Annotated in this window: 48 protein-coding genes and 1 pseudogene (2 of these 49 only partly in view); 26 read left to right on the forward strand and 23 right to left on the reverse strand. The window is 70.7% G+C overall.

Features of this window, described 5'->3' with window-relative positions; genetic code table 11:
• On the reverse strand, positions 1-918 hold the start of the coding sequence (locus ACFYP5_RS14865; protein ID WP_389035156.1) for a penicillin acylase family protein. It extends 1911 nt beyond the left edge of the window; the window shows 918 of its 2829 coding nt (coding positions 1-918); its start codon is at positions 916-918; the stop codon falls past the left edge of the window.
• Between the two features lie 260 nt (positions 919-1178).
• Here ACFYP5_RS14865 and ACFYP5_RS14870 point away from each other — a divergent pair, with 260 nt between their 5' ends.
• Positions 1179-1790, forward strand: coding sequence for a hypothetical protein (locus tag ACFYP5_RS14870; protein ID WP_389035159.1), 612 nt, complete (start codon positions 1179-1181; stop codon positions 1788-1790).
• Positions 1791-1823: 33 nt separating this feature from the next.
• Here ACFYP5_RS14870 and soxR read toward each other — a convergent pair whose 3' ends face one another.
• Positions 1824-2297 carry a redox-sensitive transcriptional activator SoxR gene (gene soxR, locus ACFYP5_RS14875; RefSeq protein ID WP_389035162.1) on the reverse strand — a complete coding sequence of 158 codons (474 nt, stop codon included), beginning with the start codon at positions 2295-2297 and terminating at the stop codon, positions 1824-1826.
• Between the two features lie 149 nt (positions 2298-2446).
• Here soxR and ACFYP5_RS14880 point away from each other — a divergent pair, with 149 nt between their 5' ends.
• On the forward strand, positions 2447-2908 hold the full coding sequence (locus ACFYP5_RS14880; RefSeq protein ID WP_389035165.1) for a MaoC family dehydratase: 462 nt from the start codon (positions 2447-2449) through the stop codon (positions 2906-2908).
• A 25-nt stretch (positions 2909-2933) separates the two neighbouring features.
• On the opposite strand, the gene ACFYP5_RS14885 is transcribed toward ACFYP5_RS14880, so the two are convergent.
• The 3 genes from ACFYP5_RS14885 to ACFYP5_RS14895 form a co-directional block, all read right to left on the reverse strand.
• The gene (locus tag ACFYP5_RS14885) at positions 2934-3557 is read right to left on the reverse strand and encodes a TetR/AcrR family transcriptional regulator (RefSeq protein WP_389035168.1); all 624 of its coding nucleotides are present in this window, start codon (positions 3555-3557) and stop codon (positions 2934-2936) included.
• Positions 3558-3640: 83 nt separating this feature from the next.
• Positions 3641-3931, reverse strand: coding sequence for a YiaA/YiaB family inner membrane protein (locus ACFYP5_RS14890; RefSeq protein ID WP_389035171.1), 291 nt, complete (start codon positions 3929-3931; stop codon positions 3641-3643).
• Between the two features lie 86 nt (positions 3932-4017).
• Positions 4018-5169 (reverse strand): acyl-CoA dehydrogenase family protein, encoded by a 1152-nt coding sequence (locus ACFYP5_RS14895; protein ID WP_389035172.1) that lies wholly within the window; start codon positions 5167-5169, stop codon positions 4018-4020.
• A 66-nt stretch (positions 5170-5235) separates the two neighbouring features.
• Here ACFYP5_RS14895 and ACFYP5_RS14900 point away from each other — a divergent pair, with 66 nt between their 5' ends.
• The 4 genes from ACFYP5_RS14900 to ppk2 all read left to right on the forward strand — a co-directional run bounded on the left by ACFYP5_RS14900 (position 5236) and on the right by ppk2 (position 8667).
• The gene (locus tag ACFYP5_RS14900; protein WP_389035175.1) at positions 5236-5910 is read left to right on the forward strand and encodes a TetR/AcrR family transcriptional regulator; all 675 of its coding nucleotides are present in this window, start codon (positions 5236-5238) and stop codon (positions 5908-5910) included.
• Positions 5911-5924: 14 nt separating this feature from the next.
• Positions 5925-6644: an ArsR/SmtB family transcription factor gene (locus ACFYP5_RS14905; RefSeq protein WP_389035177.1), complete on the forward strand. Its 720-nt coding sequence runs from the start codon at positions 5925-5927 to the stop codon at positions 6642-6644.
• 33 nt (positions 6645-6677) lie between these two features.
• Complete coding sequence (locus tag ACFYP5_RS14910; RefSeq protein WP_389035180.1) at positions 6678-7709, forward strand: DMT family transporter; 1032 nt, start codon at positions 6678-6680, stop codon at positions 7707-7709.
• Positions 7710-7773: 64 nt separating this feature from the next.
• Positions 7774-8667, forward strand: a complete 894-nt coding sequence (gene ppk2, locus ACFYP5_RS14915; RefSeq protein WP_389035354.1) for a polyphosphate kinase 2 — start codon at positions 7774-7776, stop codon at positions 8665-8667.
• Positions 8668-8852: 185 nt separating this feature from the next.
• On the opposite strand, the gene ACFYP5_RS14920 is transcribed toward ppk2, so the two are convergent.
• The 3 genes from ACFYP5_RS14920 to ACFYP5_RS14930 form a co-directional block, all read right to left on the reverse strand.
• Positions 8853-10190: an MFS transporter gene (locus ACFYP5_RS14920; protein WP_389035182.1), complete on the reverse strand. Its 1338-nt coding sequence runs from the start codon at positions 10188-10190 to the stop codon at positions 8853-8855.
• Positions 10191-10407: 217 nt separating this feature from the next.
• The gene (locus tag ACFYP5_RS14925; RefSeq protein WP_389035185.1) at positions 10408-11487 is read right to left on the reverse strand and encodes a Zn-dependent alcohol dehydrogenase; all 1080 of its coding nucleotides are present in this window, start codon (positions 11485-11487) and stop codon (positions 10408-10410) included.
• A 40-nt stretch (positions 11488-11527) separates the two neighbouring features.
• Positions 11528-12922: an aldehyde dehydrogenase family protein gene (locus ACFYP5_RS14930; protein ID WP_389035188.1), complete on the reverse strand. Its 1395-nt coding sequence runs from the start codon at positions 12920-12922 to the stop codon at positions 11528-11530.
• A 250-nt stretch (positions 12923-13172) separates the two neighbouring features.
• On the opposite strand from ACFYP5_RS14930, the gene ACFYP5_RS14935 reads away from it, so the two are divergent.
• The 3 genes from ACFYP5_RS14935 to ACFYP5_RS14945 all read left to right on the forward strand — a co-directional run bounded on the left by ACFYP5_RS14935 (position 13173) and on the right by ACFYP5_RS14945 (position 22114).
• Positions 13173-15722 carry a S8 family serine peptidase gene (locus tag ACFYP5_RS14935; RefSeq protein WP_389035190.1) on the forward strand — a complete coding sequence of 850 codons (2550 nt, stop codon included), beginning with the start codon at positions 13173-13175 and terminating at the stop codon, positions 15720-15722.
• Complete coding sequence (locus tag ACFYP5_RS14940) at positions 15722-18667, forward strand: FG-GAP repeat domain-containing protein (RefSeq protein WP_389035193.1); 2946 nt, start codon at positions 15722-15724, stop codon at positions 18665-18667. The genes ACFYP5_RS14935 and ACFYP5_RS14940 overlap by 1 nt, the downstream gene beginning before the upstream one ends.
• Before the next feature lie 84 nt (positions 18668-18751).
• Positions 18752-22114: an ATP-binding protein gene (locus ACFYP5_RS14945; RefSeq protein ID WP_389035196.1), complete on the forward strand. Its 3363-nt coding sequence runs from the start codon at positions 18752-18754 to the stop codon at positions 22112-22114.
• Between the two features lie 25 nt (positions 22115-22139).
• Here the strand turns inward: ACFYP5_RS14945 and ACFYP5_RS14950 are convergent, their stop codons facing one another.
• From ACFYP5_RS14950 to ACFYP5_RS14980, 7 genes are all read right to left on the reverse strand, one after another.
• A complete protein-coding gene (locus ACFYP5_RS14950) occupies positions 22140-24026 on the reverse strand; it encodes an ABC transporter ATP-binding protein (protein ID WP_389035199.1) in 1887 nt (628 codons plus the stop codon).
• Positions 24027-24178: 152 nt separating this feature from the next.
• A complete protein-coding gene (locus tag ACFYP5_RS14955) occupies positions 24179-25564 on the reverse strand; it encodes an ABC transporter ATP-binding protein (RefSeq protein WP_389035201.1) in 1386 nt (461 codons plus the stop codon).
• Positions 25565-25700: 136 nt separating this feature from the next.
• The gene (locus ACFYP5_RS14960) at positions 25701-26966 is read right to left on the reverse strand and encodes an MFS transporter (RefSeq protein ID WP_389035204.1); all 1266 of its coding nucleotides are present in this window, start codon (positions 26964-26966) and stop codon (positions 25701-25703) included.
• Between the two features lie 3 nt (positions 26967-26969).
• Positions 26970-28382: a CitMHS family transporter gene (locus ACFYP5_RS14965; RefSeq protein ID WP_389035207.1), complete on the reverse strand. Its 1413-nt coding sequence runs from the start codon at positions 28380-28382 to the stop codon at positions 26970-26972.
• Positions 28383-28503: 121 nt separating this feature from the next.
• Positions 28504-30783 (reverse strand): molybdopterin oxidoreductase family protein, encoded by a 2280-nt coding sequence (locus ACFYP5_RS14970; protein ID WP_389035209.1) that lies wholly within the window; start codon positions 30781-30783, stop codon positions 28504-28506.
• Positions 30784-30968: 185 nt separating this feature from the next.
• Positions 30969-31589 (reverse strand): TetR family transcriptional regulator, encoded by a 621-nt coding sequence (locus ACFYP5_RS14975; protein ID WP_389035212.1) that lies wholly within the window; start codon positions 31587-31589, stop codon positions 30969-30971.
• 46 nt (positions 31590-31635) lie between these two features.
• The gene (locus ACFYP5_RS14980; RefSeq protein ID WP_389035214.1) at positions 31636-31926 is read right to left on the reverse strand and encodes a hypothetical protein; all 291 of its coding nucleotides are present in this window, start codon (positions 31924-31926) and stop codon (positions 31636-31638) included.
• Between the two features lie 389 nt (positions 31927-32315).
• Here ACFYP5_RS14980 and hmgA point away from each other — a divergent pair, with 389 nt between their 5' ends.
• The 3 genes from hmgA (at position 32316) to ACFYP5_RS14995 (ending at position 35954) form a co-directional block, all read left to right on the forward strand.
• Positions 32316-33653, forward strand: a complete 1338-nt coding sequence (hmgA, locus tag ACFYP5_RS14985) for a homogentisate 1,2-dioxygenase (RefSeq protein WP_389035217.1) — start codon at positions 32316-32318, stop codon at positions 33651-33653.
• A gap of 225 nt (positions 33654-33878) precedes the next feature.
• Positions 33879-34664, forward strand: a complete 786-nt coding sequence (locus ACFYP5_RS14990) for a GntR family transcriptional regulator (RefSeq protein WP_389035219.1) — start codon at positions 33879-33881, stop codon at positions 34662-34664.
• A gap of 72 nt (positions 34665-34736) precedes the next feature.
• Positions 34737-35954: a type ISP restriction/modification enzyme gene (locus tag ACFYP5_RS14995; protein ID WP_389035222.1), complete on the forward strand. Its 1218-nt coding sequence runs from the start codon at positions 34737-34739 to the stop codon at positions 35952-35954.
• Positions 35955-35975: 21 nt separating this feature from the next.
• Here ACFYP5_RS14995 and ACFYP5_RS15000 read toward each other — a convergent pair whose 3' ends face one another.
• Positions 35976-36683 (reverse strand): TetR/AcrR family transcriptional regulator, encoded by a 708-nt coding sequence (locus ACFYP5_RS15000; protein WP_389035225.1) that lies wholly within the window; start codon positions 36681-36683, stop codon positions 35976-35978.
• 64 nt (positions 36684-36747) lie between these two features.
• Between ACFYP5_RS15000 and ACFYP5_RS15005 the strand changes: the two genes are divergently transcribed.
• Together ACFYP5_RS15005 and ACFYP5_RS15010 are read left to right on the forward strand one after the other, a co-directional pair.
• Positions 36748-37725, forward strand: a complete 978-nt coding sequence (locus ACFYP5_RS15005; protein ID WP_389035227.1) for an ATP-binding cassette domain-containing protein — start codon at positions 36748-36750, stop codon at positions 37723-37725.
• Entirely contained in the window at positions 37722-38549 is an 828-nt protein-coding gene (locus ACFYP5_RS15010) for an ABC transporter permease (RefSeq protein WP_389035229.1), read from the forward strand. Before ACFYP5_RS15005 ends, ACFYP5_RS15010 begins: the two co-directional genes overlap by 4 nt.
• 107 nt (positions 38550-38656) lie before the next feature.
• Here ACFYP5_RS15010 and ACFYP5_RS15015 read toward each other — a convergent pair whose 3' ends face one another.
• The gene (locus ACFYP5_RS15015) at positions 38657-40402 is read right to left on the reverse strand and encodes an amidohydrolase (protein WP_389035231.1); all 1746 of its coding nucleotides are present in this window, start codon (positions 40400-40402) and stop codon (positions 38657-38659) included.
• A 209-nt stretch (positions 40403-40611) separates the two neighbouring features.
• Between ACFYP5_RS15015 and ACFYP5_RS15020 the strand changes: the two genes are divergently transcribed.
• The gene (locus ACFYP5_RS15020; protein WP_389035362.1) at positions 40612-40788 is read left to right on the forward strand and encodes a hypothetical protein; all 177 of its coding nucleotides are present in this window, start codon (positions 40612-40614) and stop codon (positions 40786-40788) included.
• A gap of 73 nt (positions 40789-40861) precedes the next feature.
• On the opposite strand, the gene ACFYP5_RS15025 is transcribed toward ACFYP5_RS15020, so the two are convergent.
• Complete coding sequence (locus ACFYP5_RS15025; RefSeq protein WP_389035234.1) at positions 40862-41125, reverse strand: hypothetical protein; 264 nt, start codon at positions 41123-41125, stop codon at positions 40862-40864.
• 278 nt (positions 41126-41403) lie between these two features.
• Between ACFYP5_RS15025 and ACFYP5_RS15030 the strand changes: the two genes are divergently transcribed.
• A complete protein-coding gene (locus tag ACFYP5_RS15030; protein WP_389035237.1) occupies positions 41404-43044 on the forward strand; it encodes a serine/threonine-protein kinase in 1641 nt (546 codons plus the stop codon).
• Positions 43045-43062: 18 nt separating this feature from the next.
• Here ACFYP5_RS15030 and ACFYP5_RS15035 read toward each other — a convergent pair whose 3' ends face one another.
• Complete coding sequence (locus ACFYP5_RS15035) at positions 43063-43872, reverse strand: SGNH/GDSL hydrolase family protein (RefSeq protein ID WP_389035241.1); 810 nt, start codon at positions 43870-43872, stop codon at positions 43063-43065.
• A gap of 264 nt (positions 43873-44136) precedes the next feature.
• On the opposite strand from ACFYP5_RS15035, the gene ACFYP5_RS15040 reads away from it, so the two are divergent.
• Positions 44137-45231 carry a DUF5925 domain-containing protein gene (locus ACFYP5_RS15040; RefSeq protein ID WP_389035244.1) on the forward strand — a complete coding sequence of 365 codons (1095 nt, stop codon included), beginning with the start codon at positions 44137-44139 and terminating at the stop codon, positions 45229-45231.
• A gap of 152 nt (positions 45232-45383) precedes the next feature.
• Here the strand turns inward: ACFYP5_RS15040 and ACFYP5_RS15045 are convergent, their stop codons facing one another.
• Entirely contained in the window at positions 45384-45758 is a 375-nt protein-coding gene (locus ACFYP5_RS15045; protein ID WP_389035247.1) for a GntR family transcriptional regulator, read from the reverse strand.
• A 69-nt stretch (positions 45759-45827) separates the two neighbouring features.
• Between ACFYP5_RS15045 and ACFYP5_RS15050 the strand changes: the two genes are divergently transcribed.
• Both ACFYP5_RS15050 and ACFYP5_RS15055 read left to right on the forward strand, forming a co-directional pair.
• Positions 45828-46748, forward strand: coding sequence for a GNAT family N-acetyltransferase (locus ACFYP5_RS15050; protein WP_389035249.1), 921 nt, complete (start codon positions 45828-45830; stop codon positions 46746-46748).
• Positions 46729-47238, forward strand: coding sequence for a DUF402 domain-containing protein (locus ACFYP5_RS15055; RefSeq protein ID WP_389035252.1), 510 nt, complete (start codon positions 46729-46731; stop codon positions 47236-47238). Before ACFYP5_RS15050 ends, ACFYP5_RS15055 begins: the two co-directional genes overlap by 20 nt.
• Here ACFYP5_RS15055 and ACFYP5_RS15060 read toward each other — a convergent pair.
• Positions 47235-48713: a methyltransferase domain-containing protein gene (locus ACFYP5_RS15060; RefSeq protein ID WP_389035255.1), complete on the reverse strand. Its 1479-nt coding sequence runs from the start codon at positions 48711-48713 to the stop codon at positions 47235-47237. The two genes, ACFYP5_RS15055 and ACFYP5_RS15060, sit on opposite strands and share 4 nt — an antisense overlap.
• 209 nt (positions 48714-48922) lie before the next feature.
• Between ACFYP5_RS15060 and ACFYP5_RS15065 the strand changes: the two genes are divergently transcribed.
• From ACFYP5_RS15065 to ACFYP5_RS15095, 7 genes and pseudogenes are all read left to right on the forward strand, one after another.
• On the forward strand, positions 48923-49138 hold the full coding sequence (locus ACFYP5_RS15065) for a hypothetical protein (protein ID WP_389035257.1): 216 nt from the start codon (positions 48923-48925) through the stop codon (positions 49136-49138).
• Between the two features lie 144 nt (positions 49139-49282).
• On the forward strand, positions 49283-49684 hold the full coding sequence (locus ACFYP5_RS15070; protein WP_389035260.1) for a hypothetical protein: 402 nt from the start codon (positions 49283-49285) through the stop codon (positions 49682-49684).
• A gap of 332 nt (positions 49685-50016) precedes the next feature.
• Positions 50017-50796: a polysaccharide deacetylase family protein gene (locus ACFYP5_RS15075; protein ID WP_389035262.1), complete on the forward strand. Its 780-nt coding sequence runs from the start codon at positions 50017-50019 to the stop codon at positions 50794-50796.
• A gap of 60 nt (positions 50797-50856) precedes the next feature.
• Positions 50857-51125 (forward strand): annotated as a pseudogene (locus ACFYP5_RS15080) (IS256 family transposase); the annotation flags it as partial.
• 42 nt (positions 51126-51167) lie between these two features.
• Positions 51168-51707 carry a 2'-5' RNA ligase family protein gene (locus ACFYP5_RS15085; protein WP_389035264.1) on the forward strand — a complete coding sequence of 180 codons (540 nt, stop codon included), beginning with the start codon at positions 51168-51170 and terminating at the stop codon, positions 51705-51707.
• Positions 51708-51932: 225 nt separating this feature from the next.
• Positions 51933-52811, forward strand: coding sequence for an ATP-grasp domain-containing protein (locus tag ACFYP5_RS15090; protein ID WP_389035267.1), 879 nt, complete (start codon positions 51933-51935; stop codon positions 52809-52811).
• Between the two features lie 355 nt (positions 52812-53166).
• A complete protein-coding gene (locus tag ACFYP5_RS15095; RefSeq protein ID WP_389035269.1) occupies positions 53167-54201 on the forward strand; it encodes a lytic polysaccharide monooxygenase in 1035 nt (344 codons plus the stop codon).
• A gap of 19 nt (positions 54202-54220) precedes the next feature.
• Here ACFYP5_RS15095 and ACFYP5_RS15100 read toward each other — a convergent pair whose 3' ends face one another.
• Positions 54221-55114, reverse strand: a complete 894-nt coding sequence (locus tag ACFYP5_RS15100) for an esterase/lipase family protein (RefSeq protein ID WP_389035271.1) — start codon at positions 55112-55114, stop codon at positions 54221-54223.
• Positions 55115-55305: 191 nt separating this feature from the next.
• Positions 55306-56217, reverse strand: the 3' portion of a protein-coding gene (locus ACFYP5_RS15105; RefSeq protein WP_389035274.1) for a hypothetical protein. The gene runs 96 nt beyond the window's last position; 912 of the gene's 1008 nt are visible here — the last part of the coding sequence; its start codon lies beyond the right edge, outside the window; the stop codon is at positions 55306-55308.

Here is a 56217-nt window from a genome sequence, read left to right on the forward strand (position 1 = left end):
GACGACCCCGTATTTCTGCTGGGCGGACAGCAGCGAGAGCGCCGCCTGCACTTCGCCACCACCGCCGCCACCGAACTGACCGCCGACGACGGAGGCGATCGAGATCAGGTCGGTCAGCTTGAACGGCTGGATCTCACCGATGTTGGTGATCGCGTCGATCTTGCCGGTGAGGACGTACTCGCCGGGGAAGTAGCGGCCCTTTTTGGACTTGTCGCGGTACGCGTTGATGCCGTCGACATACGCCTGCGCGTCGGCCATGGCCTGCTCACCGCGGGCGCCCTCATGGGTCCTGATGTACGCGACCTGGGCTTCGAGATCGGCCTCGGTGTACGGGGCCTGCGGCCAGAACTGCTGCTCGAGCCCCTGGTTGGCCAGCGCGCCACCGGCGAACGAGGTCAGTTCACCGCGCCCGATGTGCCGGAAGAGGTCCATCAGCCAGAGCCGGTCCTGCCCGGCCGCATACCCGGCGCCGAACTCGGTGCCGTAACGGGTGGTGCCCTTGATGTGCGGGACGCCTGACGCCCTGTCGCGGGTGATCGTGACGTCGTCGCGCGGCGAGGTGACCGACTCGACCTGGTCCTTCGCTACGCCGAACGAGGCGTCGTTGAAGAAGTCGGTCAGCTTCTGGTCGGTGAGTCCGGTGTACCCGGCCACCAGGCCGTTGTAGCGGTCGAGTTGGTCGTCGCTGTGCGCGGGGTGCGTACCGAAGGCCTGGTTGCCGAGAATCTCGACGAGCGTCGCGTTGCCGTTCTCGCCGGGCGGCAGGATGTCGTCGCACTGCCCCTGGCAGTGGTCGGCGACGGGGACGGGTTCCGCCGCCACGGCGCCGGACTGCGGCGAGGCTGCGAGGAGGGTGGTACCGAGGGTGAGAACCGCCGCTGTGGTGGCGGCTCTGAACTTGACGGTGCGTGGGGGCATGCGTGCTCCTCCGGGAGGCCGATGCGCCGGAGGTTACTGGCGGTATGACCCGTCGGTAAGGTGAGCATCGGTCACCTTTTCCGAATCGCCACATGACGCCGCGTCCGGGCCGGACTCGAGCCGGGTCCGGCCCGTTCGAGCCGCGTCCGACGGGCGCCGTCTCGGCCAATGGACGCGAATCACCTTTCGATGGAGCCGAATCGGGCAGTCGTACGTCCATCCCTTGACGCCGAAGTACGAGCGACGGAGGTGGCAGTGCGATGGCCGGTTTCCGCAGTCTTGCGAGACAGGTCCGCGATCCACGGAGTGACCTGGCGCTGCGGCGGTACTCGCTGCGCAAGTGCCTGGAGCGGTTCGCCCCCTACGGTCACCGGGCGACCTGGCACCACCTGTGTGCCCGGCACCGGATCGAGCCCGAGGACCGGGCGCCCGACCCGGTGCGGCTGGTGCGCGCACTGGAGGAGCTGGAGGAGGCCCGGGCCGTCTGGCTGGGGTACGAGGCGGGGTTCGCCGAGCGCCGCAGGCGGGAGAAGCACGAAGGGCTGCGCCGTCCGGGCGCGTTCGACGACTGGCACCGGCGCACCTGGGGCGGGAACGGGGTGGCGCGCTGCGACGATCCGGCGGTCCATCCGTCCGCACCGCTGGGCGAGGTGCTGGGGCGTCTGATCGCCGCTCTGGAGTCGGAGCCGCGTACGACCTGCCCGGTGTGCGCGAGGACCGGGATCGTCTGGCGCCAGGACCTCGACCACGAGCCGTGTTCGGGGCCGGTCTGCACCGACTGCGGGATCGTGGTGCCGCAGCCGGTGCTCACACCGGGGGCGCTGGCGAGGGCGCGGCGCATACGTACCGGGGACCTGACGTCCGCGGCATGAGGAGCGCCCGCTCCGCCCCTGCCCGCGACTTGCCTACGGGCAGTCCGCCGACCGGCGCTCCGGCATCAGCCGGGAGCCGCTGATCGTGTCCCCGGAGATGTCGTTCGGGTTGGAGAGCACGCATGTCTCCAGCGACAGGCAGCCGCAGCCGATGCAGTCGGTGAGATGGTCGCGCAGCCGGCCCAGCTGCTTGATCCGCTCGTCGAGTTCGGAGCGCCACGTCTCGGACAGCCGCGCCCAGTCGTCACGGTTGGGGGTGCGCTCGTCCGGGAGCTCGGCCAGCGCGTCGCGGATCGTGGCCAGCGGTATGCCGACCCGCTGCGCCGCACGGACGAAGGCGACCCGGCGCAGCGCATCCCTGCTGTAGCGGCGCTGGTTGCCGCTGGTACGGCGGCTGCTGATCAGGCCCTTGGCCTCGTAGAAGTGCAGGGCCGAAACGGCGGCGCCGCTGCGCGCGGAGAGCTGGCCGACCGTGAGTTCATGGAGTGTCTTTGGGATCTGGGGCACCCCTCGAACCCTACGTGCACTCCTCCGGGCCGGTCCGTCGTTGACAGGAACGCCACACCCAACCATGCTGAGCAAGCGCTTAGACAGTAGCGATGAACGACGCATGCACGACGATGCACGGTCGAGAGCGGGAAGGCAGGACCAGGGACATGGCAGAGCCGAGGATCTTCACGTCCGCGCAGGAGCTGCGCGACGGCGTGGGCGAGCAGCTGGGGCACAGCGACTGGCTGGAGATCGACCAGAAGCGGGTCGACCTCTTCGCCGATGCCACCGGGGACCACCAGTGGATCCACGTGGACCCGGAGCGCGCCGCGGCCGGCCCGTTCGGCACGACGATCGCGCACGGCTATCTGACGCTCTCGCTGCTTCCGGCGCTGGTTCCGCAGATCATGCGGGTCGAAGGCATGAAGATGGGCATCAACTACGGCACCAACAAGGTCCGTTTCCCGGCCACCGTTCCGGTGGGCTCGCGGCTGCGGGCGACGGCCGCCCTCCGGAGCGTCGAGGAGGCGGGCGGCGGCGTGCAGGTCACCGCCGTGGTCACGGTCGAGCGCGAGGGCGGCGACAAGCCGGTCTGTGTCGCCGAGTCGGTGTCGCGCTACTACTTCTGAGCCCGCGGAACGGGGCCCGGTCGCACTACCGCTGCGCCGCGACCATCCGTAGTACGAGGTCGGCGTAGAGCGCGCCGACCTCGTCGGGCGTCCGGCTCCCCTGCGCGCTGAACCAGCGCGCCACATCGATGCAGAGCGAGAGCACGGCCAGCGTGGTGCCCGGGATGTCGGGGACGTCGAACTCCCCGGCCTCCACACCTTCGCTGATGATCCGGCGGATCACCGCGTCGCTCCTGCGCCGCAGCGCGACGATCTCGGTGCGGTGCTCCGGGCCGAGGGCGTCGAGTTCGTACTGGACCACGCGGGCGGTGGTGTGCCCTTCCGCGTGCCAGCGGACGAAGGACCGCACGGCGTGGGCGAGCCGCTCGGACGCCGTGCCTTCGGCGTCCGCGGCCGTCTCCAGGAGCAGCAGGGCCCGGTCGTGACCGATCCTGCTGATCCGGTGGAGCAGCTCTTCCTTCGTCTTGTAGTGGATGTAGAGCGCGGCAGGACTCATCCCGGCACGGCCCGCGATGTCCCGGGTGGTGGTCGCGTGGTACCCGCGCTCGGCGAAGGCGTCGACGGCCGCGACGAGGAGCCGTCTGGCCGCCTCGGGCGTCACCTCGCCCCACGGCGTACTGTCGCCGCCGGTATCCTCCGCCGTGCCCATCGTCACCGACCCCTTCCGTTCACCAGGACGCACACCATACCCCGAACCTGAGCAAGCGCTTAGGGGTCCGGCGGCGAAGGTCGTCAGGGCTTCCGGAAGGGGTCGTGCTCGGCGAGGATCTTTTCCAGCCGGGCCTGGTCGACCCGGCTGATGAGCTGCCCTGCCTCCTGGCGGTCCCGGATGACCTTGGCGAGGGTGAAGCAGGACGTGACGAGGTAGAGGACGCCGATGGCGAGGAAGCCCCGCACCCAGGCGTTCGCGTCGAGGAAGTAGATGCCGAGGGCCACCGCACCCATCGCCACCCCGAAGGATGCGACGGCCTGTCCGTGGAAGGCCGCGGTGCTCTGCTGCTTGACCGATGTCGTCTCACTCATGGTGGACAGCATCGACCGCCGCGGCGCCCGGCACATCCGCCCCCGTACTCAGCCCTGTACTCAGACGCCCGTTCGGGTGGGACGGCTCAGAAGGCGGAGACCCCCGTCAGCGCACGGCCGATGATCAGCTTCTGGATCTGACTGGTGCCTTCGTAGAGCGTCATCACACGGGCGTCGCGCAGCAGCTTGCCGACCGGGTACTCGTCGATGTAGCCGTAGCCGCCGAAGACCTGGAGGGCGTTGTTGGCTGCGCGGACGGCGGCCTCGGAGGCGAAGAGCTTCGCCTTGGACGCCGCCGTGGCGAAGTCCTCGCCGCGGTCGATCAGGTCGGCGACCCGCCAGGTCAGCAGCCGCGCGGCGTCCACATCGACCGCGATGTCGCTGATCAGTTCCTGGACGAGTTGGTAGCTCGCGATGGATTTGCCGAACTGCTCGCGTTCGCCCGCGTAGCCAACGGCGGCGTCGAGGGCGGCCTGGGCGATGCCGACGCAGCCGGCCGCGACCGACATCCGGCCCTTGGCGAGGGCGGACATGGCGATGGAGAAGCCCTTGCCCTCGGGGCCCAGGAGCGTGGTGGCGGGGACGCGGACGTCCTCCAGGACCACTTCGGCGGTGGCCTGGCCGCGCAGACCGAGCTTGCCGTGGATGGTGCGGCGGGTGAGGCCGGGAATGTCGGTGGGCACCAGGAACGCGGATATGCCCTTGTGGCCTGGAGTGTCGCCGGTGCGGGCGAAGAGCAGCACGACGTCGGCCCAGGTGCCGTTGGTGATGAACATCTTGGCGCCGTTGATGACGTACGAGTCGCCGTCGCGGACAGCCTTCGTCGTCAGGTTCCCGGCGTCCGAGCCGGTGCCGGGTTCGGTGAGGCCGAAGCAGCCGATCGCCTCGCCCGCGGTGAGCGGGGGCAGCCACTGCCGCTTCTGCTCCTCGTCGCCCCAGGTGGCGATGGTCTTGGCGACCAGACCCAGGGAGACCGAGACGATGCCACGGACCGAGGAGTCGCCGCGGCCGAGTTCCTCGGTGACCAGGCAGTACGCCAGGTGGTCGCCGCCCGAGCCGCCGTACTCCTCGGGGACGGTCAGTCCGAGGAAGCCGAGGGAACCCAGCTTCTTGACGATCGACCTGTCGACATTCTCGGCGCGGTCCCACTCGACGACATGCGGGGTGATCTCGCGGGCGACGAAGTCCTTGGCGAGCTGCCGGACGGCTTCCTGCTCCTCGCTGAGCTCCAGGTTCATCCTTCGGTTCTCCCACTTTTAATTAGCACTGCTAGTTTTTCGTTCGCAGGCCCTACTATGTGCCGCATGGCCCGACCGCGCAAGCCCCTCCTCAGCAGAGACCGCATCGTCGAGACGGCGAGCGCGCTCGTGGACGCCGAGGGGCTCGACGCCGTCTCCACCCGCCGGCTCGCGGCCGAACTCGGGGTCAGCGGACCCTCGCTCTACAACCACTTCCGCAACAAGGACGAGATCCTGGACGCGGTCGCGGACGCCGTGTCCGCGCAGGTCGATCTGTCGATGTTCGACGAGTCCGACGGCCGCGACTGGCAAGAGGCCCTGCACGACTGGGCGGTCTCCTACCGGGCGGCGCTCGCCGAGCACCCGCACATCGTCCCGGTACTGGCCCAGGGCCCCGGCCGCCGTCCGGCCGGGCTGCGGGTCGCCGACGCGGCGTTCGGCGCGATGGTCCGCGCGGGCTGGCCGCCCGCCCAGGCCACGTACATCGGCGCACTGATGCGGTACTTCATCACCGGCTCGGCGCTGGGCTCGTTCGCCCGCGGCTTCGTCGACGACGAAACGGCGTACGACCCCGCCGACTATCCGCACCTCGGCCAGGCCCATCTGCTGGCCGACCGTCGTCAGCAGGTCGACGAGGGCGCGTTCGAGACCGGGCTGCGGGCGTTGCTCGACGGCCTCGCCCTGCAGTACGCACAGGGGCCTGCCGCGCACACGGTTCGGCCGGCGCCGAAGCGTTCCTGACGCATCCTGGGTACATGGCACGCATGGCACCCCTCGACCCGGTCGCACCCCGCCTCGCCGCCCTGGCCGCGCTGCTCTCCGACGAGACCCGCGCCTCCTTCTGTCTGGCCCTGCTCGACGGCCGCGCCTGGACGGCGGGTGAGCTGGCGCGGTACGCGTCGGTGGCGCCGTCCACCGCCAGCGAACATCTGGGGAAGCTGATCGCCGGAGGACTGCTGACCGAGGAGCGGCAGGGCCGCCACCGCTATGTGCGGCTCGCCGACGAGCAGGCCGCCCACCTCGTCGAGGATCTCGCCGCCCGGGCCGCACCCGGTGACGGGGAACGGCCACATACTCTGCGGGCGGCGAGCACGAGCAGCGCACTGGCCCGCGGACGCACCTGTTACGACCACCTCGCGGGCCGGATCGGCATCGCGATCGCGGACGCGATGACCGTACGGGGGCTGCTGCGGCAGGACACCGGCTTCGCGCTCACCGACACGGGCCTCGGCTGGTTCGCGGAGCTGGGCATCGGGCTGGACACCAGGACCCGGCGTCCCCTTGTACGCGGCTGTCTGGACTGGACGGAGCGCAGACCGCATCTGGCAGGGGCCGCGGGTGCCGCACTGTGCAGGCACGCCCTGGATGCCGGCTGGTGCGTGAGGATCGGGTCCGGGCGAGCGGTGAAGGCGACCGGGGACGGGGAGCGGGCGCTGCACGAACTGCTCGGGATCGAGCCGGAAACAATTCGGTGAGGGCCGAACCGTTCCCCGTTTAGAGTCGGGCTCATGACGACACCCATACCCGCCTCCGCCGCGCCCGCCACCGGACCCGCGGTCGGCGACCGGCGGGCGATCGCCGCGGCCGGCACCACTGTGGTGCTGTGGGCCTCCGCCTTCGTCTCCATCCGCAGCGCCGGTGAGTCCTACTCGCCCGGTGCGCTCGCGCTCGGCCGGCTGCTCGCGGGTTCGCTGACGCTCGGCGCGATCCTCCTCGTACGCCGCGAGGGGCTGCCGTCCAGGGCGGCGTGGCCGGGCATCGTCACCTCCGGGCTCCTCTGGTTCGGGCTCTACATGGTGGTGCTCAACTGGGGCGAACAGCAGGTCGACGCGGGCACGGCCGCCATGGTCGTGAACATCGGCCCGATCCTGATCGCACTGCTCGGCGCCCGGCTGCTGGGCGAGGGGCTGCCGCGCAGACTGCTGACGGGGATGGCCGTGTCGTTCGCGGGCGCCGCGGTGGTCGGTCTCTCCATGTCGGGACACGGGAGTTCGTCGGTGCTCGGGGTGGTGCTCTGCCTGCTGGCGGCGATGGCGTACGCGGGCGGGGTGGTCGCCCAGAAGCCGGCGCTGCGGCACGGCTCGGCGCTGCAGATCACCGCCTTCGGCTGTGTGGTCGGTACGGTCGCCTGTCTGCCGTTCTCCGGTGTGCTGGTCTCCGAGGCGGCCGACGCCCCGGTGTCCGCGACGCTGAACATGGTCTATCTGGGGGTCTTCCCGACCGCCCTGGCCTTCACCACCTGGGCCTATGCTCTTGCCCGCACCACTGCGGGGCGGATGGGCGCCACCACATATGCGGTCCCCGCGCTGGTGGTGCTGATGTCGTGGCTGCTGCTCGGCGAGGAGCCCGCGCTGCTCACGGTCGGCGGTGGTCTGCTCTGTCTGGCCGGGGTGGCGGTCTCCCGGAAGCGTCCGCAGACTGGACGCACCCGAAAGAGTCGGGCACAGCCGGTGGAGGGACGCCGTCATGACCCGGAGCGCCAAGGTTCCGAGCAGCCGCAGGAGACGGAAGAAGACGAACAAGCCTGCCGGCGACGCTGACCACAGGGAGGCCGCCCTCGCTTGGGCGGCCCGGCACGGTGGCGCCGAGCTCGAAGCCTTCGGTGTGACCGACAGCGGGGACGACGATCCGGTCCTGGTGATGCCCGACGGGCGGGCGCGCGACGCCTGGCGCGAGGACTATCCGTACAACTACAAGCTCGGCCGGAAGGCGTACGAGAAGGACAAGCGCGCGCTGCAGATCGAGCTGCTCAAGTTCCAGCACTGGGTGAAGGAGCGCAACGAGCGGCTCGTCATTCTCTTCGAGGGGCGCGACGCGGCCGGCAAGGGCGGCACGATCAACCGCTTCACCGAGCACCTCAACCCCCGTGGCGCACGGGTCGTGGCGCTGGAGAAGCCCACCGAACGCGAACGCACCCAGTGGTACTTCCAGCGGTACACGGCACATCTGCCGAGCGCCGGGGAGATCGTGCTCTTCGACCGTTCCTGGTACAACCGGGCAGGCGTGGAGCGGGTGATGGGGTTCTGCACGACCCGCGAGTACCTCGAATTCATGCACCAGGCACCGGGCTTCGAGCGGATGCTCGCCCGGGACGGCATCCACCTGGTGAAGTTCTGGTTCTCCGTCTCCCGCAACGAGCAGCGCAACCGGTTCATGATCCGCCAGATAGACCCGGTACGGCAGTGGAAACTGAGTCCGGTCGACCTCGCCTCGCTGGACAAGTGGGACGCGTACACGGAGGCCAAGGAGCTGATGCTGTTCCACACGGACACGGCGGACGCGCCCTGGACCGTGGTGAAGAGCAACGACAAGAAGCGGGCCAGACTGGAGGCGATCCGGCATGTGCTGCACCGCTTCGACTACCCGGACAAGGACACGACGGTGGTCCGCGAGCCGGACCCGCTGATCGTGGGTCCGGCCTCCCGGCTCTTCGAGCAGGGCGAGATGGATGCCCGGCTGCTCACCACGCACCGGTCGGGAGCCGAGCCGACGGTGTGAGCCCGGGCCGGAACACCACGGGGGCGTGGCAGCCCCTCCCGCGACAGTTGCGCCGGTCTGCGTCCCGTCGCCGCGAAGTGCTGCGCGGATCCGCAGCGATCACCTCCCGTCCGGTTGCACGGCGGCTCCGGGACCGGTGAGGGGAGGCACCGGTACCGGGGCCGGACCGGGTCCGGGAGCCGTGATCAGCGTGAACTCGCACGCCCCGCAAGGACCTTGATGGAGACCAGGGCGATGACCGCCAGGCCGATGATGTAGGCCGCCACCGCCATCGACGTGCCCGTCGCCTCCAGCAGCAGCACCATCACGAACGGGGCGAGACCGCCGCCGAACACCGCCGCGATCTGGTAGCCGAGCGAGGCGCCGGTGTAGCGCATCTCCGGCGTGAACAGCTCGGCGAACAACGCCGCCTGCGGCCCGTACATGATGCTGAGGAAACAACTCGTCACGAAGGTGCCGACGGCCATCCAGAGCAGTGACTTGGTGTCGATGAGCAGGAACATCGGCACCGCCCACACGGCGAGCCCGGCCGCCCCGAGCGCGTAGATCCGAAGCCGCCCGATGCGGTCGGACAGCGCCGCCGACGCCGGTATCAGGACGAGCTGGGTGAGGCTGATGCAGAGCGAGACCATGAGGACGGCCTCGCGCTTCATGCCCAGCTCACGGGTCGTGTAGTCGAGGACGCCGGTGATGATGATGTAGAAGGTCGCGGTGTTCACGGCGAACGAACCGCCCGCGAGGAAGACCGTGCCGAGGTGCTCCCTCACGATGGTGCGCAGCGGGGAACGCGCGGAGCGGCTCGCCTCCTGCTCGGCCAGTTCCTTCTCGGCCTCGCGGAACTCGGGGGTCTCCTCGACGCGCGTGTGGATGTACCAGGCGAGGACCAGGACCAGCAGGCCGACCAGGAACGGCACCCGCCAGCCCCAGGCGGCGAACTCGCTGTCGCTGGTGAGAGCTCCGGCGGCGAGGAACACGGTGTTGGCGGTCACCACACCGATGGGGACGCCGAGTTGGACGAGGCTTCCGTAGACACCGCGCTTGCCCTCGGGGGCGTATTCGGTGGCCATCAGCATGGCGCCGCCCCACTGGGCGCCGACCGCGATGCCCTGGACGATACGCAGGGTGACGAGCAGCACCGGAGCGGCGATGCCGATCGTCTCGTACGTGGGAAGCAGGCCGATGCCTGTGGTGGCCAGGCCCATCAGGGTGAGCGCGAGGACCAGCATGGGTTTGCGGCCGCGCTTGTCGCCCAGCTGGCCCGCGATGATGCCGCCGATCGGACGGGCCAGAAAGCCCACGGCGAAGGTCGCGAACGCGGCGAGGACACCGGCGGAGCCGCTGCCCGCGGGGAAGTAGAGGTCCCCGAGGACCAGGGCGGCGGCGATGCCGAAGACGAAGTAGTCGTACCACTCCACTGCGGATGCGAGAGCCGCGGCGGTGGCCACCTTGCGGCGGGCCCGCGTATCGGTGGGGGTCGGGACGGTCTCGGTGGTGCCCGGGCCGGCGGATGGTGACGTGTCCATGCGTGCACACTCCGGTGGGTGCGGGGGACGGGGTGCCCGACGGAACTGATCCGCCGGTGCCGGGACCGTACTGACCGGACGGTATGCCGGTCAACGGGTCGTGCAGCAGCAGTTTTTACCTTCACATGACACTCAGACGAACGCGACGAGGAAGGGCCGGGCACGGCGAGATCCCCGGCCGCCGCCGAGGGCGGCCGGGGTCTCTTCCGGGCATCGGCTAGAAGACCACCAGGGCCCGTCCGCCCTTGCCCGCGATCATGTTGTCGAAGGCCGCCGGGATGCCGTCCAGCGCGATCCGTTCGGTGACCATCATGGAGAGGTCGAACCTGCCGGCCCGGATGTGCTCGGCGATCACGGGCAGATCGCGGGCGGGGTCGCTGTTCCCGTAGACGCACCCGGTCAGCGAGCGGCCCCAGTGGAAGATCTCCAGGGCGTTGAAGGTCACCTGCTGGTCCTTGCCGCCGATGCCGACGACGGTGGTACGGCCGCCGCGCCGGGTGGAGTCCCAGGCGCCGCGGATGGTCGCGGGCCGGCCGACGCACTCAACGGCGACGTCCGCGCCCTGTCCGCCGGTGAGCTTGCGGATCGCGCGCGGCGTGGTGTCGGAGGCGATGACGTAGTCGGTGGCGCCGGCCCGGCGGGCGAGCTCCTCCTTCTCCGGGGAGACATCGACAGCGATGATCTTCGAGGCCCCGGCGATGCGCGCGGACTGGAGCACGGCCAGGCCGACGCCGCCGATGCCGAAGACGACGACCGTCTCGCCGGCCCGGACCCGGGCGCTGTGGTGGACGGCGCCGTATCCGGTGAGAACCGCGCAGCCGAGCAGGGCGGCGTCGGTCAGCGGGATGCCGGCCGGGGCGGGCAGTGCACAGTTCGCGGCGACGACCGTCTCCTGGGCGAACGCCGCGACGTTCAGACCGGGGTGGAGCTCGGTGCCGTCGGCGGTTCGGGCGTGGATGTTGCCCGCACCCGTCAGCGCGTCGGCACACAGCCAGACCTCACCGATCCCGCAATGGTGGCAGCTGCCGCAGGAAGGCGCCCAGTTGAGTACGACGCCGTCACCCGGCGCCACGTGGGTGACGCCCTCGCCCACGGAGAGGACGGTGCCCGCTCCCTCATGGCCGAGGACGGCGGGGACGGGCACCCGCATGGTGCCGTCGGACAGGGACAGGTCGGAGTGGCAGACCCCGGCGGCGGCGAGACGGATCCTCACCTGGCCGGGTCCGGGTTCCGGGAGTTCGATGTCGGTGACCTCCAGGGGAGCTCCGACGGCGGGCAGTACGGCGGCGCGGACCACGGACCGGCTCCTTGCTGATCGGGGGTGCATCGGGGACGGTTCAGAACTGGAGGGACTTGGTCTGGAGATACTCACCGAGGCCGTGCGGACCGAGCTCGCGGCCGACGCCGGACTGCTTGTAGCCGCCGAACGGGGCGATCGGGTTGAACCGGCCGCCGTTGATGTCGACCTGTCCGGTCTCCATCCGCCGGGCGAAGGCGACGGCTTCCGCGTCGTCGGCGGCCCAGACGGCGCCCGCGAGCCCGTATACGGTGCCGTTGGCAATCCGGAGCGCGTCGTCCTCGTCCTCGTACTTCAGGATCGAGATGACCGGGCCGAAGATCTCCTCCTGGGCGATCGTCATCTCCGGGGTGACGTCGGCGAAGACGGTGGGGCTGACGTAGTAGCCGGTCGGATGCGGGGCTTCGGCGCCACCGGCGACGAGCCGGGCGCCCTCCTCGATGCCCTTCTCGATGTAACCGCGCACCCGGGCCTGCTGCTTGGCATTGACGACGGGGCCGACCCGCTCCCCCGGCACGTACTTGGCGACGGCCGCGGCGGCGAGCGCGACGGCTTCCTCGTACCGCTCGCCGTCGACGAGCATCCGGGTCCACGCGCTGCACGTCTGGCCGGAGTTGGACATCACGTTGGCGACGCCGACGTTGACGGCCTTGGCCAGGTCCGCCGAGGGCAGGATGACGTTGGCGGACTTGCCGCCGAGCTCCAGCGCGACGCGCTTGACCGCGCCGCCCGCGGTGGCACCGATCTGCTTCCCGACGGCGGTGGAGCCGGTGAACGAGACCAGGTCGACGTCCTCGTGCGCGGCGAGTGCCTGCCCGGCGACCGGGCCGAGGCCGGTGACCAGGTTGAAGACACCGGCGGGCAGGCCGGCCTCCTCGGTCGCCTCGGCGAAGAGCTGCGCGGTCAGCGGGGTGTCCTCGGCGGGCTTGAGGACGATCGTGCAGCCTGCCGCGAGCGCCGGAGCCACCTTGGCGACGATCTGGTGCAGCGGGTAGTTCCACGGGGTGATCGCCCCGACGACACCGACGGGCTCGAGCAGGACGGTGGAGTTGCCGTGCTTCTCCTCGAACGGGTACGACGCGGCAAGTTCCGCGTACGAACCGGCGACCAGGACCGGCACACCCGCGTGCACCGCCTGCGACAACGGGAGCGGTGCGCCGAGTTCGGCGGTGACGGTGGCGGCGATCTCGTCCTGGCGGGCCACCAGGACATCGCGCAGGGCGGCGATCCGGGCGGCCCGCTCGGCGGGCGGGGTGGCGGACCAGCCGGGGAACGCGGCCCGGGCGGCCCGTACCGCGGCGTCGACGTCCTCGGCCGTTCCGGCCGGGACATGGGCGATGACCTGCTCGTCCGCCGGGTTCACGACCGCGATCGTGTCCGCGCCCGATGAGGGGCGCCACTCCCCGCCGATGTACATACCGTCGTGGGCCTTCATGGCATTTCCTCCCGGACATGGATACGGCCGATGTCGTCAGCACCCCAAACTAGCGGCGTTAGTTTTTGGGCGCCAGAGACGCCGGTCACGTGCGGCCGGCCCGTTCACCCGGGCTTCGCCACGCAGTTCAGTAATTCACCAGTAACAGCCTCCTCCTAGCGTCCCGGATCAGCCCGCCTCCTCCCGTACCCACCCCCTGGTCCCGGGACCGCGGCGGGCTCCCCCGTACCAGCCATGGAGGAGCACTCCGATGCACCTGCCCCGATCCCCGCGGCGCAGAACCGCCGTGTGGGCTGCGGCCGCGATCACGGCCACAGCCGCACTGTCCGGCCCCGCACCCGCGTTCGCACGGTCTGCGGCGGACCCGAGCCCCGTCACCGCGAAGGTCGACCCCGCCGTTCTCGACACCGTCGCGAAGGGCAAGGAGTCGACCTTCTTCGTCGTCCTCAGGAGCCAGGCGGACCTGTCCGCGGCCAAGGGCAAGAAGTCCCACGCGGCCAAGGCGAAGTCGGCGTTCGCCGCACTGCGCAGCGGGGCGAGGAACAGCCAGAAGCCGCTGCGGTCCTTCCTCGACAAGGAGAAGGTCGGCTATCGGTCGTACTGGATCGCCAATACGCTCGAGGTGACCGGCGGTGAGAACCTCGTCGACGCCCTGGCGAAGCGCCCTGACGTGGCGAGCATCGTCAAGGAGCACACCTACAAACTCGACCGGGCCGAGTCGAGGTCGACCGACGCCGCCACCGACGCGGAACCCACCGCCGTCGAGTGGGGCGTCCAGGACATCAAGGCCGACCAGGTCTGGGACGAGTACGACGACCGTGGCGAGGGCATCGTCATCGCCAACGTCGACTCGGGCGTCCAGTACGACCACCCGGCGCTCGTCGGCAACTACCGTGGCAACAACGGCGACGGCTCCTTCACACACGACTACAACTGGTACGACCCGACGGGCCAGTGCCCGACGTCGGCGCCCTGCGACAACAACGGCCACGGCACGCACACCATGGGCACCATGGCCGGCGCCGGCGGCGTCGGTGTCGCGCCCGGCGCCGAGTGGATCGCCGCCAAGGGGTGCGAGTCCAGTTCCTGTTCGGACTCCTCGCTGCTCGCCGCAGGCCAGTGGATCCTCGCGCCGACCGACCACACCGGTCAGAACCCGCGTCCCGACCTCGCCCCCGACATCGTCAACAACTCCTGGGGCGGCGGTGACACGACCTTCTACCAGGACATCGTCGAGGCGTGGAACGCGGCCGGGATCTTCGAGGCGTTCGCCTCAGGAAACGACGGCGACGGCGTGACCTGCTCGACCGGCCACGCGCCGGGCTCGCAGGCGCCCGCGTACGGCGTGGGCGCCTACGACTCGGCCGGGAAGATTGCGAGCTTCTCCGGCTTCGGCCCGTCCAGGCTCGACGGCTCGACGAAGCCCGACATCTCGGCGCCCGGTGTCGACGTCCGCTCCGCCTGGCCGGGCAACACGTACAGGTCGATATCCGGCACGTCGATGGCGACGCCGCACGTCGCGGGCGCTGTCGCTCTGCTGTGGTCGTCCGCCCCCTCCCTCATCGGCGACATCGACGCGACCCGCGCCCTTCTCGACGAGGGTGCGCGCGATGTCGACGACACGCACTGCGGCGGCACCGCCGGCCTGAACAACGTCTGGGGCGAGGGCAAGCTCGACATCTACGCCTCCGTCGACGCAGCCCCGCACACGGCGGCCGTCGTCACCGGCAAGATCACGGACAAGGCGAACGGCTCCGCACTCTCCGGTGTCACCGTGAAAGCCTCCGGATCCGCCTCGACCCGCTCCGTGACGACCTCGGCGGACGGCTCCTACCGGCTGACCCTGCCGGCGGGCTCGTACGCCTTCGCCCTCAGCGGGTACGGCTACGCGAACGGCACCGAGTCCGGTGTCACGGTCGTCACCGGCGAGCAGGTCACCAAGAACTTCACGATGGACGCCGTCGCCTCGCACGCCGTGTCCGGCACCGTCCTCGACGTCACCGGAAAGCCCCTTGCCAAGGCCACCGTCCAGGTCGTCGGCACTCCGGTCGCCTCCGTCACCACGGACGCCGCCGGACACTTCGACCTGCCGAAGGTGGCCGAGGGTTCGTACACCCTGACCGCCACGCCCGCAGCGCCCGTGCTGTGCAACGGCACCTACAGCGGCGAACTGACCGTGGACGGTGCCGAGTCGCTGACCGCCCGGGCACCCGCCCGCAGCGACACCGCAGGCAACAGCTGCACCCCGGCGACGTACTCCTGGATCAGCGGCAGCGGCAAGGTCGCGCTGAGCGGCGACGAGGACGCGAGGACCATCGCGCTGCCCTTCCCGGTGAAGCTGTACGGCGTCTCCTACTCCAGCGCAAGCGTCACCACCAACGGCCTGATCAACTTCCTGGAGCCACGGCTCGGTGACTACGACAACGTCGCACTGCCGTCGGCCGACAAGCCCAACGGGACCGTGGCCGCCTTCTGGGACGACCTGACCCTGGACAAGAAGTCCAGCGTGCAGACGGCGACCACGGGCAGCGCGGGCAGCCGCAGGTTCGCGGTCGTCTGGAACGATGCCGCCTTCGTCGGCAACACCTCGGCCCGGGTCTCCTTCGAGGCCGTCTTCGACGAGGCCACCGGCGCCGTCACCCTCCAGTACCAGGGCCTGTCCACCGCCTCGCCCGAGAACGGCGCGGGCGCGACCGTCGGCATCGAGAACCAGGCCGGCACCGACGCCCTCCAGTACTCCTTCGACCAGCCGGTCCTCAAGGACCGGTCCGCCATCCGCATCGCGCAGGGGACCAAGTGATGAGAACCGACTCCCGACGAGCGCTGCGACTCGCCTCCGCACTGGTCGCGGCCGGTCTGGCGCTGAGCGCCGCGCCGCCCGCACTGGCCGACGACGGCAGCAGCCTGCTCACCCTCACCGACAGCCAGGCCGAGCAGCTGGCGGATCACGCCCGGCTCGACGCCTACGCGGAGGCCGATCGCGAGAGCGTCGACCCGCAGGCCGCGGCCGAAGGTTCCGGCGCCTCCGGGGCGGGCCAGGACTCGGACCACGGCTCGGGCTCCCACCTCGACGAAGGCACCGGGACGGACGCCGGTGCCGACGATGCCGTGACCGTCTCCCCCAAGTCGACGGTGGAAGGAGTGCGCGGACTCGCCGCCACCGTCCCTGCCGGCGGCAAGGGCGGCGACTACTTCACCCTCCACAGTCTCGGCAGTGTCCAGCGCAGCAAGGCCGACGGCACGGCCCTGTGGCGGCGCGACAACGCCTCGCTGTACGCGGACTGGGGCGTCAAGAACTCCCGGCCGTGGCAGACCGAGCCCTACCCCGCGCGCATCGTCATGGGCTACAACGCGGTGAGCCCGTTCACGCCCGCGTCCGGCCAGGGGTACGTGACCGGCGACCTGACCGGCGACGGCGTGGACGACGTGGTGTTCTCGGCGAGCGTGGGTGTGTCCCCGTACCGCCCGTTCACCTCTCCCGGCTCCTCGCTGGCCAACGGCACCTTCGTCACGGTCCTCGACGGCAGGACCGGCAGGACGCTGTGGTCGAAGTTGTACGCGTACGCCTACAACGTGAAGCTCGTCGGCAGGACGCTGGTCGTCGCGGACGCGCCGTACTACAACCTCAACTCCCCGGCCGCCGCCACCGCCACCGTCTCGGGCATCCGCTTCTCGTACGCCGACGGGGCCCTGGCCCCGTCCGCCACCTGGACGTACGACACAGGCGTACGCGCCGGCACGGCGTGGGGGGCTCTGGAGGACCTCGGCGGAGGACTGGTCGCCGCGTCGTACAACCAGCGCAAGACCGCGACCGCGGCGGGGCGGGGCCGCACCCTGGTGTTCGACACCGAGGACGGCACGGTCAAGTGGCAGACGGACAGCGCCCTCTACTCGCGTCAGCTGCACCTGGACACCGCGCGCGGACGGCTCGTGGCCCTGGAGCAGTCCGACCCCACCGACGGCGTGAAGTACGAGCTGGACTCCTACTCCCTCGCCGACGGCAGGCGCACCACGCTGGACACCCGGATCAACGCACTGCCCATCGACATGACGATGGGGGATCTGCGGGGCGACAGGAAGCCCGAGTACGCGGTCAGCGAGTCCACGCTCAGTCCGGCACTGTGGCTCAATGCCAACACCGTGCGGGTCGTGGACGGCACGGACCCCGGCAGCGTGCTGTGGTCCCACACCGTCAAGCGTGACGCCGGCAACAGCCACGACGGGCCGAGCGCCTGGAGCCTCGAAGTCGTCGACGGCAACCTCGTGACGGCCGCCCAGGACGACACCGGCATGAACACTGCCGAGAACCCCGGCGGCGGGCAGTACGCCTCGCTCACCGTGTTCGCCGGCAGCGGCGACGTGCGCTGGCAGGAGAAGGGCATCGGCGCCTCGCCGATGTTCAACCAGGTCTACCGCGACGGAACCGGCCGGCACGTCCGCACCGTCGACCAGAACCAGAACATCCGCACCTACGGCCTCACCGACGGCAAGCAGCAGAGTCTTCTGCCGCTCCAGGGCGACCTGTGGTCCGCGCAGTCGGCCGACATCGACGGCGACAAGAAGAACGACCTGGTCGTCGGCGGCAAGTCCGACGGCGTGTGGGCGTACTCGGGTCCGTCGCTGACGTCGGGCAAGCCCGAGCTGCTGTGGAAGGCCACCGTGCCGGGGCAGGTGCACCGGATCGAGAAGGGCGATGTCAACGGCGACGGCCACGCCGACTTCGTGGTGGCCGCCGACACGGCCGTCGCGGTCATCGACGGACGCAACGGCAAGGTCATCGAACGCATCGACGGGAACGGGCAGTTCGTCCGCTCCGTGACGGTCGCCGACCTCGACGGCGACAAGCGCGCCGACATCGTCGTGCCGACCGACAAGCTGCGGGCCTACCGCGGCAGCGGCTCGGCACTGTGGACGTACGCGGCGCCCGCGAGCGCGGGCGGCGTCGTGTTCGGCGACCCCGCCGTGGGCGAGGGCCGGGTGTACGCGCAGTACTCGAGCACCGACTCCATCGAGAAGGAGTCGCCCACGGTCGACGGTGTCGCGCTGGACGCCAAGAAGGGCACCGTACGCTGGACCGCCGCGCCCAAGGCCCCGGCCGAGAGCGTGGACGGCAAGCTGTACGGCGCCGGTCTGAACCACGGTGTCTTCACCTCTCCGGAGATCCCGTACGCCGACGGGCACGCGGTCGTCTACACCTGGTTCTCCGCCACCTCGGCGACGGCCGAGGGCGCGCCGGACGCCTCAGGCCTTCGCGCCGTGGTCGAGATCCGCGACAGTCGCACCGGTGAGGTCCTCCACCACGGCGTCGCCGGGGGCCCCTGGGGCGTGGGCAGCTACTTCACCGGGCCCGAGGGGCTGGTCCTCGCGGGGACCGCGTCGTTCCGCACGTACGCGGCCGGTGGCCAGGACCACCGGCTCTACACGCTGCCCACGGTGGAGACCGGCGGGTTCCTCACCGGTCCGGGCGGACGGCGGATGCTCGTCGGCGGCGCCCAGTCCGGCGCGTACCTGTACGACCCGTCCGTTCTGACTGCGGAGGACAACTACCCGGACGACGTGGGCCACAACGGCTACCTCGGCGCCAGGGAGTACTTCGCCGGCGACCTGGACGGTGACGGCGTCGACGAACTCGTGAACCTCGGCTTCGACGAGACGGGCTTCGACCGCATGACCGAACTGCTGGGCGGCCGGTATCTGCAGCAGTTCACCGCCATCTCCCAGCTGACGGTGTCCACGCTCTCCTGACGGACACCCGTCCCCGCAGGCCCCTCGGACGCCCGTTCGGGGGGCCTGCGGCGCGTCCGAAGAAGGCGGTTAAAGTGCGCCCCTATGGGTGCGGAAGACACGAACCACAACACGGAGCCCACTCCCCCACTGCTGCGACTGCACCTTTTCGGCGGGTTCCGGGTGACTCGCGACGGCGGGCCCGCGCTCGCCGACAAATGGCCCCGCCCCAGCGCCCGCGCCCTCGTGAAACTCCTCGCAGTCTCCCCCGGCCACAGCCTCCACCGCGAGCAGGCCATGGAGATCTGCTGGCCGGACTCCGACGCCCAGGCCGCGCTCGGCAGTCTGCGGGTCGCCCTGCACGCCGCCCGCCGCGCCATCGAGCCGGAGTTGGCCCCCCGCGCCTCCTCGTCCTATCTGACCGGCGAAGGCACCCTGCTGCGGCTGGATCCGCACACGGTGGTGATCGACGCCGATCAGGCCGAGAACCTCGCCGAACAAGCCCTGGCCGGGGGTTCGACGGAGGCGCTGACCGCGGCACTCGCCGCGTTCACGGGCGAGCTGCTGCCCGAGGACCGGTACGCGCCCTGGGCCGAGGCCCGGCGCGAGGAGCTCTCCGCGATGTGCGACCGGGTGCGGCTGGCGCTCGCCGAGGCCCATCTCGCGGACGGCGAGACCGAGCCGGCCACCGAGGTGGCCCTGCGCGCCGTGGCCGCCGCGCCGGCCGAGGAGCGTGCCCACCGGGTGCTGATCGACGCCTATCTGCGCCAAGGCCTGCGACGCCAGGCCGTGCGCCAGTACCACCTGTGCCGGGAAGCGCTCGACGCGGAGCTGGGCGTGCGCCCTGGGCCGGCCACCGAGCAGCTGCATCTGCTTGCCCTGGACGCGGCCACGACGGTGCTGCCCGCCGTCTCCGCTCCCGTGCTTCCGGCCGCGATACGCACCCCGCCCGGTCCGCCGCTGCGCGGCCGCACCGACGAGCTCGATGTGCTGCTGTCCGACGACGGTCCGCCGGTACGGCTGATCGGCGGCGAGGCCGGGGTGGGCAAGACCCGGCTGACGGCGGAGGCGGCCCGGCGGGCGGCCGAGGACGGGACGACCGTGCTGTGGGGCGCCGGCCACGACGCCGAGGGCCACACGCCGTACGGGGCCTTCGTCGAGGCACTTGACGCCTGGATGGCCGACCGGCCGTCCGCCGAACGGGCCAGGATCGGCGGCGAATACCCTGAACTCGCTCCGTTGCTCCCCTCGTTGGGCCAGATCGACGCGGGTGCGGAGCGCAGTCCGGAGGAGCAGCGCGACCGGCTGTTCCGGGCGACGGCCGGGCTGCTCGGCGATCTGGCGGCCGCCGCGCCGGTGCTGCTCGTGCTGGACGATCTGCATGCCGCCGACTCGGGGACGTATCAGCTGCTCAGCCATCTGGCCCGGCGGGCGGTGGCCATCGGCGCCGACTGGCGGTTCGCCGTGACGTACCGGGCCGAGGAGTTCACGGCAGCGGATCCCAGGCGCACCGCGCTGGACGGTCTGGTGCGTCAAGGGCTGGCCCGCACTCTGGAGCTGGGGCGGCTCGACCGTGCGCAGTGTCTGGCGATCGCGGCGGACGCAGGCGCCACGACCGGGCTCGACCGGGTCTGGGAACTGTCACTGGGCAACCCCCTCTTCGCCCTGGAACTGGCCCGGACGGTCCACGAGGGCGCGAACCCCGCCGCGCTCAGCGCGCCGGAGGGCGTGCGGCAGCTGGTGGCGGCGCGGCTGGCACGGCTGGGGCCTGCGGCGCGGCGGGTCGTGGAGGCCGTCTCCGTGGCAGGCGGTGGCGCCGCACTGTCCGAGGTGCTCGACATGGCCGAGCACGGGCTGCATCCGCCCCTGTCGTCCGCCGAGGCGACGGATGCCGTGGACGCGGCGGTCGCGGCGTCGGTGGTGGCTGAGCGGACCGTCGTGGTCGGCGGCCGGCCACTGCCAGGTCTCGCGTTCCGGCATCCGCTGGTGCGGCTGACCTGCTACGACGGACTGTCCGCGGCCCGTCGCCGGCAGCTGCACTCGGCCTACGCGGAAGCGGTGCTGCGGCGCAGGCCGGACGCCGTCGACACCCTGGCCTCACATCTGGCCCGCGCCGACGACCCCCGGGCCACCCACTACCTGCGGCAGGCGGCCGAGCGGGCGGCCGCCCTGTGCGCCAATGACACCGCGGACCGCTACTACACCGAACTGACCGCCCGGCTCGACGCGTTGGCCTCCGACGCGGCGCAGGCCCGGATCGATCGCGCCGTCGTGCTGCGCCGGATGGCCCGCTACCAGGAGGCGGCGACGGTGCTGCGCGAGGCGCTGGAGGACATGGTCCGGCGGGGCGACGAGGACGGTCAGGTGCTGGCAGCCGCCCGGCTGACCGAGGTGCTGGTGAAGTACCGCGGCACCGACGAGGGCGACGAGCTGCTGCGCACCTACCCGCCCGGTCCGCGCACCCTGCCGCTGGCCGCTGCGACCCACCATCTGGCGGCGGCGGTCCTGCGGTTCGTGACCGGCCGGTACGCGTCGGCCCACACCGCGGCACGTACCGCACAGGACGCCGCGGACGCCATCCCGGGCAGCGGACGCCGGGGGCTGCTGGCCCGCGCCCTGGGGATGCAGGCGACCTCGCTCGGCCTCGCGGGCCGGTTCGCGCAGGCCCGTGAGGCGGCTGATCTGGCGTTGCCGCATGCCGAGGCCTATGGCGACCAGGAGCTGCTGGCCACCGTCGTCTCCGTACTGCGCGAGCATGCCCGGCGATCGGGCCGGCTGGCCGAGGCGGTCTCCTTCGGCCGACGGGCGCAGCGGCTCGCCGAGCACACCGGCGACCCGACCGCGGTCGCCTTCGAACGGGCCAACCTCGCCGAACTCCACCTGCTGCTGAGGGAGTTCGCGAAGGCGCGGGAGCATGCCGAGGCCGCGGCACGGGAGACCGACGGGCAGTCCGCGTGGTGCACCCCGTACGCGCTGGCGGCACTGGCCCGGTTCCGGATGAGGACCGACGAACCGGGCGCCGCGGATCTCCTGGCCCGCGCCGCGGGGGTGGCCGAGGCGCAGGGCGACCGGCAGGCGGTGTACGAGGTACGGACGGCGCAGGCCGAACTCCTGGTGCGCACAGGCCACCCGCGGGAGGCTCTGGCGCTGCCGGCCGACGACAGCGGTCCCGGTGCGGCCGCACTGCTGGCGTGGGCGCAGCTGTTGTCAGGACGTCCTGAGCGCGCGGCGCGGCTGGCGGAGGAGGAGGCCGCGCGCGCCGAAAAGGCCGGCGAACAGTTGTCGTTGACCGACGCCCGTACGGTTCACGCGGCGGCACTGGCGACGCTGGGCCGGGCACAGGAGGCGCACGAGGAGTTCGGCCGGGCCGCCGCCCTCGCCGAGGAACTCCCTTATCCGGCAGGGGCGTTCACGGTGATGCAGGCAGCCGGGGCGGACTGGACCACCCGTCCGGGATTCCCCGGCTGACCTACGGAACCGGCGGCTCGGCCGGTCAGGCGAACTCCGCGGGCTCCGCACCCGGGCGCTCGAACTGGGTGCGGTACAGCTCCTCGTACCGGCCGCCGGCCGCGAGGAGTTCCTCGTGGGTGCCCCGCTCCACGATCTGTCCGTTCTCCACGACGAGGATGAGATCCGCCGTCCGTACGGTGGAGAGCCGGTGGGCGATCACCACCGCGGTGCGTCCCTGCAGGGCTTCGGCAAGTGCCTCCTGGACGGACGCTTCGGAGGTGTTGTCGAGATGGGCGGTGGCCTCGTCGAGGATGACGACGCGCTGGCGGGCCAGCAGCAGCCGGGCGATGGTCAGCCGCTGGCGTTCGCCACCGGAGAGGCGGTAGCCGCGTTCGCCGACGACGGTGTCGAGCCCGTCGGGGAGTGAGGCGACCAGGCCGTCCAGGCGGGAGCGGCGCAGAGCGTCCCAGAGGTCTTCCTCGGTGGCTTCGGGGCGGGCCAGGAGGAGGTTGGCGCGGACCGACTCGTGGAAGAGGTGGCCGTCCTGGGTGACCATGCCGAGCGTGTCGCGCAGGGTATCGGCGGACAGGTCGCGTACGTCGATGCCGCCGATGCGCACGGAACCCTCGTCCGTGTCGTACAGCCGGGGCAGCAGCTGCGCGATGGTCGATTTGCCCGCACCGGACGATCCGACGAGTGCCACGGTCCGGCCGGGTTCGGCGCGGAAGGAGACGCCGCGCAGCACTTCGGCGCCACCGCGGGTGTCCAGGGTGGCGACGTCTTCCAGCGAGGCGAGGGAGACCTTGTCGGCGGACGGGTAGCCGAAGCGTACGTCGTCGAATTCCACGGACACCGGCCCCTCCGGGACCGTCCGCGCGTCCGGCTTTTCCTCGATGAGCGGCTTGAGGTCAAGGACCTCGAAGACCCGCTCGAAGCTGACGAGCGCGCTCATCACCTCGACGCGCGCCCCGGCGAGGGCGGTCAGCGGCGCGTACAGCCGGGTCAGCAGCAGTGCGAGAGCGACCACCGCTCCGGCATCCAGTTGACCACGCAGTGTGTAGTAGCCGCCGAGCCCGTAGACGAGGGCGAGTGCCAGCGCCGATACGAGGGTGAGCGCAGTGATGAACGCGGACTGGGCCATGGCCGTACGGACGCCGATGTCACGCACTCTGCCCGCCCTGGCGGCGAATTCCGCGGATTCGTCGGCGGGCCTGCCGAAGAGCTTGATCAAGGTGGCGCCGGGCGCGGAGAAGCGCTCGGTCATCCGGGTTCCCATCGCCGCGTTGTGGGCGGCGGCCTCCCGCTGGAGTCTCGCCATCCGCACACCCATCCGGCGTGCGGGCAGCACGAACACCGGCAGCAGGACCAGCGCGAGTGCGGTGATCTGCCACGAGATGCTGAGCATCACGCCGAGAGTGAGAAGGAGGGTGACGACGTTGCTGACGACACCCGACAGGGTGTTGCTGAAGGCGCGCTGGGCGCCGATGACGTCGTTGTTGAGGCGGCTGACGAGCGCGCCGGTGCGGGTGCGGGTGAAGAAGGCGATCGGCATGCGCTGCACATGGTCGAAGACCGCGGTCCGCAGATCGAGGATGAGCCCTTCGCCGAGGTTGGCCGACAGCCAGCGGCCGACCAGCCCGAGTCCGGCCTCCGCGACGGCGATCACAGCGATGAGCACGGCCAGCCGCGTGACGGTGCCCGCCTCCTTGCCGGTCACGATCGCGTTCACGACGCTGCCGGCCAGCACCGGGGTGGCAACGGCGAGCAGCGCCGTCGCCACGCTCAGTACCAGGAACAGGGCGACCCGGCGCCGGTGCGGGCGGGCGAACGCGGCGATGCGCCGCAGGGTGTTCCGGTCGAAGGGGCGTCGGTCCTGCTGCGCGTTCATGACGTTGTGCAGCTGCGTCCAGGCGGTGGCTTCCATGCTCATAAGAAGACCGTACGGCCTCCACCGGACTTGAGGTCAACGCCGCGTTCGACCGCTGCCCGGCACCCGTGGAGGGTGCCCGCGCAGTCCTGCCCTGCCCGGCACGCTTCCGGTCGCACGGCGGGACCGTGCCGGCATCTTCCAGGCGTCGGGTCCTAGACGTCGAGTCCGGGGACATCCTTGGGCAGGGGGCAGATCCGGCGGCCGTAGTGGTCGAAGACGTACAGATGCGCGAGGTCGACCAGGAGCGGGACCTGTCCACCGATGCGCAGCCGCATGTCGGGGCCGGTACGGACGACCAGGTCGCTGGCCGTGATCGCGGGCCGGTCAGGGGTACGGGTGGCGGGCTGCCCACGGTCGGGTTCCGGTTCGTCGAGGGCGACGACGGGGCCGCTGATGTGGCCGGTGGCGCGCTCCCTCAGCCGTTCCAGCACGCCCACCCCACCACCGGAACCACCGCCGAAGCCGCTGCTGCCGGCGGCTCGGCGGCGGCGCTGGGCCGCCCTGTCGGGACGGGCCGATTCGAGGTCGGGCACCACTGCGGGCTGCGAGCCCGTGTTGAGGTGGACCAGTGCCTCGTGCCCCTGGTACTCGACGTGTTCGACGATGCCGCTCAGCGCGACCTCGCCGGGGCGGGCCTGGCTGGGCGCGGCGATCCTGGCCGCCTCCGAGCGCAGTCCCACAATGATCTGGCGGCCCTGCTGGATACGGAGCAACTGGTGGTCGGGGCTGAGTGGTTCGGGCAGTGGCAGCCGCTGGCGGCCGAGGTCGATCGACATGCGCCCTTCGAGGGGTGCGTGGACGACGGCCTGGAGAAGGTTGATGCGGGGGGTGCCGATGAACGCGGCGACGAAGACGTTCTCCGGCAGGGCGTAGACCTCGCGCGGCGGGCTCACCTGCTGGAGCCGTCCGCCGCGCATCACGGCGACCCGGTCACCGAGGGACATCGCCTCGGCCTGATCATGCGTCACATAGACGGTGGTAACGCCCAACTCCCGGGTCAGCAGCGAGATTTCTGCTCGCAGATGGTTGCGCAGCTTCGCGTCGAGGTTGGAGAGCGGCTCGTCCATCAGGAAAACGGTGGGCCGGCGCGAGATGGCCCGGCCCATGGCGACGCGCTGGCGCTCACCGCCGGAGAGCTGACCCGGGTAACGATCGAGGACGTTTTCGATGCCGAGCATCCTGGCCGTGTTCTCCACGCGAGCCGTGTGGTCCTGGCCGGGGTTCTCCAGCTTCAGCGGGAAGCCGATGTTGGCCCGGTTGGTCATGGTCGGGTAGAGCGCGAAGTTCTGGAACACCATGGCCATGCCGCGCTCGCGGGGCGCCAGGTAGTTGGCCGGTTCGCCGTCGAGCAGCAGCTCGCCCTCGGTGATCTCCTCCAGGCCGGCGATCATGCGGAGCACGGTCGACTTGCCGCACCCCGAGGGGCCGAGCAGGACGACGAACTCGCCCGGGTCGATGGAGAGCGAGAAGCGGTCGACGGCACGCTGGGTCCGTCCGTACGCCTTGCTGACGTTGTGCAGTGAGATGGCGCGAGTCATGTGGGTCCGCCCGGGAGGATGGTGAGGTGAAGCGGTGGGGAGCGGCTGCAACGCGCTGAAATTAGCCCACTACCCGGGGTGCTGGGAATGACTCGTGCAAAGGTTGCGCAGTACTGGGGTGAGTGAGCCGCAAGCGTCAGGTGCGATTCCGGTTCACGGCGGGCAGTTCGGACCGGGGAACGGGTGCGGGTGCGGGAACGGCCGGGGTCGCATCGGCGGTCCGGGCGCGCCCGCCGCGCATCCCCAGCCCCGCCGCCGCGAGCAGAAGCGCACCCAGCATCACGAACGGCGCGGCGGTGCCCGCCACTCCGGCGATCACACCGGCGGACGCGGGGGCCGCGACCTGGCCGAGCCGGTTGCCGGTCAGCCGGAGGGCGAGCGCGGTGGAGCGGGCCTCCGCCGGGGCCGCCTGGACGACGGTGGTCATCGACAGGGGCTGGCCGACCCCGAGACAGAAGCCGAGCAGGGCGAGCATCGTGGCCAGTGCCCAGACGGGGACCGGCAGGGAGATGCCCGCGCAGAGCAGGCCGGCCAGCAGGCAGGTCGTGGTGAGCAGCGCCGTACGGCCGAGAAGGCGCAGCATCGGTGTCATCACCAGGCGGCAGGCGATGGTGGCGGCGGCCCGCAGGCTGAGCAGCAGCCCGATGGCGGCGGGGGCGATGGAGCGGTGCTCGCCGACGACGGGCAGATAGGCGGTGAGAATGTCGGTCGCGGAGAGCACGGCGAGGCTGATGAAGATGCCGGCCGGAACACCGCGGGTCCGCAGGATCCGGCCGACGGGCACCTTGTCGGCCCGGGCCGCCGCGCGGGCGTCCGGTGCCGTGCGGTGTTCGATGCGCCAGAGCGAGACGAAGGACGCGGCGGCGACGGCCGCCGAGACGACCAGGGCGAGTGCGCTCGTACGGGCCAGGGCGCCGTCCCGCTCGGAGATGACGTACCCCGCGGCGATCGGCCCGATGAGCTGCCCGAGCGAGGCGCCGATGGTGAAGTGGCCGAAATTCCGGTCCTGTTCGGCGGAGCCGGACTGACGGGCGACGATCGACTGGGCGCCGATCACGAAGCAGAGGTGCCCGAGCCCCATCACACCGCTCCACGCCGCCATCGCCGGAAGCGAGCCCGCCGTACCGCTGAGGGCGCAGCCGCCGGCGATCAGGACGACACCGAGGGGCAGCAACGGTGCGCACCGGCCGTGGTCCGTCCGGCGGCCGAGCGGAACGGCGGCGAAGAGCGGGAGGAGTGCGTACACCCCGGTGATCACGCCGATGGCGCGCTCGTCCGCACCGAGCGAGAGAGCCCGGTAGGAGACGGCGGGCCGCGCCATCGACACCGCCCCCTGCGCGAAGGCGAAGGCGATGACGAGGCGCAGCAGCCAGCTCCTGCCGGGCTCTTCCGTGTCGGCCATGGATCAGATGATGCCGAAGAGGAGGCCGGCGCCGAGCACCACTAGTGAGGTGAGCGCGGCCCATTTGACGGTGAACCTGGTGTGGTCGCCGAATTCGACCTTCGCCATGCCGACGAGCACATAGACGGCGGGGACCAGCGGGGACGACATGTGGAGCGGCTGGCCGACCAGGGAGGCGCGGGCGATCTCCAGCGGGGAGACACCATGGGCGGCGCCGGCCTCGGCGAGCACGGGGACGACGCCGAAGTAGAAACCGTCGTTGGACATGAAGTAGGTGAGCGGGACGCTCAGGATGCCGGTGATGATCGCCATGTGCGGGCCCATGCCGTCCGGGATCGCACCGACGAGCCAGTCCGCCATGTGCTCCACCATGCCGGTGCCGGAGAGCACACCGGTGAATACGGCGGCGGCGAAGACCATGCCGGACACGTTGAGGACGTTGTCCGCGTGGGCCGCGATGCGGGCCCGCTGGTCGGGCATGTGGGGGAAGTTGACGGTGAGGGCGAGAGCCGCGCCGAGCAGGAAGAGCACCGGGATCGGCATCAGTTCCATGATCATCGCGGTGAGGAGGGCGACGGTCAGCCCGGCGTTGAACCAGTAGAGCTTGGGCCGCAGGGTTGCACGGTTCGGGTCGAGACCCTTGAAGCCCTCGTCGTCGTCCGCCTCGCCGTGGGCCGCCGCCGCGGGCTCGGCGTCCGCGCCGGTACCGGCCCCGTCGGAGGTCTTACGGGTACGGTCGCTGCCGCCCGCACCGACGAGGACCGTCTCGGGCTCCTGGACCACGGCCTGGTCGAGGGTGAGGAAGCCCAGCCGCTTGCGCTCGCGCCGGCCGAGGACGACCGCCAGGAGGATGACCGCGAGCAGTCCGACACCGAGCGCCGGGATCATCGGGACGAAGATGTCGCCCGCGTCCAGCTTGAGCGCGGTGGCGGCGCGGGCGGTGGGGCCGCCCCAGGGAAGGGTGTTCATGACACCGTTGGCCGTCGCGGCGACACCGGTCATCACGACGAGGCTCATCTTCAGGCGCTTGTAGAGCGGATACATCGCCGAGACGGTGATCATGAAGGTGGTGGAGCCGTCGCCGTCCAGCGAGACGATCGCGGCGAGCACCGCCGTACCGACGACGATCCGCATCGGGTCAGCCTTGCAGAAGCGCAGAATGCCCCGGACGATCGGGTCGAAGAGGCCGACGTCGATCATCACACCGAAGTAGACGATGGCGAACATCAGCATCGCGGCGGTCGGGGCCAGGTTGCCCACGCCGTCGATCACGTAGTCACCGAGCTTGGCGCCCTGTCCGACGGCGACACAGAACAGTGCGGGGATCAGGACCAGCGCCGCGATCGGCGACATCTTCTTCATCATGATCAGGACCAGGAAGGTCGCAATCATGGCAAAGCCGAGGATTGTCAGCATGTGGGATACCTATCGTTCACCCTTGAACTCCCACCGGAGTCGGCGGTCCGGATGACGTTAGGGCGCGTCCTGGTGCGTTAACAAGACGTTGACATGTGAGCAATACGAGCAAAACCCCAGGTCAATGCCCTGGTGAGGTGCTGGGCGCCACCGCGACGGGGATGCCGTTGAGGACGGCGGTGCCGGACAGCGGGTCGAGCAGGGTGCCGTCGAGGAGCTGGTTGACGTTGACTCCTGGGACGGCGGACGCGACGGACGTCCGGGTGCCGGGCCGGTCGTGTCCCCATCCGTGCGGGAGGCTCACCACTCCGGCCCGGATGCCCTCGGTGATCTCCACCGGCGCGGTCAGGGCGCCGCCGGCCGCGGTGATCGTGGCGGGGGCGCCGTCCGCCAGTCCGAGCCGGGCCGCATCGGCCGGATGCATCTGGAGGGTGCAGACGTTCGAGCCGCCACCGAGCGAGGCGACGTTGTGCATCCAGCTGTTGTTGGAGCGCAGATGGCGGCGGCCGACGAGGACGAGCGAGTCGGCTCCCGGCCGGTCGGCGAGCGCGGCGCGGAGCCTCGGCAGGTCGGCGGCGATCACCGCGGGGAGGAGCTCGATGCGTCCGCTGCGGGTGGTCAGGACCTGCGGGATGCGGGGCCGGAGCGGGCCGAGATCGATGCCGTGCGGATGGGCGAGGAGCCGGTCCAGGGTGAGGCCGTCGGGGTCGGCGCCGAAGCCTTCGCCGTACGGGCCGAGGCGGAGCATCAGGTCGAGACGGCGTTCCGGCCCGGTGCGGCCGGTGAGCGCGGCGGTCAGTTCGGCGGGGGTGCGGCCGTGCACGGGCGAGAGAGGATCGGCGACGGCCTTGGTCAGCGCCCGGTCGATGATCATGGTGTCCACGGCAGCCACGGCGGACCGGTCGGCTCCGCGCATCCCGGACACGGCGAGGACGAGCCTGGCGAGGATCTCGCTCTCGTCGAGGAGGCCCTCGTCGAGCGGGACGGCGGGGCGGGTGTAGCGGACCTGGTTGCGTACGGCGAGCGCGTTGAACGCGAAGTCGAAGTGGGCACTCTGCGACGGCGGGGGCGGGGGCAGCACCACATGGGCGTGGCGCGAGGTCTCGTTGAGGTACGGGTCGACGCTGACCATGAAGTCCAGCCCGGTCAGTGCCCGGTCCAGGCGGTCGCCGTCGGGTGCGGAGAGTACGGGGTTGGCGGCGAGGACGATCAGGGCGCGGATCCGGTCGTCCCCCGGGGTCTCGATCTCCTCGGCGAGTGCGGCGACGGGCAGTTCGCCCTTGGCCTCGGGGTGCCCGGCGACCCGGCTCGTCCAGCGTCCGACGGCGAAGCCCTTGCCGGGGGCGGCGGGCCGGGGCGAGCGGGCGGTGGCGGAGAGCGGGAAGAGGGCCCCACCGGGGCGGTCGAGGTTGCCGGTGAGGATGTTGAGGACGTCGACGAGCCAGCTGGCGAGGGTTCCGTGCGCCACGGTGCAGCTGCCGATGCGCCCGTAGACGGCGGCGGTGGGGGCGGCGGCCAGCTCCCGGGCGATCGTACGGATGGTCGCGGCGTCCACGTCACACGCCTCGGCGACCGCCTCGGGGGTGAAGTCCCGTACGGCTTCGGCTACTTCGTCGAGCCCTTCGAGATGGTCGGCGAGCGTACCGGGATCGGTGAGCTTCTCCTCGAAGAGTACCTGGGTGAGCGCGGCGAGCAGGAGCGCGTCGGCGCCGGGGCGGATGGCGACATGCCGGTCGGCGAGGCGGGCCGTCCGGGTGCGGCGGGGGTCGACGACGGTGAGGGTGCCGCCGCGACGACGCAGCGCCTTGAGCCTGCCGGGGAAGTCGGGGGCCGTGCAGAGGCTGCCGTTGGATTCGAGCGGGTTGGCGCCGAGGATCAACAGATGACCGGTGCGGTCGATGTCCGGCACCGGGATGGCGTTCGGGTCGCCGAAGAGCAGTCCGCTGGAGACATGCTTGGGCATCTGGTCGAGGGTGCTCGCGGTGAAGAGGGCCCGGGTGCGGAGCGTGGCGAGCAGGGTGGGCGGATAGAGCGCGCCGGCCATGGTGTGCACGTTCGGGTTGCCGAGAACGACACCGACGGACTGTTGCCCGTGCTGCTCGGTCAGTGCGGGCAGGGCTGCCGCGATCGCGTCGAACGCCTCGCTCCAACTGGCTTCCCGCAGCACGCCGTCCTTGCGGACGAGTGGGGTGCGGAGCCGGTCGGGGTCGGTGTCGAGCCCGCCGAAGGATGCGCCCTTGGGGCAGATGAAGCCCCGGCTGAAGACGTCGTCCCGGTCGCCGCGGGCGCCGGTGACCCGCGTCCCCTCGATGGTGAGGGTGAGTCCGCAGGTGGCTTCGCACAGGGGGCAGATGCGCAGGGCGGTGCGGGACTCGCGGGAACTGCTGGAGTCGTGCGGCATGGGCCCTCCCCGGGGCGGCGACAGCGGAGACGCGGGCAAGCACGGCCGAGCATACCGACCGGTACGCATGGCGGGGAGGTGTTGTCACGACGATGTTGCCGGGCGGCAGACCTCGTCGCATTTCCGCGAAGCGGGGGTGCGGTGCGGTGGGTTGCGCTGCCGTGAGGTGCCCTGCGGTGCCGGGTTCAGTCCAGGACCCGGGCCAGGTACGCCTGGATCAGGACACGGGTCTCGGCAACGATGGCCTGGTCGCCCGACGGCTCGTTCCGGAAGGCGAGTTGGAGGAGCGCGTCGGCGGCTTCGACGCAGACCAGGATCGTCCGGAGCAGATCTTCGTCAGGGGTGCGCCCCAGATGGCCGGAGAGCAGGTGGGTCAGCCGGTCCGCGACGCGGTGGTTGGCGTCGGAGGCCGGATCGTCCACGGGGGCCGGAGCGCCGAAGTCGACGAGCGCGAAGCCTGGGACGGAGCGCTTCATCTCGAGGTATTCGTCGAGCACGGCGTCGATGGCGCTGCGCCAGTCGGCGGCCGGGATGGCGGACAGGCGGCCGGTGATGCGCTCCGCGTAACTGTCCAGGTTGCGCCGGGCCAGCGCGTCGGCGAGGGCGCGCTTGTTGGAGAAGAACCGGTAGACGGAGCCGATCGGGACTTCCGCGCGGGCCGCGACGGCCCGGGTGGAGAGCTGCTCGTAACCGGTCTCGTCGAGAAGTTCGGCACAGGCGTCGAGTATCCGGGAGAGGCGTTCGGCACTGCGCTGCTGCACGGGGGCGCGGCGGAGGTTCGCATTCGCATGGGGCACGGGCTCCATGATGCCGTGGCTCTCCTCTGCGGGACGGGCGGGTGCGCACCTGCGGTCAGGCGAGGAGCAGGGTCAGCCCGCCGATGGTGTACGCGATCATCAGGACCAGCAGGGGCAGTTGCCGAACCGCGAGGAACTCCATGTCCTTGCGCGCCTGGCGTATCGCAGCGTCCGCGTTGGCCAGAGTCCGCTTCTCCCCCGGCATCATCAGCCACCAGGCATGGAGAAGGTTCCACATCGCCCGGGCGGCATGCGCCTGCTCATCAATCTTGAACGACAAGACAGTAGGCAGCACGAGCCGGGCCTTGTGCCCGAACTGCCTTTTCCCCACGACCTGCTCGCTCATGAACGCGAAGCTAGCACCCGCCATCGATACCCCGTTCAACCTGAACGACACTGCACGAGTTTGCCTCCGCACCACTGACGACCTGCACATTTACGTACTCATTACCACCAGGAATCTTCGAGTAGCGATCACCGCATCCACGCCGACGCGATACGCAGTGACCTCGCAGGGCTCTCCCGGCCCAGCAAGGGAGAAGTCTTCGTGTCCACGACACGTGCAAGAAAATAGAGCATTGTTCAGCTTTTGGACCCCCTATGTGCGACGGACCGAATGATTTCTTGCACACCCCGCCCCGGCTCCGCGGCGCGCCGCCGCCGCGCCCCCGTTGACGTGCCCCGATCTGATTCCTACGGTGGTCCATAGGATTTCTTCGGCACCGGGAGCGCGGCATGGGCGGCACCAGCGGCATCGAGCAGGCGAGGAAGACGGCGGAAGCGCTTGCGCACTCCCCCGGTTTCGGCAACGAGCACAGTTCCGAGGCGGTCCCGGGGGCGCTGCCGCACGGCCGCAACTCGCCGCAGCGAGCGCCCCTCGGGCTCTACGCCGAGCAACTGAGCGGCTCGGCCTTCACCGAACCGCGCGCTCACAACCGCCGTTCATGGCTCTACCGGATCCGTCCCTCGGCCGCCCACCCGCCGTTCGCCCGGATCGACAACGGCGCGGTGCGCACCGCCCCCTTCACCGGGTCCGTCCCCGATCCGAACCGGCTGCGCTGGGACCCGCTCCCCGAGCCCGCGCCCGGTACGGACTTCCTGGCAGGCCTGTGGACCCTCGGCGGCAACGGCGACGCCGGCCAGCGCACGGGCATGGCGGTGCATCTCTACCACGCCAACACGGCCATGACCGACCGGGTGTTCAGCGACTCGGACGGCGAACTGCTGATCGTCCCGGAGCGCGGCGGCCTGCTGCTCCGTACCGAACTGGGCCTGCTGCGCGCCGACCCCGGACACATCGCGCTGATCCCCCGCGGCGTCCGCTTCCGCGTGGACCTCCTGGACGACTCCGCCCGCGGCTACGTCTGCGAGAACTACGGTCAGCCGTTCACTCTCCCCGACCTCGGACCGATCGGCGCCAACGGCCTTGCCAACGCCCGGGACTTCCTCGCCCCCGTCGCCGCGTACGAGGACGAGGACCGTCCGGTCCAGGTGATCAACAAGTTCTGCGGCAACCTCTGGTCCGCGACGTACGACCACTCGCCGCTCGATGTGGTCGCATGGCACGGCAACCACACCCCGTACGTCTACGACCTGCGCCGCTTCAATGTCATCGGCTCCATCAGCTACGACCACCCCGACCCGTCGATCTTCACCGTGCTGACCTCGCCGTCCGACACCCCCGGTCTGGCCGGTGTGGACTTCGTCGTCTTCGCGCCGCGCTGGCTGGTCGGTGAGGACACGTTCCGGCCGCCGTACTTCCACCGCAATGTGATGAGCGAGTACATGGGGCTGATCGAGGGCGCCTACGACGCGAAGACGGCCGGCAAGGGCGGCTTCGTGCCGGGCGGCGGTTCGCTCCACAACATGATGTCGGCGCACGGGCCGGACCGGGAGACCTTCGACCGGGCGAGCGCCGCGGAGCTGAAGCCGCAGAAGATCGACGACGGTCTCGCCTTCATGTTCGAGACCCGCTGGCCGGTCACGGCGACCGGGCAGGCGGCAACCGCCGACCATCTGCAGCGCGGGTACGACGACGTGTGGCAGGGTCTCGAACGCAACTTCCGGCCCTAGGACCTCTCGTTTGGATCATGCTGGGCTCGCGGGGCCCGGCACGCACATCTGCCGCGTTGTCGTCACTCGCCGACGCTCCGCGTGGGCTCCTTCCTCCGCCTTGCAGCTGCACGCACCGGACCCCGCTCCCTGATCCAGCCTGATCCAAACGAAAGATCCTGGGCGAAGCCGCCCTTTCCAGCCCCCGCTCGTCGCGTCCGCAGTGTCGCAGTACGGAGAGTCCAGGTGACCCAGGTGCCTCAACTGCCCCAGACGCCCCAGGTGACGGCCTTCGCCCCCGACTCGCTGGTGCTGAACCGCAAACTGCCGCTGTGGTACCAGGTCTCGCAGTCCCTGCGCGCCTCCATACTCGGCCGCGCCCAGGACGCCTCGCTGCGGCTGCCGACGGAGGAACAGCTTGCCGCGCACTACGGCGTCAGCGTCCTCACGATGCGGCAGGCGCTCAAGGAGCTGGAGACGGAGGGGCTGATCAGCAGACACCGGCGGCGAGGCACCTTCATCGAGCCGCGCGCCCGGCGGGTGTCGCCGGTGCGGCTGCTCGGCTCGATCGACGCGATCGTCGCCCAGCAGTCGGGCGAGCGGACCACGGTTCTCGGCCATGGTCCGCTGGCACTGACCGGCGATCTCGTGGAGTACTTCCCTGAGTGCACGGAGGTGGTCGGCTACCGGCGGCTGCGCTGCGACGACGACAGCGGTGAGCCCACCAACTGGGCGGAGAACGCCGTGCATCCCGAGGTCGCGGCCCGGCTCGATACCGCCGATCTCGAACGCTGGCCGATGACCAAGGTGCTGCGCGACCGCGTCGGCATCCGGATCGCGCGGATCACGGACACGGTCGAGGCCCGGCTCGCCGACCCGGCCACCGCCGAGATCCTGCAGGTCCCACTGCTCAGCCCGATCCTCTTCTACACGGGGGTGACGTACGACGAGAGCGGCCGGGTGGTGGATGTGGCACAGATCCGGTACCGGGGTGACCGGTTCTCCTTCTCGGTGACTGTGGAAGCACACTGACCGGCCACCCTCCCGCGTCACGCCGTTACGATGCCTGGGGCGGGCAGACGTGGCGACGGGGAGGACGACACGGTGGCAGCACGGGCGGGCGCCGGAGCCGGCGGGGACGACGACATCCCGTTGCTCGACGACCTCATGCCATGGTCCGTACGACCCCTGCGCACCGGGCGCCAGTGGGTGACGGCTCCGGACACCGCTTCCCTCAAGGCCCGTTGGGCGCGGCTGGTGCGCGCCGAGGGAGCCGAGCGCGAACGGCTCTTCAGGCCCACCCGTTCGCGTGACCCGCAGACTCCGGTCGCGGTGCTGCCCGGACAGTCCGGCTCCACCACCCGGTTCGCCCGGGAGTCCGGCCCCTGCCCCGAGCCGGTACGGATCCTGCACGGTCCGTTCGACGAGCAGTGGCTGATCCCCGACCACCGGCTGATCGACGCCGCCCGCCCGGAACTGTGGCGGGTCGCCGACGGCCACCAGCTTTTCGCCGTCGAGCACGGGTACGTACCGCAGGACGCCGGTGCCGCCCTGTCCGTGACCGCACTGCTGCCCGACGGTCACTCCCCGGCGGGCCGCCCCGGCCGGATCCGGCCGCTCTACCGGCGGCCCGGTGGACTGGAACCCAATCTGGCGCCCGGTCTGCTCGGGCTGCTGCGCGCCCGGCACGGTGACGCGGTCACCGCGGAGTCCGTGCTGGCGTGGACCGTCACGGCGGCCCGCCACTCCCCCGCCGGCTGCGTGGTACCGCTGCCCGCCGACACCGCACGCTGGTGGGCCGGGGTGGAGCTGGGGCGGGAGCTGCTGCGGCTGCAACTGCGCGGTGCCCGTGGCGGGGAGCGCCCCCGGCTGCCCGGCGGACGGCGCCCCTATGTGCGGGCCGCGGTACCGGCCGCGCCGGGCACGCTGGAGTACGACCCCGATGACGAGGCGCTCCTGCTGGGTACCGGACGCATTTCGCCGGTACCGGCGGGGGCCTGGGAGTTCCGGGTGGGCGGGGTGCGGATGCTGGAGCTGTGGTTCGGGCGGCGGGCCTCGGCGGACGCGGCTGACGGGCTGGAGGCGATACGGCCCCGGGGCTGGCCCCAGGAGTGGACCTCGGAGCTGCTGGAACTGATCACCGTGCTGGCGCTGCTCACCGAACTCCGGCCCCGGCAGCAGGCGTTGACCGACGGTCCGCAGCTCACCACCGGTGACCTGGCGGCGGCCGGCGTCCTGCCGGTCGCGACGACGGCGCGCCGGCCCGCGTCGGTGCTCGACCACCAGGAGGAGGGGCCGGACGGGCAGTTCGCGCTGCTGTGACGGCGTCGGCGCGCATCCGCGCTACCGGTCGAACGAGTCCAGCACCCGGTGCAGCGCCCGGTCGAAGACACCGTCCAGGTCGATCGGTCCGGGGTCCTCGGCGAATCCCGCCGCCATCCGCGGATACTTCCCGGTCGCGATCTGGCTGATCAGATAGCCGGTGCGCGCGGCGTGCTCCTGCTCCTCGGACCAGGGCAGCGACCGGCTGCGCTCCGCCGTGGCGATCTCGTTGGCCACATAGGTGGTCACCACGCCGTTGACCATGGCGATGAGTTCCATCTTCTCGCCGAACCGTGCGTCGACCCCGTCCAGGCAGCTGAGCGTGTACTCCAGATACCGCAGCGCGTTCGGGCTGAAGCCGTACACGGGTGACATGAGCCGCGGCACCCAGGTGTGGCGGTGCATCATCTCGCGGGCCTGATGGGCCAGCGCGATGAGGTCCGCGCACCAGTCGCCGGACGGCTCCGGGTACTCGTACCCGCCGCTGACCGCGTCGAGCATCAGCTCGTACAGGTCCTCCTTGCGGGGCACGTAGTTGTAGAGCGACATCGTGCCGCAGCCGAGCTCCGCCGCCACCTTCCGCATGGACACCGCGTCGAAGCCCTCCGCATCGGCGATGCGGACGGCGGCTGCCGCGATGTCGGCGCGGCTGAACGCGGGCCTGGGGCCGCGGCCCGCACGCTCGGGGCGCGCCCAGATCACTTCGGGTACAGCGGGTCGCCCCACCATCGATCATCACCTCGTTCACCATCCTAGTTACGTACACCGTACGTAGTGCGATACGGTGAGCCGCATGACAACTACGTACGCTGTACTTAGTGAAGGTCTGGAGAAGCACTACGGCGATGTCCATGCGCTGCGCGGACTCGATCTCGCTGTCGCCGAAGGCGCCGTCTGCGGAGTACTGGGGCCGAACGGCGCGGGCAAGACCACCGCCGTCCGGGTGCTCACGACACTGACAGCCCCGGACAGCGGCAGCGCCAGGGTCGCCGGGCACGACGTGGTGCGCGAGGCGGCCTCGGTACGCGCGGCGATCGGCGTCACCGGGCAGAACGCCTCTGTCGACGGCGAGCTCACCGGCCGACAGAACCTGCGGCTCTTCGCCAAGCTCCTGCGGTTCCGCGGTGATGCCGCGCGCATCCGCGCCGACGAGCTCCTGGAACGCTTCGAGCTGACCGACGCCGCCGACCGCCCGGCCCGCACCTACTCGGGCGGCATGCACCGCCGCCTCGACCTCGCCGCCAGCCTGCTGACCCGGCCGAGGGTGCTCTTCCTGGACGAGCCGACCACCGGACTCGACCCGCACAGCCGCAACCAGATCTGGGCGGCGGTACGCGAACTGGCCGGCCGGGGCACGACCGTCCTGCTCACCACGCAGTATCTGGAGGAGGCCGATCAGCTGGCGGACGACATCGTGCTGATCGACCGGGGCCGGACCGCCCACCGCGGCACCCCCGCCGAGCTGAAGGCCCTCATCGGTTCGTACGCCGAGGTGGTCGTCCCCCAGGCATCGGCGCTGATCCCGGCAGCGGCTGTCCTCGACCAGCTCACCGGCGCCGAACCGGTGCTCGACCACGAGCGGCGCACCGTGGGCGCCGTCGCGACCGACGCCACGCTCACCCTCCCCCGTATCGTCCGCGAACTCGACGCGGCCGGCGTACCGCTGATCGATGCGAGCCTGCGCCCGCCGACGCTCGACGAGGTCTTCCTCCGCCTGACCGGCCGCGGCGACGGCCGCACCTCCCCGCCCCTGAAGGAGACAGCAGCATGAGCAGCGCCGTACTGGCCCATGAGCAGCGCAGCGGCCCCGGCACGAGCACCCCGGTCGCCGACAGCCTGGCCGTGCTGGGCCGCCATCTGCAGCGGATCAAAGCAGCCCCGGGCGTGGTGATCCTGACCCAGACCATGCCGATCACGATGCTGCTGTTCTTCGGCTACGTGTTCGGCAGCGCCCTGGCTGTGCCCGGCCAGGAGTACCGCGCGTTCCTGGTGCCGGGTCTGCTCGCGGCGACGGCGGCCAACGGCATCATGACCGGGATGTTCCAGTCCGCGCAGGACTGCCACCGCGGGGTGATGGACCGGTTCCGCACTCTGCCGATGTGCCGGCCCGCCGTGCCGTTCGGCCAGACCGCAGCCGATCTGCTGACCACGGCCGGCGGCATGTTCCCGCTGATCCTGGTCGGGCTCGCGGTCGGCTGGCGGATCGAGGGCGGCCCGCTCGCCGCCCTGGGTGCCTTCGGACTGCTGCTGCTCCTCCGGTTCGCCACGTCGTGGCTGGGCTGCTGGCTGGGCCTGCTGATCCGCAACGAGGAGGCGGCCGGCCAACTGGGCAGTGCCACCTTCGTCCTGCCGCTGCTGTCCAGCGCATACATCCCGACCGACAACCTGCCGGGCTGGCTGCGGACGGTCGCGGAGTGGAACCCCATCAGCGCCATGGCCGCGGCCACCCGCGACCTGTTCGGCAACGCATCACCGCCCGCCGACGCCGCCTGGCCGGTCGCCCACCCGGTGGCGGGCACGCTCGCCTGGTCGGCCGTGCTGCTCCTGGTCTTCGTACCGCTGACCGTACGGCGCCATGCGCGCGGCGGCGAGTGACCCGCACCGGTGCCTGCCCGACCGCCGGCACCGTGCCCGCCGTCCGGGGGCGACACCCGGCTCCGTGACGCCGGGGCCTGTCGCGGACACGCTCCGGCGCCCGCCGGTCACTTCTGCGGTATCAGCTCCGGTCCCAGCGAGGAGAACTTCTCGTGCGACACGACCCGCTTCGGCGGCCAGGTGATGTTCTTCGGCGGCCACTTCTGCCCGGTCTTCTGCAGGAACCAGGCCGGCGGCTCGTACATCGGCGGCTCGTAGCCGTCCGGCAGCGCCGTCTTCCACCGCAGTCCCTTGGTGCGTTCCGCGAACTCGGCCTTGATCGCCTTCAGTCGCTCCGGCTGCGTGATCAGGTCGACAGCGGTCGCCGCCAGATACTTCGCCGCCGCGAGCACCGCCGCCTGACCGGGAGCGGCGGCCGCGCACGCGGCCGTGGACCAGGTGTGCATCTTGGTGCCGATCGGGGCCAGGGCCGCGCCCATCGACACGGTCGGCACATTCCAGCTGATGTCCGCGACATCCGTCGAACCGCCGCCCATGAAAACCGGGTTGGGCGGGGTGAGTGCGCCGACCTTGTCGTGCATGCCGGCGGCCGGCAGTCCGAGTGACTCCTGGAGTTCCTTCGCCAACGCGTGCGCCTCGTCCGTGAACGCGGGCGGACCGATCTGCGTCATGTTCTCGTGCAACAGTTCGGCGAAGGACTTCGACGGCAGCTGGTTCCAGCAGGCCGAGGTGATCCGGTGTCCGACCGTGGTCTGGCTGGCTTTCGCCGCCGCTTCGGAGACCGCGATCACCTTGTCGAGCAGCACCTGGACGCGGGCCGGGCTGCCTTCGCGCACGTAGTACGAGATCTCGGCGATCTCCGGGGTGACGTTGGGGATGTCACCACCGTTGTTGATCACCCAGTGGAGCCGGCCCGACGGGGCGAGGTTCTCCTCGCGCAGGAACTCCGACATCGTCGCCATCATCACGGCGGCGTCCAGCGCGCTCTTGTTGCCGAGCGGGGTGCCGCCGTGTCCGGCGACCCCGAGGAAGGTGAACGTCACCGCCGTCATCGCGGTGGTGGTGCCCCAGCCGGTGGCGTTGGCCGTGGACGGATGCCAGTCCAGGAAGGCGTCCAGGCCGTCGTACACGCCCTTGCTGACGGCGTACGTCTTGCCGATCAGTGCCTCCTCGGCCGTCGAGCCGAAGAACTTCACGGTGACCGGAAGCCGGTGCTTCTTCGCGGCCTGGGCGACGGCTGCCGCGGCCGCCGCCGCGGCCGTTCCCAGCGCACTGTGCCCGCAACCGTGTCCGGGGCCGTAACCGGGCGCGAACGGGTCATGGATGTACTCGCGCGGGTCGTGGTGGCCGACGCCCTTGTTCTGCGAGAGGCCGGGCAGCGCGTCGTACTCCCCGCTGAAGCCGAGGACCGGGCCGCCACTGCCGTGGCGGAACGTGGCGGTGAACGCGGTCGGGAAGCCCGCGGTGCCGAACTCGACGTCGAAGCCCGCCTTCTCCAGGAATTCGGCCTCGGCCAGTGAGGAGTTCCACTCGCGCAGGCTGAGCTCGGCGTGGTCCCAGATCTCCGCGTTGAGCCCGGTGATCCGACCGCTGTTGCCGTCGATCCAGCCCATCGCCGCCTGCTTGGCGGGGCTGTCCTGCGTCAGTCCCTTCGGAGCCTCGTAACCGTCGCCCGTCGCTGCATCGGCCGCCTCCGAGGCCGCGGCCATCGCCGGGTCGGCGTCGGCCGCCATCACCGCGGTGGTCACCCCTGCCGCACCGAGCATCTGCATGATCCGCCTCCGGCTGAGGACCGGACCGGCCGCCATGGCCGCTTCGTGCGCGTGCTCGTGCTGATCGTGCAGGTCACACATGTACGCCTCCGGGGGTGAGGTGCCGTGTACGTGCCAAACGATCAGCACCCTGGCCCTGGAAGTTTTCGACGTCAACAACTCGGGACGAAAAACTTGTTACGTACACGGGCTCCCGCACACCCGCCATCGGCCCGTACGACGCACCACGGGCGTGGCATCGACTCGGCGAACAGGCGCCGGGATGAATGGTGTTGGCACACCATCCGGGCATGCGCGCGAACCGTGCCGCCATCGATCACGGTGCCGGGGCGGGGCGGCACCGGGGGCGGAAGCCGGGAACGAGGACCGTACCGGCGCTCGGCGAGCACACCGAAGCGCTGCTGCGGGCCGCGGGGATGACGGACGAGCAGGGAGCAGCGCTGCGCCGGGACGGTGTGATCGCCTGAGCGGCCCGAGCGGTGGGCCGGATCAGTCGGGGACGAGCGATCGGTCAGGGGCCGGTGGTGACGGGCCGTCGGGTCAGTGGCGGCCGCCGAAGAGCGAGCGTCGCAGTCGCCGCAGCGGCGCGAAGAGCGAGACACGCGCGCTCTTGCTCCGGCGGGTGTGCGAGGCGTCGCGCGAGGTGAGCTCGAGCATCAGCAGCGTCGCCTCCGCGGTCTCGCGCTGCGGGACGGCGGGACCGCCGAGCACAGCGAGATGGCGGTCGAGGCGCGAACTGGTCGCACTGCTCCCACATGTGATGGCAGGCACACGCGGCCTGCTGCGCATCGCTATCTGTTCCATGTCACTCCCCACCCGTACGAGGGCACCCGGCCCGGGCAGGTTAACCCTATCCCCCCACTATGACACTCGTGTATCCCGGGCGTCGGATTGAGCACACACATACGGAGGTTGACGACCGGGCTCATAATTCGCTCGATTCCAGGGCGAGTTGGACAGACCGGGAGCTGTTGCACCGCAGCGGCGGATTGTTGCGCAAGGGGGTCTGGAACGGGCCGGTCTGAGCTAGCGTGGAGAGGTTTCCGCTGTGCTGCCGCCACTCCTGCGGATGGGGGATCACCGTGAGCGAAGTGCCGGGCGACGACCGACTGATCGCGGGCCGATACCGCCTGCTGGGACACCTGGGCCAGGGCGGGATGGGGGTGGTGTGGCGGGCGCGCGACGAGGTGCTGGGGCGCGAGGTCGCCGTGAAGGAGGTCCGCGCCCCGTCGGGGCTCGCCTCCTCCGACGTACAACGGCTGTACGCGCGCCTGGAGCGGGAGGCGTGGGCGGCGGCCCGGGTCTCGCACCGCAATGTGGTGACCGTCTACGACGTGGCGACCGAGGACTCCCGCCCGTGGATCGTGATGGAGCTGATCCGGGGACTCGCGCTCTCCGAAGTACTGGACGCCGAGGGGCCGATGCCCGCTCAGCGGGCCGCGCGCATCGGTGCGGAGGTGCTGGCCGCGCTGCGCAGCGCCCATGCCTCCGGCGTGCTGCACCGCGACGTGAAGCCCGGCAACGTGCTCCTCGCCAACGACGGGCGGGTGGTGCTGACGGACTTCGGGATCGCCATGGTCGAGGGGACGTCCGCACTCACCATGACCGGCGAGCTGATCGGCTCGCCGGAGTTCCTCGCACCGGAGCGCGCGCTGGGGCGCACGCCGGGGCCCGAGTCGGATCTGTGGTCGCTCGGAGTGCTTCTGTACGCCGCGACCGAGGGCAATTCCCCGTTCCGTCAGAACACACCGCTGAACACCCTCCGGGCGGTGGTCGACGAAGAGCTGCCGCCGCCCCGGCGGGCCGGCCCGCTCGGCCCGGTCGTCGAGGGGCTGTTGCGCAAGGATCCCGCCGAGCGGCTCTCCGCCGAACAGGCCGAGCACCAACTGCGCATCATCGCGGCGGGCGGGGCGCCGCGCGCCATCGGGGCGGGTACGCCGGATCCGTACGGGCCGACGACGACGGCCGGCACCATCACACCCCGGGCGCCACTTCCCGTACCCCCGCCACCCTCCCCTGACCAGTCCACGACGGCGGAAGTCACCCCCGCCGGGCCGCCGCGCCGGGCGGTCGCACTGCTCGCCGTGGGCGTGGCGGTGCTGCTGCTGGCGATCGGCGGGATCATCTGGACGCTTGCGGACCGGGGCGACGGCAGCGGCACGGAAGGCGCCGCGGGCAGCGGCCCGGGTGCGACCAGCAGCGCTCCGCACACGGAGCCCGCCGCACAGGAGGCGTCCGGATCCGCCGGAGCGCAGGGCGGCAGCAGCTCCACCGGCGACGGCGGCACCGCGGGCGAGGCCGTGAGCGGCGGAAGCAGCCACAGCAGTACGAGCAAGCCGCCGCCGCAGACCGTGACGGTTTATCTCACCTCGGTGCGCGGCAGTTACGAGGGCAGCTGTCCTCCCCCGCACGATTCGGCGCCTGCGGTCGAGGCGACCGTCACGGTGGGGCGCACACCGGCGGTGGTCGAGTACCGGTGGGTGCTGAAGGACGGTACGAGTTCCGATCCCGGCTGGCAGTCGCTGTCCTTCGGTTCCGGCGACGGTCGCGCGAAGCAGGTGTCGCACACGGAACTGACGTACCAGCAGGACGCCACGTACCACGGAACGATCACGCTGGAGGTCAGGAGTCCGGTCGCGGTCACCTCGAACGGGGTGGAGTTCTCGGTGACCTGCCGGACGGAGACCCCGTCGAACGGGGCCTCCGACCCGGCGGACGACTGACCCGGGCGGTCCGCCCGGTCAGGCGGCGGAGCTGAAGGCGGGCAGGTAGCCGCCCGACTGTCCGGAGGCCGTGGGGTGGTACGACTCACCGATGTTGAGCCAGTTGACGCTGTGCAGCCATGCGCTTCCCGAGCAGATCTCGTGCCCGGTGAACCTCCCGGCGACATCGCTGAAGGTGAAGCCGTGGTCGGCAGCACGCTTGGCGGTTGCCGCGTTGAGGTAGTCGGACGCGCTGTTGATGGCGGAGCGCTCGGTCTCGCTCAGACCGGCGATGCAGCTGCCGCCGAGCTTGTAGAAGCGGGGGTAGCCCAGGACGACGACATGGGCGGACGGCGCCCTGGACCTGATCGCCGTGTACACCGAGTTGAGCTTGCCGGGCAGGGTGGTGTCGACGTAGCTGCGGGCTGTGGCGATCCGGCTGAGGCAGGTGGACTCAGACTGGAGCACACAGGTGGTCATGACATCGGCGAAGCCTGCGTCGTTGCCGCCGATGGAGATCGAGACGAGGTCGGTCGAGGAGTTGAGCGGGGAGAGCTGTCCAGCCGTCACATCGTCGGTGCGGGCACCCGAACAGGCGGTGAAGGCGAACGACGAGGGCGCGTTGGCGTTCGCCCAGAGGACGGGGTAGGCCTTGGTGCTGCGCTTGCAGTCACCACTGGCACTGTCGTAGCTGCCGGACCCGACTCCCGAGGAGTACGAGTCGCCGAGGGCGACGTAGTCGACGGCCTGGACGGACGATGCGGCGTTCGCGGTGGCTGCCCCGGTCAGGGCGAGTACGGCACCTAGCAGGAGCGAGGACGAGAACGCCACAAGTCTGGACATTTTCATGGAACCTCCCTTGGACCGAACCGGCAGGATCTCTGCCTACTCAGTGGTAGCAGCAGCGTCGCCGCTCCGGAAGTGTCCATGCCAAGTCGATCGGATGAGCGCTTCCTGGCGGCCTCCTGAGGCTCGGTCACACCGAAATCCGGCATCCTGCGCACCGGTGGACAAAGCTGCTGCCGCGGAGTGAACGGCCCATGTGCGGGCCGGTTGACGGGAGGTGGCGAAACCTGGGTGCGCCGGCTGCCGCCGTGCCGGATCATGGGCGCCATGTCTGCCAACCCTGAGGCCGCTCTGCCGATCCGGCTCACCGTCGACGACAGCGACTCCCCTGCCGACGTCGTCGACGCGCTGTTCCTCGGCCGCTTCGCGACGGGCGAGCAGCCGTACTCGCACAGCTCCTCCCTCGACCGGGTGAAGTCCGGGGCGACGCTGCTGCCGCCCACCGCCAAGGTGCTGCGCGCCGCCCGCGACGACGACCGCAGCGCCACACTCGCCGAGGGCGACGGCTGGACACTCCTCATCTCGCGGTGGAACCGCGGCGCCGACGTCACCGTCACCGCGACCACCCCCGAGCTGGCGCAGCAGATCCTCGATCAGGCGACGGACGGCGCCCAGGACGAACCGGAACCGCAGCCCGAGAACGTGACGATGGGCTTCTGGTACGTCTCCCCACGCCGCGGACCGCACCGCACCACCCGGCAGATCGCCGCCGGTACATGGGACGAGGTGCGTGACAACTACACGGCACCGGTGGCCGATGCCATGGACCGGCTGATGAAGGTGACCCCGGACGACATCGCGGGCCGGCTGCTCCTGCTGCACGGCCCGCCCGGCACCGGCAAGACATCGGCGCTGCGCACGCTGGCGCGGTCCTGGCGGGACTGGTGCCAGGTCGACTGCGTACTCGATCCGGAGCGTCTCTTCAACGACGTCGGCTATCTCATGGACATCGCGATCGGCGAGGACGACGGCACGGCGAAGGGCCGGTGGCGGCTGCTGCTCCTGGAGGACTGCGACGAACTGATCCGCGGCGAGGCCAAGCACACGGCGGGCCAGGCGCTGTCCCGGCTGCTGAACCTCACCGACGGGCTGCTGGGCCAGGGCCGCAACGTACTGGTGGGGGTGACGACCAATGAGGACCTGGAACGGCTCCACCCGGCGGTGGTCAGGCCCGGCCGCTGCCTGGCCCGGATCGAGGTGGGCCCACTGAGCCGCCGGGAGGCAGTGGCCTGGCTGGGTACGGAGGAGGGGCTCGGCCGGGAAGGCGCGACGCTGGCCGAGCTGTACGCACTGCGGCGCGGCACCGGGCCGGCGTCGGTACCGAAGCAGGACGCGGGGGCGGACGCGGGACTGTACCTCTGAGCTGTTTCCGCCGTCGCCGGACAGGCTTGAAGTCGGGCCCGTGCGGGGCAGTCGGGGACAACCTTTGAGGACGTGCGGCGTCCGAGGGCATCTTTCAGGTCCGCCCGGCACTCGATGGCAGAACGGCTGCCGGACGGCCCCGGTCCGCCCTGTCAGCCCTCGTACGCCACCCGCACCGCATCCTCCACCAGCGACGCCGCCCGGGCGCGGGACAGCCCGAGCCGCCTCGCCTGCTCCGCGTACTCCCGTGCCGCAGCAGCCGCCTTGCGGTCCGCCGTATCGCCCGCGGCGGCGATGAACGTACCGTTGCGGCCGCGGGTCTCGATCACCCCGTCCGACTCCAGCGCGCGGTACGCCTTGGCGACGGTGTTCGCGGCGAGGCCGAGTTCCTCGGCGAAGCCGCGTACGGTCGGAAGTCTGTAGCCGACGGGCAGTTCGCCGGACCGGGCCAGTTCGGAGATCTGCGTGCGCAGTTGCTCGTACGGGGCGGTGCCGGCGTCCGGATCAATGGCGATCTTCAAGGTCACGGGCCGATTCTCCCCCACCGCCGGAAATTCGGAGGCGTCCGGGCCGGACCGCCGCGTACCGTCCGGCGCATGACTGTCATCGTGCGCGACTTCCTGCCCACCGACGCCGAGGCCTGGGTACGGGTGCGGCGAGCCGCACTCCCGTACATGGTGACCACGCCCGAGCAGGTCGTCTTCGAGCAGACGGCCGCCCACCCCGACAAGCGGTACCGGCTGCTGATCGCCGAGGAGGACGGGGAGATCATCGGCACCGCGCAGGTCGGTATCGCCTATGACAGCCCGGAACCCGGCCAGGGCTTCTGCAATCCCTACACGCTCCCCCGGCGGACGGGCCGCGGGGCGGGCTCGTTGCTGGTGCGCACCGCCGAGGAGTACCTGGCCGGCGTGGGTGCCGTCGCCGTCTACACCTGGGTGCTCGACGAACCGGCGAGCCGGGCCTTCGCCGAGAAGCGCGGCTACGCGCCGAGCCGCCCGGCGCACTTCCTCCATCTCGACCTGGCACACGGCACCCTGCCGCCCCGCCAGGAGCCCCCGGCCGGTGTGCGGCTGCGTACGGCCGCCGACTTCGCCGACGACCCGAGGCCGCTCTTCCAGGCGGACGCCGAGTGCACGGCGGACGAGCCGAGCGACACTCCGACCGAGCTCGCGGACTACGAGGACTGGCTGCAGCACACGTGGAACGACCCCGGTCTCGACCGGGAGCTCACCTCGGTCGCGGTGGTGGACGGCCAGGTGGCGGCGTTCAGCGCCGCGAACACCGACGGTCTGACCCGCTACTGGTCGGGGATGACGGGCACCCGCAGGGCCTACCGCAACCGGGGCCTGGCAAAGCTCGCGAAGAACGACTCGCTGCACCGGGCACGCGCGGCCGGCTACACGGACGCGTACACCGGCAACGACGCGGACAACGGCCCGATGCTGGCGATCAACACATGGTTCGGCTACGGGATCTGCGCCACGGAGGTACGGCATGTACGCAAGCTCGGTTGAGGTCGCTCTGGTCAAGGCGGGCCGGACGAAGATCCGCTACCCGGCGGACGTCGTACGCGACGACGGCGTCCGGGTGACGGTGACGGCCCCGTGGGCCGCGCCGGGCATGCGCGACTTCGGCTTCGTACGGTTCGAGCCGGGCGATGTCTTCACCGAGCACTACTGGCGTGACCGGTGGTTCGCGGTGAAGGAGGTCCGTACCGGCGGGGGGACGCTGAAGGGCTGGTACTGCGACATCACCCGGCCTGCCGTGCTGCGCGACGGGGAACTGCTCGTGGAGGACCTGGATCTCGACCTGTGGGTGTCAGCCGACGGCTCCTCCGTACTGCGACTGGACGAGGACGAGTTCGAGGAGAGCGGCCTGGCCGCACGCGATCCGGCTGCTGCGGATGCCGCCCGCCAGGCACTGGACGAGCTGGAGCGCCTCGCCCTGGCGGGCGGGCTCGCGGGCCTGCTGGCCCCGGCGAGCCCGTCCGGCGCCACCCCCTAACGCACCACCAGCTCCACCTCGAACCCTGCCGCGTTCTCCAGATACGCGGCGCAGTGCCCCTCGCCGCCCGCGTACGGGTGGCGGTCCGGGAACAGCAGTCGCCAGCCGTGGTCCGGGGCCCGCGCCACCAGCGCGTCCAGCGTGGCCCGGTCCCGGACATGGAACGCCAGGTGGTTCAGACCCGGGCGGAGCCGGTCGTGCGGCCCCGGGGCCAGATCGGCCGACTGCTCGATCACCAGATAGCTGTCGCCGCGCCGCCAGCTGCGGCCGCGCTCCCAACTCTGGTACGGCACGTGGCCCAGCTCGCCGAGCAGCCAGCCCCATCCCGCCTCGGCCGCCGCCAGGTCGGGCACCCACAGCTCGATGTGGTGCACCCCGCCGGTGCGGGCCCCGCCCGATGGCAGCGGGACCGCGCGGCGGATGCCGTGCGGCTGGTAGGCCACGGTGTCGCCGTCCTCGTGCCAGTGGATCAGGAAGCGCTCCCCCGCCCGGTATCCGTCCAGGCCCGCACGGCAGTACGCGACGATGTCGTCGGGCAGGGCGTCCAGCGGGAACCAGGCGAGTCCGGAGCACTTCTCCGGCTCACGGTTGTACGGCGGGCGGGCGGGGTCGTACTCCGCCTCGAAGAACCAGCCGGTCCGGGGGGCGCCGCCGGGGCCGCGGTGCTGCATGACCAGGGCGACCCGCAGTTCGTCCGGGTCCAGTTCGACACCGATCTCCTCGGCGGCCTCGCGGATCATCGCCTCGCGGACGTCCTCGCCGTCCTCCACATGCCCGGACGGGACGTTGAACAGCCCGTCCGCGTATCCCGTACCGGCGCGGCGGGCGAGCAGCACGTCGGGGCCGCGGCGGAGGATCAGATGCACATCGACGATCTCGGTGTGCCGGTGCGGCGGTTCGGCGCGGGCCAGCAAAGCGTAGCGGTCGTCGTCGACGTGCTTGCCCCACAGGTCCGGGTCGTCGGAGAGCCGCTCGTGGTGGATGCGCTCGGTGAGCGGGGCGAGGAGTCCGGTCAGCTGATCGGCGGAGAGACCCACCCCGCCCCACACCCCTTCGATCATCAGCAGCCGCCCGCCGGTCCGGAGCAGCCCGAACCAGTGGCGCAGGGCCGCCGCGGGGTCGGGCAGCAGCCACACCACATGACGGACCATGATCACGTCGAACTGCTGCTTCCCGACCGGCGGTCGGGCCGCATCCCCGACCAGCACCTCGGCGCCCGTCCCGGCGAGCTTGGCCCGCGCCTGCTCGACCATGCGCGGTGACCGGTCGACGGCGGTGACGCGGTGGCCCTGCCCGGTGACGAGCAGGGCCAGACTTCCGGTGCCGCATCCCAGGTCGAGCACATCGGAGCGCTCGCCGGGCAACCAGCTCTCCAGCCGCTGCGCCCATGCGTGCCGGACCACCGGATCGAGCAGCCCGTGGTCGGGCTCCTCGTCGAAGGAATCGGCGGCGGAGTCCCAGTCGATCGTCGTCATGCGCCGATCGTCCCAGCCACCACCGACACAGTCGATCAGCAGACCGGCCGCTCACGGTGGTGAACGGTGTCGCACGCGCTGTCCGCGGGCCGCGCCGCCTCGCCCGTGGACGGCGGGACGGAGCGCACGACACGGGACGGAAGCACCGGGTACCGCGTATACACGGCAGGTATACATTGCATGTATACCTGCCGTGTATAGTCCTGCGCATGTCCATAGGCCACACCCTCCTGGAGTCCGGTCCGCACCATGGTTGCGACCCGAAGCGGACCTTCGACGAGCAGTTCGGCCACGTTCGGCCCCTGCACTCCGGACAGGTCTGCTCGACGATGTCCCGCACCCACGCGGCACGGGGCGCCGCCTACTGCGACCGCGAGATCGTCGTACGCGACGGCCGATCCCGGGACCGGGAGCGCGCCGCATGAATCCGGGCCGTGGCACAGCACTGCGGATCCCGGACCACAGCCGGTCGAGTGGGTCCATCGACTCGAATCGGCCGCAGAGAGGGCAGACGCGCCTGGCCGCGATAGACGGGCTCCGCCTGGTAGCAGCGGCGGCTCGAATTCCGGGTGGTCGACCATGCCACCACCGCCGGCAGCGAGGGCCGGCCCTCCTGGGCCGTGTGCGCGGCCGTACTCACACTCTGTCTCGGGCTGCTGGCACTGACCGGTGTCGGACCGTTGGCGGGACTGCAATGGCGGTGGCTGGTCACCGCCGGGGGGCTCACCTATCCCTTCTACCTCGTCCACCAAAGCATCGGAATTCCCTTGGCCAAGGGCTTGATCAAGGCAGTACCGGAGCTGGGACTGCTTCCGTCGATGGCGTTGTCCGTCATCTGCGTGCTGGGTCTGGCCGCGCTTGTCCACACAAGGGTGGAGCATCGGCTCGGACGCCTCCTGAGGCATCGCCTGACACTTGACCTGCGCCTGAAGGACCTCGCTGTGGAGCCCGCTTTCCCCCGCGCGCGGTAACGCGAGGTGAGACCGGTCGGAAGCGATCCGCTCACCGCTCAGCAGGTTCGACCACTCGTACAGGATTCCTCTACCTGCCCAACGACTTCCCGCCGTTCAAGCGGGTGCACGCCTCACCATTGCGAACCGACTCGTGCAGGACAGTCAGGAAATTCACGAAGGCGATCCCAAAACCGATAGCGAGCCCGCGCTGCCGGCTCGCTTCTGCGCACTTCAGCAGCATCCCTCTCTCCATGACGACCGCGGAGCTCACGGGCCGGGAGCAACCTGAGCGCCGTGACAGTCATCAAGAACCAATTCCAGTAACCATCCGATTCAGGGAAGGGTCTCGCATGCCCCTCAACACGCGCATACGACGGTCTCGAATACTCATCGCCGTCGCGACAGCCGTGGCCGCCGTCCTGGCCGTCGCGCTGATTCTGGGCCTGACGGTCACGACCTACGATCACACCTCGCCGCGCGCCGCCCGTGGCAAGGCATCGGGGTCGGTGGCCGGGAACGTCGACTGCCGCAAGGCGAAGTGTGTGGCCCTCACCTTCGACGGCGGCCCCAGCCTGACGACCCCCGGACTGCTGGACATCCTGAAGCAGGAGGATTTGCACGCGACGTTCTTCGTCCAGGGCAAGGGCCACATCGCGAAGTACCCCGAGATCCTGCGTCGCATCTCGGATGAAGGGCACGAAATCGGAAATCACACGTGGAATCATAAAAATTTGACGGATATCGACGTGGCCGACGCCCGCCGGGAGCTGACCGGGACACAGGACGCCATCGAGAAGGTCACCGGCACCAGGCCCATCCTGATGCGTCCGCCGGAGGGCCGCACCAACCGCGAGGTGGCCAAGGTCTGCCGGGACTTGGGGCTGGCGCAGGTGCTGTGGAGTGTCACGGCCAAGGACTACGAGACGACCGACTCGGCCCTGATCACCGAGCGGGTGCTCGACCAGACCCACCGCGACGGCATCATCCTGCTGCACGACCTGCACAAGGGGACCGTGCCCGCCGTCCCGGGAATCATCAAGGCGCTCAAGCAGCGCGGCTACACCATCGTCACGGTGTCGCAGCTGCTCGCCCCCGCCGAGCCCGAACCGGGGATGGTCTACCGGCCCTGAACGACCGCAACGTGGACTTTCCTGAGCCCCCTCTCAGACGCTCCGCAAAGGTGTTGGGCGTTCTACGACTTCCCCGCCGAACCGGATCCACCTGCGGACGACGAACCCCATCGAGTCCACGTTCGCCACCGCCCGGCTGCGGACCAAGGCCTCCCGCGGTGCCGGCTCACGCACCCGCCGCCCTGACCATGGTCTTCAAGCTCGTCGAGTCCGCCCAGCAGCAGCGGTGGCGGGCTGTGAACGCACCCCACCTTGTCCCACTCGTCCACGCAGGAGCCCGCTTTGAACGCGGACAGCTTGTTGAACGGCCGGAGACCGCCGCGGCATGAATGCAGTGGCGAATTTGCCTCGCAGTTCGAGATCATCCCGGCGTGACAGATGACGCCTCAGGACAGTATCGAGCAGGCCAGACAGCCCTGCTGGCCGTCGTGGACGAGGCCGAGCCACTGGTCGAGCACTGGCGGCGGCGTTTCGATTCCTCGGCATCGGCCGGGATACCCGCACACGTGACGGTGCTCTTCCCGTTCCTGGACATCGATCGCATCGGCGCTGCGGTGAACGACGATCTCAGGACGCTGATCGGGGAGAGCAATCCCTTCACGATCCGGTTCGACGGGTGTCGGCGCTTTCCTGACGTGCTCTACCTCGCGCCGACACCAGACCAGCCGTTCCGCGCGCTGACCGAGACCATCGCGGCGCGATGGCCCGAGGCCCCGCCCTACGGCGGGCAGTTCGCCGACGTCATCCCGCACCTGACCGTCGTCCACGGTCAACAGCCTCACGTCTTCGACGAGGCGGAAGCGGCGTTGGCCGCACAACTTCCGGTCACCGCGAAAATCACGTCGGTGAGCCTATTCGTCAGCGACGGCAAGCACTGGCAGCAGCGCGCAGAGTTCCCGTTGCTCGGGTAATCTCCCCCATCCGCGAAGCCGGTGAACTCAGCAACCAGCCGATCCACAGGAATTGACAATTACTCGCCCGCACGTTTACCGCGATGGAGACGGGATCAGGCGCGACTGGGGATGACCCGCACTGGCCTGGACAGAGGTGTGGCTATCCGCCCTCAGTTCGTCAGTGGGCCCCGCTTTGTGGCGCCCGCTGGCCCGAGGCTCTGGAGGTTCCGTAGCGTGTCAGTCATGCCGATGCCTGTCCTGTACTGCCGCCATCCGTTGAATCCTCGACGCGTGGACGAACACTTCGCGCAGGAAGCACAGGAGGTGCGCGCCTGTGGCGGGGTGGTGGGACTGATCGACCACGATGCACTGCTGCAGGGTGACGCACAGCAGGCTGTTGCACACGTCCCGGCTGGGCTGGGGGACGCCTGGTACCGGGGTTGGATGATTCCGGGCGATCGATACGCCGCGTTGGCTGAGGCGCTGAGCCGACGCGGCACCGCATTGCTCGTCGCCCCGGAGCAATACCGGGCCGCTCACGAACTGCCGGGCTGGTATCCAATGTTCGTCGACATCACCCCCGCGAGCGTGTGGCGTCCCACCAAGCCAGGTGAGATCTTGGCCGCCGAAGACCTGGCTGTACTCGCCGAGCCCTTGCCACCGGGCCCGGGAATCGTGAAGGACTACGTCAAATCCCGCAAGCACGAGTGGGAACAGGCCTGCTTCATTCCCGATCTCGCCGACGCGGTGGGGCTGACACGGGTCGTGCAGCGCTTCGTGGAACTGCAGGAGGAGTTCCTTGCCGGTGGGGTCGTTCTGCGCAGCTTCGAGACGTTCTCGAAGCTGGAGTCCGTTGCGGCTGAAGTGCGCGTGTGGTGGCTGGACGGCGATCCCAGGCTGCTCACGCCCCACCCGGACAGCCCGTTTGGGCGCGGGCTCGTGCCCGACCTTGACCATATCCGGCCTGCTGTGCAGCGTCTGGGATGCCGCTTCGTCACAACCGACGTGGCCCTCCGCTCGGACGGGGTGTGGCGAGTCGTCGAAGTCGGCGACGGCCAAGTCAGCGACCTGCACCCGTCCAGCAGTCGAGGCGAGTTGGCCGCTCTGCTGGTCGGTCCGTAGTACTTGCGGAAGCCGCCCCGCGCTGTCATCCCCCAGACCGGTCTAGCCTTCGCCGGACTGAGGCCCACACACCTGGGCCGGCCGGATGCGCAGCCGTCGCCCCGGGGCCACCCTGGAGGGATGAGCGCGCCGATAGTCGTCCGCGGCCTCTCCCTCTCGACGACCACGGACAGCCCCTGCTCCGCATCAAGACTGCTGACAGGGGCTCACCGGTGGACTTTCCTAGCCCCTTCTTAGACGCTCCTTAAGCCCGTCATAACGATCGCCGAGTACCCCTTCCAGCAGCGGTTTTCGGGGCGGCGGGCGGCTAGCTTCTCCTGCACGCAGACGTGATCCGCCGAAGGAGAGACGCACCATGACCGTGATCAGGACCGCTCGCCGCAAGGTCGCCGCAATCGTCGCGCTCGGTGTGGCGCCGCTCGCGCTGACCGGCCTGTCCGCGGCTCCGGCCGCCGCACATGGCTCGCTGACGGATCCGGTCAGCCGGGTCTCCGCCTGCTTCGCGGAGGGGCCCGAACATCCGAAGTCGGCGGCGTGCGTGGCCGCGGTCGCGGCGGGCGGGACGCAGGCGCTGTACGACTGGAACGGGGTCAACATCGCCAATGCGGCAGGAAATCACCGGCAGTTGATCCCGGACGGGAAGCTGTGCAGCGCGGGCAACGACAAGTTCAAGGGGCTCGATCTGCCGCGCGCCGACTGGCCGTCGACCAAGATGGCGGCGGGCAGCCACACCTTCCACTTCCGGGCCACCGCACCGCACAAGGGCTCGTTCGAGCTGTATCTCACCAAGGCCGGTTACGACCCGACGAAGCCCCTGAAGTGGTCGGATCTGGAGTCCGAGCCGTTCGCCACGGCCGCCGGCCCGAAGCTGGAGAACGGATCGTATGTGTTCGACGGCACCGTGCCGAAGCGATCGGGACGGCAGCTGATCTACACAGTCTGGCAGCGCTCGGACTCCCCCGAGGCGTTCTACGCCTGCTCCGATGTGGTCTTCGGGGGCGCCGACGGCGGTGCCGACGGCAGTGGTTCGGTGGGCGCGGTCCCTGCGCCGACCGCGTCCGCGCCGACCGAGCAGGAGATCGCCGGGGGCGCCGACAAGTCGTCCGTGGAGCACGGCGGTCATGGTGACGACGATGCCGGTACGGGCGCGAAGGTCACCCAGGCGGCTCCGTCCGCCGGTTCGTCGGCAGGGCCGTCCGAGGCGAACGCACCCGAGCCGGACAGCGCCACCGGCCCCGCCCCGGCGGGTGAGAGCCTCGCCGAGACGGGTGGCGACGGCAGTACCCCGTACCTTGCGATCGGCGGTGCGGCCGCGCTCGCCTTCGGCGCGGCCGCACTGTTCGCCTCGGTCCGTCGCCGGGCCGGCGGAGCGGCCGGGCGCGGACACTGAGAGGCGGTTCGGGCCTGGCCTAGCCGATGACGGAGGCGCAGGTGGTCGGGGTGGCGTGCGCCGGGTCCAGGGCGTTCGCCACCTCGTGGTAGGCGATCAGGTCCACGGTCCCGATCGCCACGTGCTCGGACAGGTCGACGGGGCACAGGTCCTGGAGCAGGACGTTGCGTACGTTCGGCCCGTCCAGGTACTGCGTGCGGTACGGGGTCACGACCTCGTCGTACCTGGTCGAGATGACCGTGTACCGCACCCCGGGCACGGTGTCGCCGCCCGCGTTGAGTTTGGTGATGAAGGGGGATCCGGCCATCTGGTCGGCGAGGCCGGGTGTGTGGGCGTTCAGCAGGTCCTCGGCGCCCGGGAAGTACGGAAGCAGGTTGGTCAGCCCGAGGAGGGTGGTGCCGTGGTTGTCGGGGGCGAGCCCGATCAGGGCGTTCACCTTGGCGCCGCCGCCGAGGAACTTCAGGTAGTAGTTGGGCATCATGCCGCCCTGGGAGTGGCCGACGATGTCGGCCTTGGGCGCTCCGGTGGCGGCGAGCACCTGGTCGACGAAGGTGTCCAGCTGGCCGGCCGATTTGTCGATCGGGCCGAGGCCGTTGAAGAACGGCACGCCGGGCAGCTGCCCGTAGTCGAGCGAGTAGACGCAGTAGCCCCGGGCGACCAGGTACGGGGCGAGGACGAGCCAGTTGTCGACCGAGTTCCCGAAGGTTCCGTGGACCAGGACGACGGGGCGTGGGTGGGCTGCGGAGGGTTTGCAGGAGTAGTCGTTCCAGCCACGGGAGGGGGCCGTGGCGGCGGTGGGGGTGGCTGCGGTGGCGGTCGCCGTGGGGGTGGCGAACGCTGCGACGGCGAGGAGCAGTGCGACGAGTCGTCTCCGCGCACGTGGGGTGCGCGGCGCACGTGTCCAGGGCAGCATCGTGTGGTCTCCTTGCGGCTCAAGGGAGTTGCGATGTCACTGCGCCCTGCGGCCCGGACCACAAGTTCTGTACCGACGTTCTATGTGCTCATGCCAAATTACGCGCGAGTAAGGTAGCGGGGGAAGTTACGCGTCGGTAAAAACTGACGTGGCATCAGTCAAGATCTCCGGCAACTTCAGGTGACGACAGGTCAGGCGGCGAGCCGGCCCGGCATCACGGCCTGCGGACCGAACCTGGCCCGCAGCCGGTCCGCCACCGCCTCGATCCGCCGCGCCCGTTCGTCCACGGGGTCGAACGACAGCTGGTGGGAGGCCCGTTCGCGGTCCGTGAGCCCTTCGGCGCGCAGCCCGATCCCCCGCACCCTGGCCCGCTGCAGCCCGAACGAGTCATGGATCCGGTAGGCGAGTCCGGTGAGCTCCGCGGAGTGGGCGGTGGGCTCACGGAGCGTACGGCTGCGGGTCAGCGTCGAGTAGCCGGTCCGGTCGGCGTACCGCACGGAGACCGCGAGCGCCCGGCACACCTGGCCGTCCCCGCGCATCCGGGCCCCCAGCTCCTCGGCGAGCGACATGAGTGCGCGGCGCTGCCGCTCCGGGTCCAGTTCGTCGCGCGGGAAGGACCGCTCTGCGGCGACCGACCGGGCGGCGGCGTTCGGCACGACCTTCGTACGGTCGATGCCGCGCGCCCGCTCCCACAGTTCGCGCCCGGTCCGTACGCCGGTGATCCGTTGCAGGGTGGCGAGCGGAGCCGCCGCGATCCGGCCGGCGGAGTCGAGCCCGTATCCGCACAGGGCGCGGGCGGTAGCCGCCCCGACACCGTCCAGCGCGACGGCCGGCTCGGCCGCGAGGAATGCGGCGCCCCCGCCGCCGGGAACCACACAAGTCGTCCCGGGCACGGCCCGCCGCGCCGCCATCCGGGCCAGCATCGGGTTCTCGGCCGCCCCGATCGCACAGTCCACCCCGTGCAGGGCGAGCGCACGGACCCGGATCAACGCCGCCAGCCCTGCCGCGTCCCGCCCGAAGTAACGCAGCGCACCGCGCACATCGGCAAGGACTCCGTCCGGCGGCGCCGCCTCGACGACCGGGGTGAATGCGCCGAGGAGAGC

This window comes from Streptomyces sp. NPDC005262 (assembly GCF_042872425.1).
Classification (GTDB): domain Bacteria; phylum Actinomycetota; class Actinomycetes; order Streptomycetales; family Streptomycetaceae; genus Streptomyces.

What these genes read in the sequence shown, in the direction of transcription:
- ACFYP5_RS15015 (WP_389035231.1), bottom strand. Translation starts at nt 40,402, where the DNA reads ATGTGTGACCTGCACGATCAGCACGAGCACGCGCACGAAGCGGCCATG.
- ACFYP5_RS14910 (WP_389035180.1), top strand. Translation starts at nt 6,678, where the DNA reads ATGACGACACCCATACCCGCCTCCGCCGCGCCCGCCACCGGACCCGCG.
- ACFYP5_RS14955 (WP_389035201.1), bottom strand. Translation starts at nt 25,564, where the DNA reads ATGACTCGCGCCATCTCACTGCACAACGTCAGCAAGGCGTACGGACGG.
- ACFYP5_RS14905 (WP_389035177.1), top strand. Translation starts at nt 5,925, where the DNA reads ATGGCACGCATGGCACCCCTCGACCCGGTCGCACCCCGCCTCGCCGCC.
- ACFYP5_RS15025 (WP_389035234.1), bottom strand. Translation starts at nt 41,125, where the DNA reads ATGGAACAGATAGCGATGCGCAGCAGGCCGCGTGTGCCTGCCATCACA.
- ACFYP5_RS15090 (WP_389035267.1), top strand. Translation starts at nt 51,933, where the DNA reads ATGCCGATGCCTGTCCTGTACTGCCGCCATCCGTTGAATCCTCGACGC.
- ACFYP5_RS14930 (WP_389035188.1), bottom strand. Translation starts at nt 12,922, where the DNA reads ATGAAGGCCCACGACGGTATGTACATCGGCGGGGAGTGGCGCCCCTCA.
- ACFYP5_RS14900 (WP_389035175.1), top strand. Translation starts at nt 5,236, where the DNA reads ATGGCCCGACCGCGCAAGCCCCTCCTCAGCAGAGACCGCATCGTCGAG.
- ACFYP5_RS15050 (WP_389035249.1), top strand. Translation starts at nt 45,828, where the DNA reads ATGACTGTCATCGTGCGCGACTTCCTGCCCACCGACGCCGAGGCCTGG.
- ACFYP5_RS14980 (WP_389035214.1), bottom strand. Translation starts at nt 31,926, where the DNA reads ATGAGCGAGCAGGTCGTGGGGAAAAGGCAGTTCGGGCACAAGGCCCGG.
- ACFYP5_RS14935 (WP_389035190.1), top strand. Translation starts at nt 13,173, where the DNA reads ATGCACCTGCCCCGATCCCCGCGGCGCAGAACCGCCGTGTGGGCTGCG.
- ACFYP5_RS14920 (WP_389035182.1), bottom strand. Translation starts at nt 10,190, where the DNA reads ATGGACACGTCACCATCCGCCGGCCCGGGCACCACCGAGACCGTCCCG.
- ACFYP5_RS15065 (WP_389035257.1), top strand. Translation starts at nt 48,923, where the DNA reads ATGTCCATAGGCCACACCCTCCTGGAGTCCGGTCCGCACCATGGTTGC.
- ACFYP5_RS15035 (WP_389035241.1), bottom strand. Translation starts at nt 43,872, where the DNA reads ATGAAAATGTCCAGACTTGTGGCGTTCTCGTCCTCGCTCCTGCTAGGT.
- ACFYP5_RS14945 (WP_389035196.1), top strand. Translation starts at nt 18,752, where the DNA reads ATGGGTGCGGAAGACACGAACCACAACACGGAGCCCACTCCCCCACTG.
- ACFYP5_RS14965 (WP_389035207.1), bottom strand. Translation starts at nt 28,382, where the DNA reads ATGCTGACAATCCTCGGCTTTGCCATGATTGCGACCTTCCTGGTCCTG.
- ACFYP5_RS15095 (WP_389035269.1), top strand. Translation starts at nt 53,167, where the DNA reads ATGACCGTGATCAGGACCGCTCGCCGCAAGGTCGCCGCAATCGTCGCG.
- ACFYP5_RS15055 (WP_389035252.1), top strand. Translation starts at nt 46,729, where the DNA reads ATGTACGCAAGCTCGGTTGAGGTCGCTCTGGTCAAGGCGGGCCGGACG.
- ACFYP5_RS15005 (WP_389035227.1), top strand. Translation starts at nt 36,748, where the DNA reads ATGACAACTACGTACGCTGTACTTAGTGAAGGTCTGGAGAAGCACTAC.
- hmgA (WP_389035217.1), top strand. Translation starts at nt 32,316, where the DNA reads ATGGGCGGCACCAGCGGCATCGAGCAGGCGAGGAAGACGGCGGAAGCG.
- ACFYP5_RS14975 (WP_389035212.1), bottom strand. Translation starts at nt 31,589, where the DNA reads ATGGAGCCCGTGCCCCATGCGAATGCGAACCTCCGCCGCGCCCCCGTG.
- ACFYP5_RS14950 (WP_389035199.1), bottom strand. Translation starts at nt 24,026, where the DNA reads ATGAGCATGGAAGCCACCGCCTGGACGCAGCTGCACAACGTCATGAAC.
- ACFYP5_RS14895 (WP_389035172.1), bottom strand. Translation starts at nt 5,169, where the DNA reads ATGAACCTGGAGCTCAGCGAGGAGCAGGAAGCCGTCCGGCAGCTCGCC.
- ACFYP5_RS15075 (WP_389035262.1), top strand. Translation starts at nt 50,017, where the DNA reads ATGCCCCTCAACACGCGCATACGACGGTCTCGAATACTCATCGCCGTC.
- ACFYP5_RS15060 (WP_389035255.1), bottom strand. Translation starts at nt 48,713, where the DNA reads ATGACGACGATCGACTGGGACTCCGCCGCCGATTCCTTCGACGAGGAG.
- ACFYP5_RS14885 (WP_389035168.1), bottom strand. Translation starts at nt 3,557, where the DNA reads ATGGGCACGGCGGAGGATACCGGCGGCGACAGTACGCCGTGGGGCGAG.
- ACFYP5_RS15040 (WP_389035244.1), top strand. Translation starts at nt 44,137, where the DNA reads ATGTCTGCCAACCCTGAGGCCGCTCTGCCGATCCGGCTCACCGTCGAC.
- ACFYP5_RS14960 (WP_389035204.1), bottom strand. Translation starts at nt 26,966, where the DNA reads ATGGCCGACACGGAAGAGCCCGGCAGGAGCTGGCTGCTGCGCCTCGTC.
- ACFYP5_RS14880 (WP_389035165.1), top strand. Translation starts at nt 2,447, where the DNA reads ATGGCAGAGCCGAGGATCTTCACGTCCGCGCAGGAGCTGCGCGACGGC.
- ACFYP5_RS15100 (WP_389035271.1), bottom strand. Translation starts at nt 55,114, where the DNA reads ATGCTGCCCTGGACACGTGCGCCGCGCACCCCACGTGCGCGGAGACGA.
- ACFYP5_RS14940 (WP_389035193.1), top strand. Translation starts at nt 15,722, where the DNA reads ATGAGAACCGACTCCCGACGAGCGCTGCGACTCGCCTCCGCACTGGTC.
- ACFYP5_RS14870 (WP_389035159.1), top strand. Translation starts at nt 1,179, where the DNA reads ATGGCCGGTTTCCGCAGTCTTGCGAGACAGGTCCGCGATCCACGGAGT.
- ACFYP5_RS14890 (WP_389035171.1), bottom strand. Translation starts at nt 3,931, where the DNA reads ATGAGTGAGACGACATCGGTCAAGCAGCAGAGCACCGCGGCCTTCCAC.
- ACFYP5_RS15000 (WP_389035225.1), bottom strand. Translation starts at nt 36,683, where the DNA reads ATGGTGGGGCGACCCGCTGTACCCGAAGTGATCTGGGCGCGCCCCGAG.
- ACFYP5_RS14970 (WP_389035209.1), bottom strand. Translation starts at nt 30,783, where the DNA reads ATGCCGCACGACTCCAGCAGTTCCCGCGAGTCCCGCACCGCCCTGCGC.
- ACFYP5_RS15020 (WP_389035362.1), top strand. Translation starts at nt 40,612, where the DNA reads ATGCGCGCGAACCGTGCCGCCATCGATCACGGTGCCGGGGCGGGGCGG.
- ACFYP5_RS15010 (WP_389035229.1), top strand. Translation starts at nt 37,722, where the DNA reads ATGAGCAGCGCCGTACTGGCCCATGAGCAGCGCAGCGGCCCCGGCACG.